General features: G+C 63.3%; 63 protein-coding genes and 1 tRNA gene (2 of these 64 running past the window's edge). 29 read left to right on the top strand and 35 right to left on the bottom strand.

What is annotated here, in order from left to right; translation table 11 throughout:
* The 4 genes in view from NO877_RS03235 to NO877_RS03220 are tightly spaced (each overlapping or abutting the next) and all read right to left on the bottom strand, a layout consistent with a single transcriptional unit that may run on beyond the window.
* On the bottom strand, positions 1–462 hold the 5' end (the start) of the coding sequence (locus NO877_RS03235) for a hypothetical protein (protein WP_256394865.1). It extends 525 nt beyond the left edge of the window; the window shows 462 of its 987 coding nt (coding positions 1–462); it begins with the start codon at positions 460–462; the stop codon falls past the left edge of the window.
* Entirely contained in the window at positions 455–970 is a 516-nt protein-coding gene (gene gvpH, locus NO877_RS03230; RefSeq protein ID WP_256394864.1) for a gas vesicle protein GvpH, read from the bottom strand. Before gvpH ends, NO877_RS03235 begins: the two co-directional genes overlap by 8 nt.
* Positions 967–1218, bottom strand: coding sequence for a gas vesicle protein GvpG (gene gvpG / locus NO877_RS03225; protein WP_256394862.1), 252 nt, complete (start codon positions 1216–1218; stop codon positions 967–969). Before gvpG ends, gvpH begins: the two co-directional genes overlap by 4 nt.
* A complete protein-coding gene (locus NO877_RS03220) occupies positions 1218–1847 on the bottom strand; it encodes a GvpL/GvpF family gas vesicle protein (RefSeq protein WP_256394860.1) in 630 nt (209 codons plus the stop codon). The genes gvpG and NO877_RS03220 overlap by 1 nt, the downstream gene beginning before the upstream one ends.
* 264 nt (positions 1848–2111) lie before the next feature.
* Here NO877_RS03220 and gvpA point away from each other — a divergent pair, with 264 nt between their 5' ends.
* Positions 2112–2396, top strand: a complete 285-nt coding sequence (gene gvpA, locus NO877_RS03215) for a gas vesicle protein GvpA (protein ID WP_256394859.1) — start codon at positions 2112–2114, stop codon at positions 2394–2396.
* A gap of 73 nt (positions 2397–2469) precedes the next feature.
* The gene (gvpO, locus tag NO877_RS03210) at positions 2470–3018 is read left to right on the top strand and encodes a gas vesicle protein GvpO (protein WP_256394858.1); all 549 of its coding nucleotides are present in this window, start codon (positions 2470–2472) and stop codon (positions 3016–3018) included.
* Between the two features lie 19 nt (positions 3019–3037).
* Here gvpO and NO877_RS03205 read toward each other — a convergent pair whose 3' ends face one another.
* From NO877_RS03205 to NO877_RS03190, 4 genes are read right to left on the bottom strand one after another with little or no spacing between them, the layout of a single operon-like run.
* Entirely contained in the window at positions 3038–3826 is a 789-nt protein-coding gene (locus NO877_RS03205; protein ID WP_256394856.1) for a hypothetical protein, read from the bottom strand.
* 2 nt (positions 3827–3828) lie between these two features.
* Positions 3829–4455, bottom strand: coding sequence for a hypothetical protein (locus tag NO877_RS03200; protein WP_256394855.1), 627 nt, complete (start codon positions 4453–4455; stop codon positions 3829–3831).
* 34 nt (positions 4456–4489) lie between these two features.
* Positions 4490–4864 carry a hypothetical protein gene (locus tag NO877_RS03195; protein WP_256394853.1) on the bottom strand — a complete coding sequence of 125 codons (375 nt, stop codon included), beginning with the start codon at positions 4862–4864 and terminating at the stop codon, positions 4490–4492.
* Complete coding sequence (locus NO877_RS03190) at positions 4861–5793, bottom strand: hypothetical protein (RefSeq protein ID WP_256394852.1); 933 nt, start codon at positions 5791–5793, stop codon at positions 4861–4863. Before NO877_RS03190 ends, NO877_RS03195 begins: the two co-directional genes overlap by 4 nt.
* Positions 5794–6105: 312 nt before the next feature.
* Here NO877_RS03190 and tmcA point away from each other — a divergent pair, with 312 nt between their 5' ends.
* The gene (gene tmcA, locus NO877_RS03185; protein WP_256394850.1) at positions 6106–8388 is read left to right on the top strand and encodes a tRNA(Met) cytidine acetyltransferase TmcA; all 2283 of its coding nucleotides are present in this window, start codon (positions 6106–6108) and stop codon (positions 8386–8388) included.
* A gap of 54 nt (positions 8389–8442) precedes the next feature.
* Here tmcA and NO877_RS03180 read toward each other — a convergent pair whose 3' ends face one another.
* Positions 8443–9516 carry a glycosyltransferase gene (locus tag NO877_RS03180; RefSeq protein WP_256394849.1) on the bottom strand — a complete coding sequence of 358 codons (1074 nt, stop codon included), beginning with the start codon at positions 9514–9516 and terminating at the stop codon, positions 8443–8445.
* An 82-nt stretch (positions 9517–9598) separates the two neighbouring features.
* Between NO877_RS03180 and NO877_RS03175 the strand changes: the two genes are divergently transcribed.
* A complete protein-coding gene (locus NO877_RS03175) occupies positions 9599–11422 on the top strand; it encodes a S9 family peptidase (RefSeq protein ID WP_256394847.1) in 1824 nt (607 codons plus the stop codon).
* A gap of 15 nt (positions 11423–11437) precedes the next feature.
* Here the strand turns inward: NO877_RS03175 and NO877_RS03170 are convergent, their stop codons facing one another.
* Positions 11438–11806: a hypothetical protein gene (locus NO877_RS03170; RefSeq protein WP_256394845.1), complete on the bottom strand. Its 369-nt coding sequence runs from the start codon at positions 11804–11806 to the stop codon at positions 11438–11440.
* Positions 11803–12075, bottom strand: coding sequence for an amphi-Trp domain-containing protein (locus NO877_RS03165; protein ID WP_256394844.1), 273 nt, complete (start codon positions 12073–12075; stop codon positions 11803–11805). Before NO877_RS03165 ends, NO877_RS03170 begins: the two co-directional genes overlap by 4 nt.
* 149 nt (positions 12076–12224) lie before the next feature.
* Here NO877_RS03165 and NO877_RS03160 point away from each other — a divergent pair, with 149 nt between their 5' ends.
* A complete protein-coding gene (locus NO877_RS03160; protein WP_256394842.1) occupies positions 12225–13814 on the top strand; it encodes a DUF7289 family protein in 1590 nt (529 codons plus the stop codon).
* Positions 13815–14135: 321 nt separating this feature from the next.
* Here NO877_RS03160 and NO877_RS03155 read toward each other — a convergent pair.
* A tRNA-Val gene (locus NO877_RS03155) sits at positions 14136–14210 on the bottom strand.
* A 247-nt stretch (positions 14211–14457) separates the two neighbouring features.
* Between NO877_RS03155 and trpD the strand changes: the two genes are divergently transcribed.
* From trpD to trpG, 4 genes are read left to right on the top strand one after another with little or no spacing between them, the layout of a single operon-like run.
* The gene (gene trpD / locus NO877_RS03150; protein WP_256394841.1) at positions 14458–15483 is read left to right on the top strand and encodes an anthranilate phosphoribosyltransferase; all 1026 of its coding nucleotides are present in this window, start codon (positions 14458–14460) and stop codon (positions 15481–15483) included.
* Positions 15483–16130, top strand: coding sequence for a phosphoribosylanthranilate isomerase (locus NO877_RS03145; RefSeq protein ID WP_256394839.1), 648 nt, complete (start codon positions 15483–15485; stop codon positions 16128–16130). Before trpD ends, NO877_RS03145 begins: the two co-directional genes overlap by 1 nt.
* Entirely contained in the window at positions 16127–17728 is a 1602-nt protein-coding gene (gene trpE, locus NO877_RS03140; protein ID WP_256394837.1) for an anthranilate synthase component I, read from the top strand. The genes NO877_RS03145 and trpE overlap by 4 nt, the downstream gene beginning before the upstream one ends.
* Positions 17725–18369 (top strand): anthranilate synthase component II, encoded by a 645-nt coding sequence (gene trpG, locus NO877_RS03135; RefSeq protein ID WP_256394836.1) that lies wholly within the window; start codon positions 17725–17727, stop codon positions 18367–18369. The genes trpE and trpG overlap by 4 nt, the downstream gene beginning before the upstream one ends.
* Here the strand turns inward: trpG and NO877_RS03130 are convergent.
* On the bottom strand, positions 18366–18569 hold the full coding sequence (locus NO877_RS03130) for a DUF8029 family protein (RefSeq protein ID WP_256394835.1): 204 nt from the start codon (positions 18567–18569) through the stop codon (positions 18366–18368). The two genes, trpG and NO877_RS03130, sit on opposite strands and share 4 nt — an antisense overlap.
* 405 nt (positions 18570–18974) lie before the next feature.
* On the opposite strand from NO877_RS03130, the gene NO877_RS03125 reads away from it, so the two are divergent.
* Positions 18975–22115 (top strand): adenosylcobalamin-dependent ribonucleoside-diphosphate reductase, encoded by a 3141-nt coding sequence (locus NO877_RS03125; protein WP_256394833.1) that lies wholly within the window; start codon positions 18975–18977, stop codon positions 22113–22115.
* 142 nt (positions 22116–22257) lie between these two features.
* On the opposite strand, the gene NO877_RS03120 is transcribed toward NO877_RS03125, so the two are convergent.
* Together NO877_RS03120 and NO877_RS03115 are read right to left on the bottom strand one after the other, a co-directional pair.
* On the bottom strand, positions 22258–22569 hold the full coding sequence (locus tag NO877_RS03120) for a hypothetical protein (protein WP_256394831.1): 312 nt from the start codon (positions 22567–22569) through the stop codon (positions 22258–22260).
* A gap of 83 nt (positions 22570–22652) precedes the next feature.
* On the bottom strand, positions 22653–22925 hold the full coding sequence (locus tag NO877_RS03115) for a DUF7123 family protein (RefSeq protein WP_256394830.1): 273 nt from the start codon (positions 22923–22925) through the stop codon (positions 22653–22655).
* A gap of 194 nt (positions 22926–23119) precedes the next feature.
* Here NO877_RS03115 and NO877_RS03110 point away from each other — a divergent pair, with 194 nt between their 5' ends.
* Entirely contained in the window at positions 23120–23770 is a 651-nt protein-coding gene (locus NO877_RS03110; RefSeq protein WP_256394829.1) for a bifunctional 4-hydroxy-2-oxoglutarate aldolase/2-dehydro-3-deoxy-phosphogluconate aldolase, read from the top strand.
* Between the two features lie 11 nt (positions 23771–23781).
* On the opposite strand, the gene NO877_RS03105 is transcribed toward NO877_RS03110, so the two are convergent.
* The 3 genes from NO877_RS03105 to NO877_RS03095 all read right to left on the bottom strand — a co-directional run bounded on the left by NO877_RS03105 (position 23782) and on the right by NO877_RS03095 (position 26768).
* On the bottom strand, positions 23782–25443 hold the full coding sequence (locus NO877_RS03105) for a PH domain-containing protein (protein ID WP_256394828.1): 1662 nt from the start codon (positions 25441–25443) through the stop codon (positions 23782–23784).
* Positions 25440–25898: a PH domain-containing protein gene (locus tag NO877_RS03100; protein WP_256394827.1), complete on the bottom strand. Its 459-nt coding sequence runs from the start codon at positions 25896–25898 to the stop codon at positions 25440–25442. Before NO877_RS03100 ends, NO877_RS03105 begins: the two co-directional genes overlap by 4 nt.
* A gap of 69 nt (positions 25899–25967) precedes the next feature.
* Positions 25968–26768 carry an inositol monophosphatase family protein gene (locus NO877_RS03095; protein ID WP_256394826.1) on the bottom strand — a complete coding sequence of 267 codons (801 nt, stop codon included), beginning with the start codon at positions 26766–26768 and terminating at the stop codon, positions 25968–25970.
* A gap of 333 nt (positions 26769–27101) precedes the next feature.
* Here NO877_RS03095 and NO877_RS03090 point away from each other — a divergent pair, with 333 nt between their 5' ends.
* From NO877_RS03090 to NO877_RS03080, 3 genes are read left to right on the top strand one after another with little or no spacing between them, the layout of a single operon-like run.
* The gene (locus tag NO877_RS03090) at positions 27102–27515 is read left to right on the top strand and encodes a response regulator (RefSeq protein WP_256394825.1); all 414 of its coding nucleotides are present in this window, start codon (positions 27102–27104) and stop codon (positions 27513–27515) included.
* Positions 27516–27561: 46 nt separating this feature from the next.
* On the top strand, positions 27562–27756 hold the full coding sequence (locus tag NO877_RS03085; protein ID WP_256394824.1) for a methytransferase partner Trm112: 195 nt from the start codon (positions 27562–27564) through the stop codon (positions 27754–27756).
* A gap of 47 nt (positions 27757–27803) precedes the next feature.
* A complete protein-coding gene (locus NO877_RS03080; RefSeq protein WP_256394823.1) occupies positions 27804–28379 on the top strand; it encodes a DUF7524 family protein in 576 nt (191 codons plus the stop codon).
* A gap of 30 nt (positions 28380–28409) precedes the next feature.
* Here NO877_RS03080 and NO877_RS03075 read toward each other — a convergent pair whose 3' ends face one another.
* Positions 28410–29561 carry a DR2241 family protein gene (locus NO877_RS03075; protein ID WP_256394822.1) on the bottom strand — a complete coding sequence of 384 codons (1152 nt, stop codon included), beginning with the start codon at positions 29559–29561 and terminating at the stop codon, positions 28410–28412.
* On the bottom strand, positions 29562–30440 hold the full coding sequence (locus NO877_RS03070; protein WP_256394821.1) for a CbiX/SirB N-terminal domain-containing protein: 879 nt from the start codon (positions 30438–30440) through the stop codon (positions 29562–29564).
* A 102-nt stretch (positions 30441–30542) separates the two neighbouring features.
* Here NO877_RS03070 and NO877_RS03065 point away from each other — a divergent pair, with 102 nt between their 5' ends.
* On the top strand, positions 30543–31064 hold the full coding sequence (locus tag NO877_RS03065; protein WP_256394820.1) for a DUF7523 family protein: 522 nt from the start codon (positions 30543–30545) through the stop codon (positions 31062–31064).
* Between the two features lie 13 nt (positions 31065–31077).
* On the opposite strand, the gene NO877_RS03060 is transcribed toward NO877_RS03065, so the two are convergent.
* The gene (locus NO877_RS03060) at positions 31078–31482 is read right to left on the bottom strand and encodes a DUF5788 family protein (protein ID WP_256394819.1); all 405 of its coding nucleotides are present in this window, start codon (positions 31480–31482) and stop codon (positions 31078–31080) included.
* A 144-nt stretch (positions 31483–31626) separates the two neighbouring features.
* Between NO877_RS03060 and NO877_RS03055 the strand changes: the two genes are divergently transcribed.
* Positions 31627–31917 carry a DUF7521 family protein gene (locus NO877_RS03055; RefSeq protein ID WP_256394818.1) on the top strand — a complete coding sequence of 97 codons (291 nt, stop codon included), beginning with the start codon at positions 31627–31629 and terminating at the stop codon, positions 31915–31917.
* A gap of 57 nt (positions 31918–31974) precedes the next feature.
* Entirely contained in the window at positions 31975–33453 is a 1479-nt protein-coding gene (gene cysS, locus NO877_RS03050; protein ID WP_256394817.1) for a cysteine--tRNA ligase, read from the top strand.
* Positions 33454–33746: 293 nt separating this feature from the next.
* Here cysS and NO877_RS03045 read toward each other — a convergent pair whose 3' ends face one another.
* The 6 genes from NO877_RS03045 to NO877_RS03020 form a co-directional block, all read right to left on the bottom strand.
* Entirely contained in the window at positions 33747–34031 is a 285-nt protein-coding gene (locus tag NO877_RS03045) for a DUF357 domain-containing protein (RefSeq protein WP_256394816.1), read from the bottom strand.
* A 96-nt stretch (positions 34032–34127) separates the two neighbouring features.
* Positions 34128–36191, bottom strand: coding sequence for a type II secretion system F family protein (locus tag NO877_RS03040; protein ID WP_256394815.1), 2064 nt, complete (start codon positions 36189–36191; stop codon positions 34128–34130).
* Entirely contained in the window at positions 36191–37930 is a 1740-nt protein-coding gene (locus tag NO877_RS03035; RefSeq protein WP_256394814.1) for a type II/IV secretion system ATPase subunit, read from the bottom strand. Before NO877_RS03035 ends, NO877_RS03040 begins: the two co-directional genes overlap by 1 nt.
* A 167-nt stretch (positions 37931–38097) precedes the next feature.
* Entirely contained in the window at positions 38098–38460 is a 363-nt protein-coding gene (locus NO877_RS03030) for a DUF7344 domain-containing protein (protein WP_256394813.1), read from the bottom strand.
* A 109-nt stretch (positions 38461–38569) separates the two neighbouring features.
* Complete coding sequence (locus NO877_RS03025; protein WP_256394812.1) at positions 38570–39373, bottom strand: HD domain-containing protein; 804 nt, start codon at positions 39371–39373, stop codon at positions 38570–38572.
* A gap of 47 nt (positions 39374–39420) precedes the next feature.
* Positions 39421–39909 carry a redoxin domain-containing protein gene (locus tag NO877_RS03020; RefSeq protein WP_256394811.1) on the bottom strand — a complete coding sequence of 163 codons (489 nt, stop codon included), beginning with the start codon at positions 39907–39909 and terminating at the stop codon, positions 39421–39423.
* A 127-nt stretch (positions 39910–40036) separates the two neighbouring features.
* Here NO877_RS03020 and NO877_RS03015 point away from each other — a divergent pair, with 127 nt between their 5' ends.
* From NO877_RS03015 to NO877_RS02990, 6 genes are read left to right on the top strand one after another with little or no spacing between them, the layout of a single operon-like run.
* Complete coding sequence (locus NO877_RS03015; RefSeq protein WP_256394810.1) at positions 40037–40603, top strand: tRNA (cytidine(56)-2'-O)-methyltransferase; 567 nt, start codon at positions 40037–40039, stop codon at positions 40601–40603.
* A 56-nt stretch (positions 40604–40659) separates the two neighbouring features.
* Positions 40660–41184 (top strand): transcription factor, encoded by a 525-nt coding sequence (locus tag NO877_RS03010; RefSeq protein ID WP_089671716.1) that lies wholly within the window; start codon positions 40660–40662, stop codon positions 41182–41184.
* On the top strand, positions 41184–41861 hold the full coding sequence (locus NO877_RS03005) for a DUF2110 family protein (protein WP_256394809.1): 678 nt from the start codon (positions 41184–41186) through the stop codon (positions 41859–41861). Before NO877_RS03010 ends, NO877_RS03005 begins: the two co-directional genes overlap by 1 nt.
* Positions 41854–42351, top strand: coding sequence for a LabA-like NYN domain-containing protein (locus NO877_RS03000; protein WP_256394808.1), 498 nt, complete (start codon positions 41854–41856; stop codon positions 42349–42351). The genes NO877_RS03005 and NO877_RS03000 overlap by 8 nt, the downstream gene beginning before the upstream one ends.
* Positions 42351–42524 carry a hypothetical protein gene (locus tag NO877_RS02995; RefSeq protein WP_256394807.1) on the top strand — a complete coding sequence of 58 codons (174 nt, stop codon included), beginning with the start codon at positions 42351–42353 and terminating at the stop codon, positions 42522–42524. Before NO877_RS03000 ends, NO877_RS02995 begins: the two co-directional genes overlap by 1 nt.
* Positions 42525–42563: 39 nt before the next feature.
* Positions 42564–43103: a PUA domain-containing protein gene (locus NO877_RS02990; protein ID WP_256394806.1), complete on the top strand. Its 540-nt coding sequence runs from the start codon at positions 42564–42566 to the stop codon at positions 43101–43103.
* Between the two features lie 42 nt (positions 43104–43145).
* Here NO877_RS02990 and NO877_RS02985 read toward each other — a convergent pair whose 3' ends face one another.
* The 4 genes from NO877_RS02985 to NO877_RS02970 form a co-directional block, all read right to left on the bottom strand.
* On the bottom strand, positions 43146–44096 hold the full coding sequence (locus tag NO877_RS02985; protein ID WP_256394805.1) for a presenilin family intramembrane aspartyl protease PSH: 951 nt from the start codon (positions 44094–44096) through the stop codon (positions 43146–43148).
* A gap of 79 nt (positions 44097–44175) precedes the next feature.
* Complete coding sequence (locus NO877_RS02980; RefSeq protein ID WP_256394804.1) at positions 44176–44403, bottom strand: H/ACA ribonucleoprotein complex subunit GAR1; 228 nt, start codon at positions 44401–44403, stop codon at positions 44176–44178.
* The gene (srp19, locus tag NO877_RS02975; protein ID WP_256394803.1) at positions 44403–44678 is read right to left on the bottom strand and encodes a signal recognition particle subunit SRP19; all 276 of its coding nucleotides are present in this window, start codon (positions 44676–44678) and stop codon (positions 44403–44405) included. Before srp19 ends, NO877_RS02980 begins: the two co-directional genes overlap by 1 nt.
* A gap of 60 nt (positions 44679–44738) precedes the next feature.
* Positions 44739–45878 carry a PGF-CTERM-anchored ABC transporter substrate-binding protein gene (locus NO877_RS02970; protein ID WP_256394802.1) on the bottom strand — a complete coding sequence of 380 codons (1140 nt, stop codon included), beginning with the start codon at positions 45876–45878 and terminating at the stop codon, positions 44739–44741.
* 59 nt (positions 45879–45937) lie between these two features.
* Here NO877_RS02970 and btuC point away from each other — a divergent pair, with 59 nt between their 5' ends.
* Both btuC and NO877_RS02960 read left to right on the top strand, forming a co-directional pair.
* Positions 45938–47035, top strand: a complete 1098-nt coding sequence (gene btuC / locus NO877_RS02965) for a vitamin B12 ABC transporter permease BtuC (protein ID WP_256394801.1) — start codon at positions 45938–45940, stop codon at positions 47033–47035.
* Positions 47032–47835 (top strand): heme ABC transporter ATP-binding protein, encoded by an 804-nt coding sequence (locus tag NO877_RS02960; RefSeq protein WP_256394800.1) that lies wholly within the window; start codon positions 47032–47034, stop codon positions 47833–47835. Before btuC ends, NO877_RS02960 begins: the two co-directional genes overlap by 4 nt.
* Before the next feature lie 11 nt (positions 47836–47846).
* Here the strand turns inward: NO877_RS02960 and NO877_RS02955 are convergent, their stop codons facing one another.
* Complete coding sequence (locus tag NO877_RS02955; RefSeq protein WP_256394799.1) at positions 47847–48125, bottom strand: hypothetical protein; 279 nt, start codon at positions 48123–48125, stop codon at positions 47847–47849.
* Positions 48126–48243: 118 nt separating this feature from the next.
* Between NO877_RS02955 and NO877_RS02950 the strand changes: the two genes are divergently transcribed.
* Positions 48244–49251, top strand: coding sequence for a class I SAM-dependent methyltransferase (locus NO877_RS02950; RefSeq protein WP_256394798.1), 1008 nt, complete (start codon positions 48244–48246; stop codon positions 49249–49251).
* Between the two features lie 36 nt (positions 49252–49287).
* Positions 49288–49812 carry an MOSC domain-containing protein gene (locus tag NO877_RS02945; protein ID WP_256394797.1) on the top strand — a complete coding sequence of 175 codons (525 nt, stop codon included), beginning with the start codon at positions 49288–49290 and terminating at the stop codon, positions 49810–49812.
* A gap of 85 nt (positions 49813–49897) precedes the next feature.
* Here the strand turns inward: NO877_RS02945 and NO877_RS02940 are convergent, their stop codons facing one another.
* From NO877_RS02940 to NO877_RS02930, 3 genes are all read right to left on the bottom strand, one after another.
* Positions 49898–50143 (bottom strand): UPF0058 family protein, encoded by a 246-nt coding sequence (locus NO877_RS02940; protein ID WP_256394796.1) that lies wholly within the window; start codon positions 50141–50143, stop codon positions 49898–49900.
* Between the two features lie 296 nt (positions 50144–50439).
* On the bottom strand, positions 50440–50625 hold the full coding sequence (locus tag NO877_RS02935) for a DUF7836 family putative zinc-binding protein (protein WP_256394795.1): 186 nt from the start codon (positions 50623–50625) through the stop codon (positions 50440–50442).
* Positions 50626–50706: 81 nt separating this feature from the next.
* Positions 50707–51702, bottom strand: coding sequence for a transcription initiation factor IIB (locus NO877_RS02930; protein WP_256394794.1), 996 nt, complete (start codon positions 51700–51702; stop codon positions 50707–50709).
* A 276-nt stretch (positions 51703–51978) separates the two neighbouring features.
* Here NO877_RS02930 and NO877_RS02925 point away from each other — a divergent pair, with 276 nt between their 5' ends.
* Both NO877_RS02925 and menE read left to right on the top strand, forming a co-directional pair.
* Positions 51979–52416: a universal stress protein gene (locus NO877_RS02925; RefSeq protein WP_256394793.1), complete on the top strand. Its 438-nt coding sequence runs from the start codon at positions 51979–51981 to the stop codon at positions 52414–52416.
* A gap of 25 nt (positions 52417–52441) precedes the next feature.
* Positions 52442–53436 carry the 5' portion of an o-succinylbenzoate--CoA ligase gene (menE, locus tag NO877_RS02920; protein WP_256394792.1) on the top strand. It continues 658 nt past the right edge of the window, so the window shows 995 of its 1653 coding nt (coding positions 1–995); it begins with the start codon at positions 52442–52444; its stop codon lies off the right edge, out of view.

The following is a 53436-nucleotide window of genomic DNA, read 5'->3' as shown; positions in this document are numbered from 1 at the left end:
GCTGATCTCGTCTTTCGACCCCATGAGTTCGGTGAGATCGACCGCATCCCACAGCTGGCCGAACTCGATGAGTTTCCGGAGGTTTTTCAGTTCGACCGCATCGCCAACGTCCCCGGATTCGAGCGCCTCCGGTAGCGAATCGAGATCGACGACCGAATCGAGTTCGTCGAGGTCGAGGGTGTCCAGGAGTTCGTCTGTGTCGGTCGTCGTGAGAACCCCTTGAATGAGATTCACGAGGTGCAACAGCGCCTGTAGTTTCCCCGCCGATGGATCGTCGTCGCCCGCTGTCACCGACTCGAGCACCGATTTGGCCAGCCCAACAAGCGGGCCAAGCTGTGTGAGATCGAGCTCGCTGGCGTCCGGAAGGTCGTCCGTACTAAGCGCTTCGACACTGTCGACATCGTCGAGGTCGAGCTCGTCGACGGCCTCCACATCGAGCAGGTCGTCATCCGACTCAGTCATCGACCATCACCTCCGAGTCGCTGCGCTCTAGGCGGATCTCCAGGACGCCGTTGTTGTAGGTCGCCGTCCGGATGGTGTAGTCGTCGGCCGGAAGCGTGACACGGGCTAGCCGCTCGTCGCCTGCGGCCACCACGAGCCGTCGGCCGCGAACGGCCGCCCGGAGCGTCTCGGGATCGACTGCCGGGAGGTCGATTGTCACGCTTGCGCCGTCGAGGGTCTCCTGGACACTCACAGGATGGTCCGGCGCTGTGGACGCGGCAGTGCTGTCGGCCGCGTCGGCCTCACCGAGTCCCATGTTGACACTGTACTCGTACTCGAAGGCGGTGTTGCCGGAACGGCGGCGGCCCTGGCCTCGCTCGACGGAGCGGCCGGACTCGTCGAGTCGCTGAATCGTTTCGAGGAGTCCTCTGAGCAGTCCCGAGACGCCGCCGTGCCTGGATTCTTCGGTCCCCGATCGGGGCTGGTCGCCATCTCGGTCGTCGTCAGTGGGTGGTGGATTCTCAGTCATCGCATAACCTCGACTTTGCCGCGAGTCTGTTCGTGTGCCTCACGCGCGATTTCGAGCTGTGTTTCGAGTTCCTCGTTCCGCCGTTCGTACTCGGCCTCGGATCGCTCGCCGAGTTCGTACAGCAGCCTGTTTTCCTTGATCTCGTTTTTGATTGCGGCCGTATCGTACAGTTCGCTGATCGCCATCGAGTGGACGGCCTCCATAATCGAGACGAAGGGGTTGATAAGGAGGTCATCGATAACGAACATCAGCGACCCTCCGCGCCGATCTCGATGTCGACGAAGTTGTAGGGGGCCCACGGCCCGTTGTACTGGACGTGGAGGTCCTCGTCGTACTCGGCCTCGATTGCGGCCACCGCGTCGTCGAATGCCGTCTGGTCGTCGCGCTCGACGAGATACGAGCGGTTGAACACCAGCCGGTCGCTGTAGAGGTCGTTGCCCGCCTCGGTGTCGGCGACCGCGCGGAGTCGTGTGGCGACATCCTCGACGACAGCGGGACGATCGACGGTCGCCTCGTCTTTCGTGACGAGTTTGACACCGAGTTCGACCATCCCGTCGAGATCGTTGAGCGAGCGACGGAACGCCACCCGCCCGTTGCGGAGAATGTTTTTCAGCGCGTTCTCGGTTTTAAATACCATCCCGAACCGCATCGGGACGACCGTCCGGCCGCCGTCCGACTGGAGGACCGCCCGCAGCACCTCGTCGTGGGCGGCGGCGTTCTCGTCGGTTCGTTCGGGCTCCATCGTCCCGATCTCGCTGACGACCGCCGACAGCGAGCGGTAGTCGACGGTTTCGATCGGCGCGCCGTCGACGCCCGTCACGTCGAGATCGAGCGGTGCCTGCTCGATGACGCCGTAGGTGTAGCGGTTCGAACTCATTGGCCGTCGATCGGTCGGCTGGATGGTCGGGGGTGGCGGGGACGTGTGGAGGGAGCTATCAGGGGGGATTCGGGTCTCATCAGTGGTCTGTGAGTGGCTAGCGCGCCAACACGCTAAACAATGACGGCAAAATGGTATGTTTGGGCGAAAGTAGGCCGAACTGATTTCTTAAAAAGTGTGTAGTTCGGGTTTTAGATGGTTTTGAGTAGGATATTCGTCGGTGCGGCCACGATACCTAAATACCTGACAGGACTTGCTCATGGTATGGCATCAGACCGACCCGGTGCGGATAGTTTGGCGGACGTACTCGACCGCATCCTGGACAAAGGTGTCGTCATCGACATCTGGGCGCGGATTTCGGTCGTGGGGATCGAAATTCTCACCGTCGAAGCCCGGGTCGTGGTGGCATCGGTCGACACGTTCCTCCACTACGCCGCCGAGATATCGAAGATCGAAGAGGTGACCGAGGAGGGCGATCTGGAGGATCTCCAGGACCTCGAAATCAGGCGGACGCCCGCGACGCAGGCCCAGTACCCCGAGGCGACCTAATCGCCTAATCTGGCGTCTCAGACGGTCGGGCCAGTCACCAACGAACACCAGTTTGCTATTTTACACACTGACCATGGGACACGATTCCACAGACGACAGGGACGAACCGAGCACGCAAAAAGCGAGAGTGCTACTCACAGACGGCGGTTCCGAGGCCGAGCAGGAAGCCTCCGACGAGAGCGACGAAAACGACGAAAGCCGAGACCAGGAGGCAGACGAAGGTCAAGAGCAAGAAGAGACGCCTGCGGAACCCGCCCAAATCGAAGCCGACGACGAGGCGGTCGCCGAACAGAGCGGCGATGCCGGTGTCGAACCGCAGGAAAACGAGTCGACGCCCTCGCTTGATGGCGAGGGAGACACGGCGAGTATTATCGAGATCAGGAATCAAGTCATCGAACTGTCGACCGACGTGATCGGCCGCGGGCTGGATGGCATCATCGAGGTCTCACGCGACGAAGACAACTGGCGAGCGGTCGTCGAAATTATCGAGCGCCGATCGGTGCCCGACACCCAGGACATTCTCGGCCAGTACGAGATCGAACTCGACGAACAGGGCGAAGTGATCGGCTACCGTCGGCTCGAAAAATACCGCCGGAGCGACACCGGACCCAGCCAGCACTGAGGCTGTTGCAACTACTGGACTATCGTTTCGAGACCGTCGATCCACGCACCGAGGAAAACCGCCCCGGTCGTCGACCGATATCCCGCCGACCCGTAGTCGGAACCGTCGAATGGGTCGTTCGCTGTGTGCCGCCGCCAGGCCGCCAACGCGTGCCATCGCTCTTTCTGGTCGACTGCTCTTCGTGACTCTCGTCCGCATCGGCAGTTTTTGTTTGTTCCTCGTCGTCCTCGTTCTCGTCGAGACCGCCAGTGAGCGTCTCTATGTCTGGAATCCCATCAAATATGCCGTGGGTATCTTCGAGTTGAGACCGGAGTAGATCCCGAATCGGGGATGTCGGTTCTTCAGCCTCCTCGGCTTCGGTCTCGGTTGGCGCTGGCCCGTCGCTCGCAGCACCGCTGGTCGACTCAGTGTCGTCTCCGGTGGCCTCACTGGTCGGCTCACCTTCCGCTGATTCTCCCTGTGCGACCGCCACGAGCGACCGAAGTTCGTCGACGAGTGCTGCGCGCCGGTCGCCATCAGCTCTCGATACCTTCGCGGCTGTAAGCAGCGACCGGAGCCTGGCGACGTGTTCGGGGGCTCCCGAGGCGACTGCTGCTGGCAACGATGCGGGCGGTTCGGCTTCGTCACCGAGGCCACTCGCATCCGATAGCTCGGAGAGTTCAGTGACGGCCACGAGTTCGTCAGCCCGGTCGGCAAGCTCGACGAGTGCTTCCGAATCGGGGTGGCCGTCGGCTGTCGGTTCGTCCTCGAAGACCGCAGCGAGGTCCGCGAGGAGTTCGTCGACCTGCTGGTGGGTGTCGGTCGCCATCGTCAGGACTCCGATTCCGCCTCTGCCGACTCAGTCCCGTCGTCCCCGTTTTCGCCGACAAACTGCTCGATGATATCGTCGACAATCTCCTCGTGGCTCTGGTTGGCTTTCACGCCGACGGCTTTGGCCGTCGATTGGAGATCGCGGTACGACATCACTTCGAGCAGGTCGCGGATCGTCTCCCGGCGGAGTTGATCGACGCTGTCGGGGAGTCCTGGAATCGATTCTGCGGCCTCGCTGGCCGTCTCAGCAGTGTCCGCCGTAGTGTCGGCTGTCTCCTCATCAACCTCCTCGGTCTCGTCGGTGACAAGCGACCTCGCTTCCGTTTTGAGCTGTGATTTGAGTTCGGAGACGACACCACTCGGCGACGCCCCGCCGCGGAGAGCGCCGAGCAGTACCGCCGGGAGTGCCTTGAGCGTGTCACGGAGTGCCCGGCCGATGTCGGCGCCAGCATCGAGCCGGGAGCGAAACCGCCCTTCCAGCTCCGCGCCGACCTCCTGGCCGACCTGTCGACCGGCCTCCTCGCCGTAGGAGCCACCGACCTTCGTGGCCAACTCGCTTTCTGTGAGTTCCTCTCGAAGGCTGTTCGGCAGGTTCTCTTTGAGCACGTCGAGTGTCTTCCCACTCATTGTCTCTCACCCCCAGACGCCGTTCGGCGAGTACTCATTTGACATCCGCCTCCGCTGTCTCCTCGTCACTCTCGTCTGTGGACCCCTCCGCGTCGGCTGGCTCTCCCTCTGCATTGGTGTCGCCATCTTCGGCTTCACTTTCCGTGTTCTCGCCTGTTGCTTGATCGGGTTCCGTTTCGTCGTCCTCTCCGGCCCCGAACAGTTCGTCGACGAGTAGTTCTTGGGCGACCTGTCCCAGCGCTAGGCCGACAAACCGGCCGATAATGGCCCCGAGCCAGCCGCCGAGGATACTGCCGAGTCCTTCCTCTCTGTCGGTGTACTGCTCGAACCGGGTTCCTTCGAAGGCACTGGCGAAGTCGATATCGCTCACCAGTCGACCGTAATCGATGCGACCGTTCGTGTCGCTCATGACCCTTCACCGGAGGCTTCCTCGCCGGATTCCTTCTCGGGGGATTCGAGCAGCTGTTTGATCACCCCGGCGATGACTTCGATCAGGAGCTGTTTGACCGGGAGACTGGGCACCGAGTCCCGAACCGTGCTTGCGGCCGACGAGAGGAATCCACCTCCTTCTTCCTCGCTTTCCTCGCCTTCCTCACCCTCTTCACCCTCTTGGCCGCCGCCGAGACCAAGCGCGTTTTTGATCCCGTCTCCGCCTGGGAGCATCCCCGAGAGGCCGCCCTCGGGCATCATCTCCGAGACGTCGGGCAGCAGATCCGAGAGCCCACCCGGATCGGTGAGGCCAGCGACCGCCGACAGCAGATTGCCCAGCAGGTTGCCGTCGCCTTCGGTCGCAAAGACGTCCAGGACGAGCTGATGGAGTTCGATTTCCAGGCCAAGGAGATCGAGATCGAGCCCGTAGAGATCCAAAAACAACACTGTCGTGCTCTCGTCTTCGGTCGCACCCACGCTTTCGACATCACTCTGCGGGACGTCGACGACTCCCTCCGGTTCTTCCGCTTCGGTTTCCTCGGCCTCCGCCTCTTCGGCCTCCTCAGCTTCTGCCTCTTCTGGCTCTTCTTCCGCTTCGGCCTCCTCAGCCTCGGCCTCTTCCGCTTCTTCGGCCTCCTCGGCTTCGGCTTCTTCCGGCTCTTTTTGCTCTTCGGCCTCCTCAGCCTCTGTTTCTTCCGGCGCTTCTTGCTGGGCTTCTTCGACACCGGCTTCCCCTTCCTGTTCGGGTGGTGCCATCTCCTCGTCACCACCCTCATCACTGCCGCTGTCCTCGGCACTCTCACCGCCGTCATCGGCGGACCCTTCCTCACCACCATCGGTCAGTAACCGTCGACCACCGTTCGGCCCACCCTCTGTGGTCGACTGCGCGGCCGTGTCGTCCTGTCGCAAGTCGGCGAACAGGCCCGAGAGAGGTGTTTTCGACGCTGTTCGGCGCAGCTGCTTGGAGAATTTGTAACACATTTGTCAGTCTATGAATAGAGGCCACGCCCAGCGGAAAATGCGTTTGGGCCACTCCTAAGGCGCTCACAACTACGTTTTTTCGAGACCGTCAGTAGCAAATACTCAGTTTGATCAGACTACCGATAAACGTGATGTGTGATTCACCGTCGGGTTCCGAGAGGTCAGTGGTGGCATGGCTAGTCATTCGAATCGCGGTGTCGACAGGGAAAGAGCCTTGAGTCGGCTGTCGAAACCCCCCGCATGACACTCGCCGAACTCGTCGGCGATCTTCGTGCGGAGGCCCGCCGGACCAACGAGCGCCGACTGTTGGTGTTGGCCGGTCCGAGAGAAGCGGGTATCGACGCCGCCTACAGCGTTATCGAGTCTGCCGAGGTCGATCCGGATGCCGTGAGTTTCGTCACCACACGCGAGGGGTTCCGGTTTCACCGGCTCCCACCAGCAGGTGCAGGCGACCTCCTTGGGACCACCCGCGAGATGGTTATCCTGGACTGCCACGAGGAGTTCTCGGCGAACACGCTCGGACAAGTCGCGGGCGCAGTCGATGGCGGTGGCCTGTTGGTCTTGCTTACCCCGCCGCTGGCCGAGTTGCCCGACCAGCTCGACGCGCTCGTCGACCGGGTCGCCGTCCCCCCGTTCGACCGCTCGGCGGTCGGCAACCGGTTCCGCCACCGGTTGGTCGAGACACTCACCACCCACCCGGGGGTCGCCATCGCCACCGTCGAAACGGCGGCCGACACTGACGGCCCGCTGTCGGTCAGCGTCGACCGCGACGGGCTCACCCAGCCGACGGTCGAGCAGCCACCGAAACCGAACCAGCGATCGACCGACCGGCATGGGACGCCGTTTCCGACCGCCGCCTTCGCGGCCTGCCTGACCGACGATCAGGCCCGCGCGGTAGCCCACCTCTCGGCGCTCTCAGAGCCGGACCAGGCTGTCGTTCTCGAAGCCAACCGGGGACGGGGAAAATCGAGCGCTGCGGGGCTGGCGGCGGGCTCGCTGGCGGCCGCGGGCCGCGACGTGCTCGTCACCGCCCCCGCCTTCGAGAACGCCGCACCGATTTTCACCCGCGCCGAGCGACTACTCGATGGGCTCGATCTGTTGTCGACGGCCGCCAACACTGACCTCCCACAACTCACCACCACCACTGGCGGGCGAATCAGGTTCCGAACCCCGCCGGAGGCGGCCGCGCTGGCCGAGGCGGTCGACGTCGTTATCACCGACGAGGCCGCCGCGATCCCCGTCGAACGCCTCGAATCGCTGCTGGCGGCTCCCGCCGTGGCGTTCTGTACGACCGTCCACGGCTACGAGGGAACCGGCCGCGGGTTCGCCGTGCGGTTCCGCGACCGACTCGCCGAGAGCCGCCACACCGTAGACGATGTCGAGCTCCAGGAGCCGATCCGATATGCCCGCGGCGACCCCGTCGAATCGTGGCTGTTTCGGACGCTGCTGCTCGATGCCCAGCCGCCGGTCGACCAACTGGTCGCGGAAGCCACTCCCCAGAGCGTCACCTACCGCAAGCTCACTCAAGATGAGCTCGCAGACGACGAACAGCTCCTCCGCTCGGTGTTCGGCTTATTAGTAGTCGCCCACTACCGGACCGAACCGACGGATCTGGTGCGGCTGCTCGACGCCCCCAATCTGGAAGTCCGGGCGCTCGAATACGACGGCCACGTCGTCTCGGTCGCCGTGTTGGCCCGCGAGGGGGGACTCGACGCCGATCTGCGGGCGGCGATGTACGAGGGCCAGCGTGTACGGGGGAATATGCTCCCCGACGTGCTCACAAGCCAACTCCGGGACGAAGCCGCCGCCGAGCCGGTCGGCTACCGCGTGATGCGGATCGCCACCCACCACGCAGTTCGCTCTTCGGGGCTCGGTTCGCAGCTCCTGGATCGGTGCTATGCGGAGTTCGGCGACCGCGTCGACTGGCTCGGTGTGGGCTTCGGGGCGACCCCACAACTGCTCGATTTCTGGCGGGCCAACGGCTACCGGACGGTCCACCTCTCGATCACCAGCAACGACCGCAGCGGTGAACACTCGGCGCTCATGCTGCGGCCCTGTTCGGCGGCCGGACGGGAGTTGACAGACCGGCACGTCGGCTGGTTCCGTGACCGTACTCCGGCCATGCTGAGCGACGTGCTCTCGGATCTCGACCCGGACATCGTTCGGGGGGGCCTCGCGGCCGCCGGACCGCCCGAGGCCGACCGGCTCGGGGAGTTGGACGACCGCGACTGGCGAGTGATCGCCGGGGTCGGCTACGGACCCGGTACCTACGAGGCCGCCCCCCACGTGTTCCGCACGGTAGCCATGGCCTACCTTATAAATCCGACCGGCGAGCTCTCGGACCGCCAAGCACGGCTCCTCGTCCGAAAGGTCTTGCAGGGCGAGCCGTGGGAATCGGTCGCCTCGGAGCTTGACTTCCCGTCGACGAGCCAGTGTATGCGCGAGATGGGAGCGATCGCGCGAGCGTTCTGTAAGGCGTTCGGTGGCGATGTGGCCGCCGCCGAGCGCGAACGATACAGCTGACAAATACGTGGGCGACAGACGGGTGTTAGAGGCTGTCTACTGGGCTACGATTGCTTAAAAGAAGCCGTAGTCGTCGACTACTCGCCTGTAACAGTCCACGTACTGGTCGATGACGGGATCGTGGTCGTACTGCTCGTAGGTGGGGTTGACCGTCCGGTGGTCCATCCCCTCGGCGGCGACGATCTCGTCGGCCAGTTCTTGGGGCGTTGAGACCATGCTGCCACGGGTTCCAGGAAGCCGGGATTTGCGTTCGATTAGTTCGTGGGCCGCCGAGTCGACCTGATACTCCGCGATACCGACACAGCCGCAGGCTACCCCCCACAGCAGCTCGGTGGCGAACGGCTCGTGAGTCGCGGTCTGGGCGAACACCTGTGCGCCTTTAAATATGGGAATCCGCTCGGCTTCGGGGAGTTCGCCGAGGAAGGCGACCCGATCCTGGATGCGGAGATCCTTGGCGGTGCGTTTGGCATCATCAAGTGCGGGACCGGAGCCGATGACCGCGGCCTGCCACTCGCGGGTCCGGAGTTCGGCGAGTGCGAGCAGAAACGTCTCGACGTTGGCCTCGGCGTCCAAACGGCGGCTGTAGACGTAGTCGATCCGATCGTCGACCTCGGCGGACTCGACGAGGTCGAAGTCGATGCTCGGCGGGAGCACCGAGATGTTGTCTTCGGGACCACCGTGGCCGCGGACCACCGTTTTGACCGTCTCCGAGGGGGCGATCAGGGCGTCGGCGCTCCGGGCGAGCTTCCGGTAGTCGGCCTCGGAGTCGCCGACGCCATCGGCCCACCAGTCGACGACAAGCGGGGTGCGGAGGAGTCGGCAGGCGGCCTTGGCCGCCCGAGCGTGGCCGACCGGACTATTGGGGACGTGGACCACGTCGGGGGCCGTCCGTCGGAGGGCAAAGGGGAGTTTGGAGACGAACAGCCGCGAGGAGAAGTCGCCGTCGACCGCCCGGTAGGTGATCTCGTCCTGTTCGAAGGTCGGATGCGAACCGTCCCACCAGCGCCCGCAGAGCACGTGGACGTCGTGGCCTGCCTCGGCCAGCAGCCCGGCGAGTCGGGCCAGTCGGCGGGTGACATCGGTGTCACGCGTGTGGAGCGTATACATCGATACGAACGCGACACGCATTGTTCGGCCCGAGGGATGCGGGCGGTAAAAACCCCGGCGTTCCGACCCGAAACGGTTTGTCGACGGCCCGCCTTTCTCCCCCATGTACGAGATCGACCGCTACCTCAACGTCCGCAGCGCCTTCGGGCCGAGTTTCGGCCCCGAGGGCGACCGGCTCTGCTTCCGGCTCAATACGACCGGCACCCCACAGCTCTGGAGCCTCACCGACCCCGGCGCGTGGCCCGACCAACACACCTTCTTCGAGGAGCGAGTCACCTTCGCCGACTACTCGCCCGAACGCCAGGAGGTCGTCTTCGGAAAGGACACGGGCGGCAACGAACGCACCCAGTTCCATCTCCTGGATCTGACCGACGGGACGATCGTCGACTGCACCCAGCATCCCGACGCCAAACACCGGTGGGGCGGCTGGAGCCACGACGGCGAGCAGTTCGCCTTCGCCTCGAACCGCCGCGACGAGTCCGTCTTCGATATCTACGTCCAGGACCGCGAGGCGGTCGGCGACGATGCCGAACTCGTATTTGAGGGCGACGGCTGGCTCTCGCTTGCGGGGTGGAGCCCCGACGACAGCCGACTGATCGTCCATCAGGCCTACTCGGGATTCGACGGCGACCTCTACGTCCTCGACATCGAGACCGGCGAGATCGACCATCTGACGCCCCACGAGGGGTCAGTCAGGTACAACAGTGCCAGCTGGGGACCGGACGGCGAGAACATCTATCTCGTCACCGACCGGCAGACCGACACCCTCCGGCTCGAACGGCTCGCAGTCGACGCCGGGGAGTTCTCGGTTGTCGACACCGAGCGCCGCGACCACGCGGGCGACGAATGGAACGTCGGTGGGCTGGCGATCGACGAGGACTCTCGGCGGCTGGTCTACGGCCGGAACGTCGACGGCTACACCGAGTGGACGGCGGGCGAACTCGTCGCCCCCGACCGGATCGATCCCTTCCCCGATCCCGACCTGCCGCGGGGTGTCTCCGGCGGGGTGAGCTTCGGCCCCGACGGCGACCGGTTCGCGCTCACGGTGACGGCCGACACCGAGAACGCCAACGTCTACGTCGTCGACATCCGGTCGGGCGAAACCGAACGCTGGACCGACGCCCCGACCGCCGGGATTCCCCGCGAGACGTTTGTGGCGTCGGAACTCGTCCACTATCCGACGTTCGACGGCCGGGAGATTCCGGCCTATTTTTCGCTTCCCTCGACAGACACCGGCCACGGCGAAACGCCGGTGATCGTCGACATCCACGGCGGCCCCGAATCACAGCGCCGCCCCTCCTTTAACAGTGTCAAACAGTACCTCTTGGCCAACGGCTACGCCGTCTTCGAGCCGAACGTCCGGGGGTCGTCGGGGTACGGCAAATCGTATGCTGCCCTCGACGACGTCGACAAGCGGATGGATTCGGTCAAAGATTTACAAGCCGCCGTCGAGTGGCTCCACGATCATCCGGCGGTCGACCGCGACCGAATCGTCGCCATGGGCGGCTCCTACGGCGGATTCATGGTCCTGGCGGCGATGACCGAGTTTCCGGAGCTCTGGGCCGCGGGCGTCGACATCGTCGGCATCGCCAACTTCGTGACGTTCCTCGAAAACACCGGCGAGTGGCGGCGCGAGCTCCGGGAGGCCGAGTACGGCTCCCTGGAGGAGGATCGAGAGTTCCTGGAGTCGATCTCGCCGATCAACAGGGTCGAAGCGATCGATGCACCACTGTTCGTGTTGCATGGCGAAAACGATCCCCGCGTGCCGGTCGGCGAGGCCGAACAGATCGTCGAGGAGGCCCGCGAACAGGGGGTTCCGGTCGAGAAACTCGTCTTCGAGGACGAGGGTCACGGGATCACCAAACTCGACAACCGGATCGAGGCCTACCGGGCGATCGTCGAGTTCCTGTCGGCGCACGTCGAATAGGGGACTGTCCCGCCGTTAGGTCGGAACACCGAGGGCCTCGAAGCCGACGAGGCCGAGGCTGTTGAGCACCACGAGCGCGGCGACCGCGACCAGCCACGCGACCAGCCCGATTCCGGCGGCGGTTCCCCAGCCGCCGGGGTACTGCCAGTTGATAATGCCGACCCACGCGAGGAGCGTCAGTAGCGGCCCCAAAAGCGGGATAAACCCGAAGAAGAAGCTCACGATCGCCCACGCAAGCGCGCCGAGCAGAGCCGTGACGGCCGCCCGAGCGACGTCGGTGTCGGCGTCGATGATCAGCCGCGCCCCGGCATAGATCGCGATCGTCCCGATGATCAGGTTGACCAGCAGGACGATCAGCGAGCCGGTGAGTGATTGGAGGATCATTCGGCCTCACCGCCCTCGGACGACTCGCTGCCGTCTGTCCAGCTGAGCTGGATGGTCACTTCGGTAATATCGTCGCCGAGCATCCGGGAGCGCTCGTCGACGGTCGTCTCGACGGTGAGCTCCCGCCCGGGAGTGACGTCGACGGTCTTGTTCCCGACCGGGACGATCCAGGACTCCCGATCGTCGCCGAGGCCGACCCCCAGCGATTGAAGGTACTCCGCGGCATCCGATCGTGACAGCGTCGTCTCATGGTTCGTTTTATCGGCCATATTTGCCCGAAGTACCACAGCCAAACTAATCAGTATATTGGCAATTTCCGTGTCTGTCTCCGATCCCGATATGCCTCACTGTCCCGTGGGCCCCTGCCAGCGACTGTTTCGTGAGAGTGTTTATCAGGATCGAGGATCTATCGGATGATATGATGCTTCGTCGGCTCGTTGGCCAGCTCGCTAGTCGGCTCGCAGCGGCAGTCGGCAGCGACAGGTCGACGGGCGGGTCGGCGAGCAAGTCGTCGGGTCGAAGGCGGGCGACAGGCGGTCAGGCGGCAAGCGGGCGGGCAGCCGAGCAAGAGTCGAAAGGGCGGCTGTCGGACCGTGGACAGTCGGAGCTGGTGGGAACGGTGCTGATTCTCGGGCTCTCGATGGCAGTAATCGGTACCTCGGTCGGGCTGGGTGGGGTCGCGCTGGCCGATCTGGTCTCGACGGCCGAGGCCGATAACGCCGAAAACGGATTGTCACATCTGAGTTCGAAAGTGAGTCTGGTCGCGCTGGGTGATGCGGACTCCCAGCGGTTCAGCCTCGGATTGATGCGCGAGGGAACGGTATCGGTCCAGCCTGAGGCGGGATCGATCACGATCTCCAACGTGACCGACGATTCGCGGACGGAACTGTTCGAAAGCGAGTTGGGCGCGATCGTCTACGCCGGAGAGAGCCGTGAGGTCGCCTATCAGGGCGGCGGCATCTGGACGAAAGACGGCGACACCAGCAGGCTCTCGTCGCCGCCGGAGTACCACTATCGCGGGACGACGCTGACGCTGCCGATCATCCAGGTCTCCGGCGAGGGGGCGGTCGGCGGCCAGCCCAGCGGCCGGATCACGCCGGTCGATGTCGCCACTGACGCCATTCCGGATGTATCGACGCCCCTGGAGAACGGCACCATCGAGGTGAAGATCCAAAGCGAGTACTACCACGGGTGGGACGAGTATCTCAGCCAGCGCACCGAGGGTGAGACGAAGGTCTACCACAGCAATCAGACGGTCGTCTCGCGGCTCACTGTTCCGGATCGGGTCGCCTTCGACACTGCGCTGTCGGTCAGTGGCCCCTACGATCCAAAGAACGCCGAGGTCGACTCCGTCGAGGACAACGTCGCCCATCGGTCGGCAAAACCACTCATCGAACGGCGAGTCAGCGAGGCCAACGAATCGGATGTCAGCAGTGGCTGTCTCGGGAGCGGTTCGTGTGAACTCGACGCCGGGACCTACTTCTACGACGAGGATCTGGCGTTGAGCGACGATCTGGATCTCGATACCAGCAGCGGCAACATCACGATCATCGTCGACGGCTCGTTTGACATCAACGACAGGGATGTGACGGTGACTGACAATTCCACGCCGGAAAACGGGGTCACCTACTACGTCGACGGCTCGCTGCGCGCCCAGGGCAATGGCTTCGTCGGCACTGACGACCCGGACGTTCCGGATGACCGTCCCGTACCGGAGGCCGACCGAAACGTGTTCTACGTCGCTGACGGCTTCCTGGACGATAGTTCGGGTGGGGGGACAATCAGGTTCGATGCGGTGGTCTACGCCCCGGATGCGGTCCTCAATATCGCCGGAACTCCCGACTTTACTGGTGCGCTCGTCGTCGACAGAGTGGAGAAACTGAAAGGGGCTTCCAAGGTCGAGTACGATTCGAGTCTCTCGGGAACCACGATCGAACTCACCGGCGCGGCCGATCTACTCAAGTACCTCCATGTCAGCCACAACGAAGTCCGCGTCGACCTCGACTGACGCGATCGAGACGCCGCAAGGCGATCGGGTACCGTGCTCGTAACGCTTCGTAGTGGGATCGACTGAAGCCACACGAGCCGTAAAATGGGGGCTACGGGGGAGGGAGGGCCAGCTGTTGCATACTAGCTTCCCCTCTAGTATGCGAACAAACACTCCCGGTTGGGTATATGGTGCCCTACTTAGATATACTGTAGTCGTTTTTACTGTGAGATGTTTTTTGAATAACTGAGTGACAGCACCCGGTCGACGGAGATACAGATAGTCGGTTTTTGACCAATAAATGTTAAAAAACTGAGAAAACAGCTTTCTTTAAATACGGTATGGGTTTGGGCAGATTTGAACTGCCGGCCTCCTCCATGTCAAGGAGGTGTCATAACCAGACTAGACCACAAACCCGGTCCGGTTGTGCTTTCGAACGCATCCTATCGTATCCGGGGGATGTAATTGAAGGTTTCGAATCACGGCTCCGGCTGGTGGTTTCAGACACGGTGCCACACCACGTTGAGAACCCTCAAAACCGACCTCCCCAGCCCACAGCGCGTGTCGACTGCCACCACAACCCAAACACATAGGCCGCCGATAACGTTTTACCAATGTACAGACTTGTACATCATAAGACGATCCCATACACTGGTGACTAACAATGCAGGACTATATTCGGCGAGTGACCGAGGGCGAGGACTTGACACAGAACGAAGCACGCGAGGCGGCAACCGCCGTCTTCGATGGGGCGACCGAGGCCCAGATCGGCGCGCTGCTGTCCGCGTTACGGGCAAAGGGCGAGACCGAAACCGAGATCGCGGGCTTCGCTCAGGGGATGCGCGATGCGGCCCGGACCATCGACCCCGACCGCACGCCGCTGGTCGACACCTGCGGCACCGGCGGCGACGACTACGATACGATCAACGTCTCGACGACCAGCGCCATCGTCGCCGCGGGCGCGGGCGTCCCCATCGCTAAACACGGCAACTACTCGGTCTCCTCATCGTCCGGCAGCGCGGACGTCCTGGAGGTCGCTGGCGTCACGGTCGACGCCGAACCACCCGCCGTCGAAGACGCCATCGAACGCGACGGCATCGGCTTCATGCTCGCGCCGGTCTTCCATCCGGCGATGAAAGCCGTCATCGGCCCGCGCAAGGAGCTCGGCATGCGCACCATCTTCAACGTCCTCGGGCCACTCACGAACCCCGCAGCCGCCGACGCCCAGCTGCTCGGCGTCTATGATGCCGACCTCGTGCCCGTCATCGCCCGTGCGTTGACCCAGATGCCCGTCGAGCGCGCCTTGGTCGTCCACGGCTCCGGCATGGACGAGATCGGTCTCCACGACGAGACCACGGTGGCCGAAGTCGACGGCGACGAAATCACCGAATACACGCTCACACCCGAAGACCTCGGCCTCGATTCCGCGCCCATCGCCGACGTGGCTGGCGGTACCCCCGAGGCAAACGCCGCCGATCTCGAAGCGATCCTCACCGGCGAGGAGCAGGGCCCGAAACGCGATCTCATCCTGGCCAACGCTGGCGCGGCGATTTATATTGCAGGCGAGGCCGAGTCGCTGACCGACGGCGTCGAAGCCGCCGCCGCGGCGATCGACACCGGCGGCGCGGCGGCCAAACTGGCGGCCCTCCGCGACGAGACCGCCGAGCCCGAAGCAGACGTGGAGGCCTAATGGCCCGCGTGAAGATCTGTGGACTCACTGACCCCGCCGATCTCCGAGCCGCGATCGAGGCCGGAGCCGACGCCGTGGGGATCATCTCCTCGGTCTCGGTCGACACCCCACGCGAGGTCGACCGTGGAACGGCAGCCGAACTGGTCGCCGAAGTCCCGCCGTTCGTCACCGCAACCCTCGTGACGATGCCCGAGGACGCCGACCACGCGGTCGACCTGATCCGGGCGATCCGCCCCGACGCGATCCAGCTCCACGGCGATTTCAGTGTCCAGGACATCGGCTACATCCGCGCCGAGACGGGGATCAAAGTCATCCCGGCGATCGACTACACCGACACCGAGCGAGCCCACGACCTCGACGCCGCGGCCGACGCGATCCTCGTCGACTCGACGACCGACGAGGGCGCTGGCGGCACCGGCGAGACCCACGACTGGGAATCGACCGCCGATCTCGCCGAAACCCTCACGTCGCCGGTCATCCTCGCCGGGGGACTCACCCCCGACAACGTCGCCGAGGCGGTGCGGACGGCCGCTCCCTTCGCGGTCGACGTGGCCTCGGGTGTCGAACGGGAGCCCGGACAGAAAGACCACACCGCGCTGGCGACGTTCGTCCAGAACGCGGGCCGCGAGCTGGAGGTGCCGGTATGAACACGGCCACCGACCGGATCACCCCCGACCGCGACCGAGGAGAATTCGTCGACCTCGTTGGTAACCACGCCGACGACGAGCCGGTCGTCGCCCGACTGGCGGTCACGCTGGATGTCGACACCTCGCCACTGGCGGCCTATGCCGCCTTGGCCGATCGAAGCCCGTACAACTTCCTCTTAGAGAGCGCCGAAAAGACCGCCTCCTCGGACCCCGACGGCGCGTTCGCCCCCGAGACGGATGCCGAACGCCACGCCCGCTACTCCTTCGTCGGCTACGACCCCGAAGCAATCGTCTCGGTGTACCCCGACCGCACCGAGATCGACCGCCTTGGTCCGGCCGCGGATCTACTGGTCGACGCCTACGCGGGCGAGGCCGAAACCCAGGGGGATGTCCTGGACCGCCTCCGACGCGGCCTCCCTGCCATCGAACGCGTCGGCTTCCCCGAGACGGACCGTCGACAGCTTTCGGGCGGCCTCGTGGGATTCCTCGCCCACGAGACCGTCTACGATCTCGTGCTCGAAGACGTGGGGCTCGACCGACCCGACTCCGGATTGCCCGATGCTCAGTTCGCACTCACGACCCGCACGGTCGTCTTCGACGACGCCGAAGGCACCGTCCAACTGGTGTTCACACCCGTCATCGCTCCTGACGACGACCCCGGCGAGGCCTACGACGATCTCCGCGCCGAAGCCGTCGAGATTGCCGAGACGCTCGCGGCGGCAACCGACCCCGAGACAGGTGGCTTCGACCGTACCGGTGAGACGGCAGGCCCACAGGACGCCTACGAGGCGGCGGTCCGGACGGCCAAACAGCGCGTCCTGGACGGCGACATCTATCAGGGCGTGATCTCCCGCCGCCGCCAGCTCACCGGCGATGTCGACCCGATCGGCCTTTATAAAGCGCTCCGGGAGATCAACCCCTCGCCGTACATGTATCTCATGGCTCACGACGATGTTTCGATCGTGGGGGCGAGTCCCGAAACGCTCGTCTCGGTCCAGGACCGTGAGATCGTCTCGAACCCGATCGCGGGCACCTGCGCGCGCGGGACCAGCCCGGTCGAGGACCGCCGCCTCGCGGGCGAGATGCTGGCCGACGGCAAGGAACGCGCCGAGCATACGATGCTCGTCGATCTCGCGCGAAACGACGTGCGACGCGTCTCCGAGCCCGGCAGCGTCACCGTCGAGGAGTTCATGAGCGTCCTGAAATACAGCCACGTCCAGCATATCGAATCGACCGTGACGGGCCGGATGGCCGCCGAGTACGACGCCTTCGACGCCGCCCGCGTGACGTTCCCGGCCGGGACATTGACCGGCGCGCCCAAAGTCAGAGCGATGGAGATCATCGACGAGCTCGAACTGACGCCGCGGGGCGTGTACGGTGGGGGCGTGGGGTACTTCTCCTGGAGCGGCGACGCCGAACTCGCGATCGTGATCCGCACCGCAACCATCGATCACAGCGGCGACGAAGACGAGATCACTGTGCAGGCAGGCGCGGGTCTGGTCGCCGACAGCGACCCGACCTCCGAGTACGAGGAGACCGAACAGAAGATGGACGGTGTCCTTGCAGCCATCGACCGGATCGAGGAGGGAGACCGATGAACGTCCTGTTCGTCGACAACTACGATTCGTTCACCTACAACCTCGTCGAGTACGTCTCCGAGACCCGCGTGCCGGACGGCGACGGCGGTTACCAGCCGATCGACGTGACGGTACTGAAAAACACGGCATCACTCGACGAGATCCGGGCGGCCGAACCGGACGCGATTCTGATCAGTCCTGGACCAGGCCATCCGAAGAACGCCCGCGACGTGGGCGTGACGATGGACGTGCTCCGCGAGGTAAGTACGGAAATACCGACGCTGGGTGTGTGTCTCGGCCTCGAAGCGGCGGTCTACGAGTACGGCGGCAGTGTGGGCCACGCCCCCGAACCGATTCATGGCAAAGCCTACCCGATGGACCACGACGGAGCGGGCGTCTTCGAGGGGCTCGATCAGGGGTTCCAGGCCGGTCGCTACCACTCACTGATCGCGACCGAAGTGCCCGACTGCTTCGAGATTTCGGCCACGACCGACCACAAGGGCGAGGAGTTAGTGATGGGTGTCCGTCACCGCGAACACCCCATCGAGTGCGTGCAGTTCCACCCCGAAAGCGTGCTCACGGCTGTCGGACACGATCTGATTCACAACTTCCTGACCGCAGCAGCCGAGAGCAGCAACCGGGCTGACACCGTCGACGCTTAAATAAGGCCGAACTGCGTGAGGAGCAGCGCAGCACCGACCAGCACCACGCCGATGGTGACGAGCCGCCAGGCGATTTTGAGGACGACACGACCGACGACGAGGACGATCAACATCCCGATAAGGGCGACGAGCAACTGCCCGAGTTCGGTCCCGAGCAGCCCCGTCTGTGAGAGGGCTCCGAGGAGGCTATTCAGTGACATACCGGCCCTCATCGGTGAGCAAAAATAAACGTGTGGGTAGCTGATGTATCAGCTACACTACTTTCACTATGTGTTGAATGAGTAGCCCGCCGATAGAGACCGACCGTCGGCCGTCTCCAGGCCTCTTATTTGAATATTACTTTCACTCCGGATCACGTATCCTTATACTGGCTGCCCCCGTACTACGCCTACTGACCGGAAGTCGATACTGTCGACGTGATGGTCATCCCGCATTTCCCGCTAGCGACTGCGTTAGCGAATGAAAATTGAGTTTCGCTACTACAACCAAAGCCGTTATGAGGGTCCCGTGGGTACCACATTCTCGTCCCAAATGAGTGTTCAACTGATGAGTACATCGACTGAAAACCCCGTCCAGCCCGTCACTACCGCCGAGGAGTGGTCCGCGTGAGCCGCACCGACCTCTCGGCCGACGAACTCGAACTGCCGATCAAACGCACCACCGGCGACACGCTCGAAGACCGCCTGACGAGCAACGCCTACAACAACATCCTCCCCGCCCGGTATCTCCGCAAGGACGCCGACGGTAACCTCGCTGAGAGCCAAGAGGAGCTGTTCGAACGCGTCGCCCAGAACGTCGCCCTCGCGGAGGCCGTCTTCGAGGCCGACAAGCAGGACCTCGAAATCACGGTCACTCCCGATCAGATCAAGCCCGACCACCCACGCCGCGACGAACTCGCCGCCGAGGTCTTCGGCAAAGGCACGACCGCCGACGACAACGCCGAAGCCATGCTGTCGGTCTACAACGTCAACAAGTTCGCCTACGAGACGATCGTCCCCGAACTCCCCGACTCGGTTGCGAGCCACGTCGAGGAGGTCGCCGACGAGTTTGAGGAGCTGATGACCCAGCTGTCCTTTATGCCGAACTCGCCGACCCTGATGAACGCCGGCGACGAACTCCAGCAGCTCTCCGCGTGTTTCGTCGACTCTCCCGGCGACGACATCACCGACATCCACCAGACGATGAAGGAGGCCGCCGAGGTCTTCCAGTCCGGTGGTGGCATGGGGTATGCGTTCTGGAAACTCCGCCCCTACGGCGATTCGGTCGGCTCGACTGGCGGCATCGCCTCCGGGCCGATCACCTTCATGCGCACCTACGACCAGATGTGCGAGACCATCGCCCAGGGTGGGGCCCGACGCGGGGCCCAGATGGGCGTCATGCGCGTTTCGCATCCGGACGTCATCCAGTTCATCCACGCCAAGAACAAGGACGTCTCGCTGGCCCACTCGCTGCGCCTCAACGACCCCGACGACTTCACGCACAACTCCTTCGCCGATGCCCTCGAAGAGGCCCGCGAGCTGATCGACGAGGACGGCAAAGTCCCCAAATACCTCCGCAACGCCGTCGAAGGCCACCTCTCGAATTTCAACATCTCGGTCGGCGTCACCGACGACTTCATGGAGGCGCTGTTCAACGACGAGGAGTTCACCTTCACCAACCCTCGCACCGAGGAACCCCACATCGCCACCCCCGAGACGAAGGAACTGTACGAACTCCACGGTCTCGGCGAGCACGTCGAGGTCGGTGAAGAGCTGTCGATCCCGGCCGAAGAGCTGTGGCAACACATCGTCAACGGGGCCCACGAGAACGGCGAGCCCGGCATCATCTATCTGGAGCGCGTCAACAAGGAACACTCCTTCGACGTCGAGGAACACCCCGACCACGAGATCCTCGCCACCAACCCCTGCGGCGAGCAGCCCCTAGAGGAGTACGAGGCCTGCAACCTCGGCCACATCAACCTCTCGACGCTCGCGGATGCCGAGGCCCCCGACTGGCGTGTCTGGTACGACAACAACGGCGAGGAGTACGCCGACCTCAACGAGGCTGCCGAAGCCTTCATAGACGAGGCTGTCGACATGGAGGCGTTCAACCGGCGCATCGAGTCGGGCACCCGCTTCCTCGAAAACGTCGTTACCATGTCGGATTTCCCCGTCGAGGAGATCGAGCAGAAGGTCCGCGAGATGCGGAAGATCGGCCTCGGCATCATGGGGCTGGCCCAACTGTACATCCAGCTCGGCGTCCGCTACGGCTCCGAGGAGGGCAACGCCATCGCCGAAGAGCTGATGACCCACATCAACCACGAGTCGAAGTGGGCCTCCCACGAACTCGCCGCCGAACGGGGTCCGTTCGCCGACTACGAGGATTCGAAGTACGCCAACCCCACCGACTACCGCGAGTGGTTCGAACACCACACCGGCGAGGACGCCGACGAGTGGGCCGACGGCTTCCCGATCCGGAACCACAACACGACGACCATCGCACCCACCGGCACCACCTCGATGATCGGCAACACGACCGGCGGCTGTGAGCCGATTTATAATGTTGCCTACTACAAGAACGTCTCCGACGACGTGCAGGGCGACGAGATGCTCGTCGAGTTCGACGACTACTTCCTCCGCGTCCTGGAGGAAAACGACATCGACGTCGACGCGGTCAAGGCCGAAGCCCAAGAGCAGATGGCCGCCAACGAGTTCGACGGCGTCGAGGGGCTCGACACCGTCCCGAAGGCCATCGGCGAGCTGTTCGTCGTCACCTCGGACCTCACCGGCAAGGAACACGCCGGTGTCCAGTGTGCCTGTCAGGCGGGCGTCGACTCGGCGATCTCGAAGACCTGTAACTTCCCGAACTCCGCCAGTGTGGAGGACATGGACGAGGTCTACCGCTACATCTACAACAACGGCGGCAAGGGCGTCACTGTCTACCGCGACGGCACGCGCTCGAAACAGGTCCTGACCACCCGCGCCAAAAATACCGAGTTCGCCGACGACGGCGAGGCAGCCGAACAGATCACCGCCCAGATCGAGGAAGTCTTCGGCGGCATCGAGGGCTTCCTGGACAACGACGAAGTCCGTGCCGAGATCGGCGCGGAGCTCGACGAGCTGTTCACCCAGCCCGAAACGGCGAGCCAGGAAGGCCTCGGCAAGAAGCGGCCACGCCCCGACGTGCTCTACGGCGTCACCCAACGTGTCGACACCGGCTACGGCAAGGTGTACGTCAACATCAACGAGGACGAGAACGGACAGCCGTTCGAACTGTTCGCCAACATCGGCAACTCGGGTGGCTTTACGGCCTCCTTCACCGAGGCACTCGCCAAGACGATCTCCACAGCCCTCAGATCGGGCGTCGATCCCGAGGAGATCGCGGGCGAACTCAACGGCATCCGGTCGCCGAAGGTCGCCTGGGACAAAGGCGAGCAGATCAACTCCATCCCGGATGCGATCGGCACCGCCCTGCGGCGCTATCTCGACGGCGAGATCGACAACCCGTATCCGAAACAGCAGAACCTCTCGGAGCTCGCCGACGGCACGCCGACGGCCCACGAGACCGACGGCGGCGCAGTCTCCGACGACACGACCGCCAACGGCGCGACGCCCGGCCCAGCGACCGAGTCGGCCGAAACCAACGATGCGACCGACGACCTGCTCGCAGCCGGTGAGTCGCCGGAGTGTCCCGAGTGTGGCAGCATGTCGCTGTACTTCTCGGAAGGCTGCAAGACCTGCGAGTCCTGCGGCTGGTCGGAGTGCTGAGTAGCATCGCGTAACCGCTTATAAAAGAAGGTGCGTTGCAGACGTTTTTTGGATCGCTATTTGTTTTCTACGGCCTCCCTCGTGTGTGCGTCGACAGACAGTCGTTGTCTCGGAACCGTCTCTGAGTCGATGTGCTGTAATATTACGGTAGGAAGGCGAGATCGAGTGACCCGAGAACGGGCGGAAGTCCGGTTCCGACGGCGACACCGACGGTGACTTTCAGCGCGGTCTGCCACGACTGTTCGGTGAGCCCATAGAACAGCAATCCGATCGGAACGGAGGCAAGTGAGATGGCAACCCACCCTGGGAGATACTGGAACGGATCGATCCGAACGTAAAGCAGACTACAGACCACGCCGCCAACGAAGGCACCGATTCGGTGCCACCGAACGTCCGACCACTGGAAACCGTCGGATGGCCCATCTCTTCCAATGAGTTCTCGCTTCGTCGGCATACGCTACGATAGTTTCTAGCAATACACTAATAGTTTCGATCAATCAGACAGCCACTGGATGCCAGTCTCGTTTGTTCGACCGTTCAGGCCGTCACCATCCACGTCGTGCCCGAGGAGTAGCCCCATTTTTCGATCGAAAGGTCGACATCGCTCTCGACCAGCGGCGGCATATTCGTGCCCACTTCCTTGGCGCTCATCCCGAGTTCCTCGGCGATGAGCCGGGATTTGAAATAGGTCTGGCTGTCGGCCTGTTCGCGGAGGTACTCCAGGATCTGCTGCTGTTTCACGGAGAGGTCGGCCTCGCAGTCGGCGGGGAGGGCTGTCGACCGGCTCTCGGGTGTCGGTGAGGTGCTCATAACAGTACTGTGCGGAGAGCAACTAATAGGGAATTTGGTACGCCCGGTTAACACGCTCCCGTCGGTCGGTTTTGCGGCGTCGACGGCGGTGGGTCCCTTTCGCGGCTCCGGCTCCAGGTACGGTTGCCTAACAGTGGGTATCTATCACAGAGACGGTCGACCGTTTTTAATAGACCGAGGCGGAACGGTGGGATATGCAAGCCAAAGCCGAAACCTACGGTCAGCTGGTCGACAGCGGCGTCGTCGCCGTCCTGCGCGGTGCCGATCCCGACACGCTGATCGAGATCACCGACGCCCTGCTCGAAGGCGGCGTGACGGGGATCGAACTCACCGCCGACAACCCCGATGTGGCCGAGATGCTGGAGGCACTGACCGGTTCGTTCGGCGACGAGATCGTCATCGGCACCGGCACCGTCCTGGATGCCGAGACCGCCCGGATGACGATGCTGGCCGGTGCAGAGTTCATCGTCAGTCCGAGCCTCCACGAGGACGTCATCGAGATCTGCAACCGGTACGGAACACTTGTTGCGCCGGGGGTCATGACGCCGACCGAGGCGATCTCCGGCTACGAGATGGGTGCCGACCTCGTCAAAGTGTTCCCGGCCTCGTCGCTCGGTCCCGGTCACCTAAAATCGATCAAGGGACCGTACAGCCAGATCCCGCTGATGCCGACCGGTGGTGTCGACATCGACAACGCCGCCGACTACATCGAAGCCGGAGCCGAGTGTGTGGGTGCCGGGAGCGCGCTGGTCGACTACGACGCCGCCGAGCGCGGCGACTTCGAGGCGATCACCGAACAGGCACGGGAGTTCACGAGCGTTATCGAGGCTGCCCGCGAGTCCTAACCCCGCAGCAGTTATTTTCGAGACGACGAATCGTCGTCGGATCGGTCGACATCCGACGGGCTGTCATCCGATCGATTGGTATGCGACTGGTCGACATCCTGTCCGTTGCCCGACGCCCCTGTCGAGTCGGATCGCTCCTCGTCCTTAGTATCGACCCACTCGAAGGCTGTCGACCGCTGGCGGTCCCGACGACGCTCCGCAAGCGCGGTGCGGAGGCGTTCGGTCAGCGTCTCGCGGAGCCGGGTGGCGTCCTGGTGGTCAATGTCGACGGCCGCCGCACCGGTCCCCAGGATCGACAGCGAGCCCGCGGTGTCGGCGATGACAGTGGCGACCGACCACCGTCGCTGGAAGATCGTTCGAGTCTCGATTACCGTCTGAATCCGGTAGTAGGCGACCTGTTTGGTCTCCCTCGACCAGAAGCCGTTCCGCGTGACGAGGTGATCCTCGCCGAGCCAGTAGCCGCGGTGGAGCCACTTGTAGTGGGCCGCAAGCGGCGTCCCGAGGGCGGCGACCGCCGGGAGATACCACGGCATCGCGTCGGCGAGATCGAAGACGGTGAGCCCCGCATACAGCAGGCCGGTCATCCCGGCGATGGCGAGCAGATACCGGACGAGATAGCGCCGCCGGATGCGTTTCGGGGGTCGGTTGAACGTCGGCTTTTCGATCGAGGAGATCTCGTCGGCCAGCCGGTCGACGCGGTCGCGGCTCCCGATCGGGACCGCGGCCTCGCTGCCACGGCCGTCGGTTTGCCCCGGCGCGTAGCCCGCGGTCTCGACCACCAGCGTCGCGTAGCCCGCCCGGCGTTTGAGCGGGTTGTCGGTGATCGTGATCGCCTGGATCTTGTCGAAGGGGATCGTTCCGCTGTAGCGCTGCAACAGCCCGCGTTCGTACCGGAGTTCGCCCTCGGAGCGCGTGAGCCGAAATCCCCAGTAGTTGACGATCGCCGAGATCGCCCCGACGATCCACGCCAACACGAGTCCGGCCGCAAACAGCACTGCCAACAGTCCGAAGACGATCAGCGGCGGCGCATCAAACGGAATGATCGGCGAGATGAACGGTACCGAGCCGGTAAACAGCGCGATAAGCGCGCCGGGAACCCGTGGGTCGAACGAGAGGATTCCCGCAAGAGCGAGCTCCGAGGGGGCGATCTCGAACAGGAGTTCCTCGTCGTCGACCGCACGGTCGCGGTCAAGATCGGTGTCGGCGACGGTGGCTCCCTCGGCGTGTGATTCCGGCGACTCGCCGCGTTTGTAGCGGCGGATGTCGAGCTGGAGGCGGTTGGCCTCGAAGGCGGTGACATATTTGAGGGAGGCTTCGGTCGACCCCCCGCCCGCGGTCTCGATGTCGAGTTTCGAAAGCCCGACCAGCCGCTGGAAAATGTTCCGTGAAATATCGACGTTCTGGACCCGTCCGTAGGGGATCTCCCGCTCGCGGCGGTTGAACACCCCCGACCGGATATCGAGGGTGTCGTCGGTAAGTTCGTACTCGAAGCGGCGGTAGTAGGCGACCTCGTAGCCCAGCGAGAGGAGAAAACTCCCGACGGCGACGGCCAGGAACTGCGGCGGCCCGACTGGGACGCCGACCCCGATCGAGGCGATAAACACCGCCGAGATGAGCAGCGTCGTCGTCTTCTGGAGCGCCCGGTAGGGGACGGCTTTCAGGGCGAGTTTCACACGGCGTCCTCCCCGTCGCTTTCGATGACGAGCCCTTTCAGTCGCTTGCGGAGGGCGTCAGCCTCGCCCGGTGTCAGCCCCGGAATCGTCACGTCCGCCCCGCGGGAGCCTGCCGTGTAGACGACGGTGCTGGCCAGTCCCACGAGCCGTTCGAACGCCGACCGCCGGGAGTCGACGTGCTGGATGCGGACCAGCGGGACCTCGGTCCGGATCTCGGTGAACACGCCGCGTTCGAGATAGATCGCGTCCGCACGGACGACGTAGGCCCAGTTGCGGTAGCGCAAGATTGCGTGGATCACACCGACGATCACCAGGAGGACGGCGAACCCGACCGGGGGCAGCGGCGAGACGTCGAAGAAGGTCGCCATGCCGACACCCACGGCTCCGACGACGACCGCAACGACGACCGCCCGGAGAATCCAGATCACTCTGATCCGTGGATGGAGATCGTTCATTCGCCTGCCTCCCGACTACGTCGGCGACACCCAAACATACCGGATGTAGTGGCGGCGGCCGTATAAGTCTCAATACCCCGAGAGGGTCTCGTCGACGGTTTCGGCAAGCCGGGCGGCCGTCTCGGCGTCGGGCGCGCCGACGTACCGACCGTTTTCGTCGACCGTGTCGACGGCCTCGATCCCGCTTTCGGCTGCAAGCAGGCTCCCGGCGTGCTGTTCGTAGCCGTCGGGATGAAACGCCACAAGCCCCTCGATCGAACCGCGGGCGAGCAGCCCCCAGTCGACACAGGGGGCCCACGTCGTCACGACGCGCTTGCAGTGGTCCCCCAGCGCGTCTTCGAGCGTCTCGACCTGCTGGGCCAACTCGGGGTCGGTCACAGCACCGAGGCCGACCACGAACGCGACCGTGCCGTGAGCCAGCGGGAGCGACGAGCCATCGGCCGCCCGAAGCGGCTCGCCGTTGAGCGTTGCGCCTCCGTCACGTTCGGCGATATATAAGTCGTCGACCAGCGGCTCGTAGATCGCCGCTACGACCGGCGCTCTCTTATAAAGGACGGCGACCGCGGAAGCGAACTTCGGGAGGCCGCTGGCAAAGTTGTTGGTGCCGTCAAGCGGGTCGACCACCCAACGGTAGTCGTGGTCTGTGGTGGTAAAGTCGGACTCCTCGCCATCGAAGGCGTGGTCGGGGTAGTTGGCCTCGATCACCGACCGAACCCGCTGTTGGGCCTCGCGGTCGGCAACCGCCTTCACGTCGAGGCTGTCGTAGTCGCCCTCGACGCGGCCGTTTCTGAACGCCTCGCGGAGATAGTCGCCGGTGTCCTGGACGGCCTCGCGTGCGACCGCCGCGAGGGCGGCTGTCGACTGCTGCATGGTGGGTTCTCGATCCCGTTCGCTATGATCCCGTCGGTCGACGGACCAGTCGTTCGCTGTTTGAGCGCCGGTAAAAAAGTCGATTCGAACGGGTGGTGGTGCCAACGAGAGCGTTAGTTGGGGTTTCTGACGTTGTCGCTATCAACGCCGATTTCGACGCTCTCGAGGAGCTGAATACTGCTTTCGGTCTTCAAGATCGACACCATTCAGTCGGCCTTCGACCTCGTCGTTGAGGTCGGCAGCGACGGCAGCGACGGCAGCGTCGACATCCTGTCATATCATTTCTGATTGAATGTTATATTTATTTGTGGGAGTAGTCTAGATGAAGGCCAAATGAACACACCTCATATACTGCTCGTCGAGGACAGCAATTTCATGGCGACGAAAGTCGTCGAGACCCTGGAGTCTGCCCACGAGTTCGTGATCACGACCGTCAGCACCGCCATCGAGGCGCGGAACGCGCTGAAAAACGGCTCCTACGACTGTGTCATCTCGAACTACGAACTCCCCGACGAGAGCGGTGTCGAACTGGCCGAATCGCTCAGGGAGGAGTCGGCGGTGCCGTCGGTGCCGCTGATTATCCTGACCGGCCGCTCGCTCGAACCGCTGGCCAAGGAGGCCATCGAGGCGGGCGTCACCGAGTTCGTTTACAAGGGTGATCAGGCAACCGGCGATATGGACGTGCTGGCCAACCGGATTCGGATCGTCCTCCAGGCCCACCAGCCCCCCTCGACTGTCGAGCGCTAACACCGAACCCGTAGCCTTTTGATTGATCCGCACCGAACAGGGAGTAATGAAAGAATCACTCATGGAGATCCTCTGCTGTCCGATCGACAAACACGACCTCGAACTCGACGTGGAGACACGCGACGACGAGGAGATCCTGGAGGGAACACTCACCTGCACCGAGTGCGGGGAGTCGTATCCGATCGAAGACGGGATTCCGAACCTGCTGCCGCCGGATATGCGGGATGAGGCGGCCGCGTAATTCGGGGGAGCCTGAAGCTTTTTGATACATGGGAACGTCTCACGAACGTGGCCCGCCTCTCAGTCGACCTGAACCGGGATGGCTTACACCAGATAGCCGCGCCCGCCGAGTTCGAGACTGACGGGCCCTTCGAGATCCGGCTCCGCAACCACGGCGAGGCGATTCACGTCCATCTCAATCTCGACGAGGAGCTGGCGGCAGTCGCAAGCCTCGGCGAGAGCAACCACTACGTCGCCCCCTACAGTCGCCGGTCGATCGAGATCGAAACGAGGGGAATCGACACCCCCGTTACCGGGCGACTGAAAACCGTCACCAGCTACGGTGCCGAGTCGGCCTACACGACGGTGACGGTCTCGCCGCCGGGAACAGTCACCGAGCGCGTCACGGTCGACGAAGAGTTGGCGAAACCCCAGCGGAGCGAACCGGAACCGTCGACGCCCCGCGAGCGGCTGGCCGCGGCCGTCGGCGGCGGGGTCTCGCCACGCGTCGCCGCTGTGGGCACGCTCGCAGTCTGTGCCGGGCTCGCGGTTGCGGCTCTCGCGGAAAATTCGGCGGTGTTTCTCGGCTCGCTGACCGTGATCGCCGCTGTGGTCGCCGCACTGGCGATTACACGCCGAAGCTAACACGGGGTCGGCGGTCGACGCTGCCGACGATCAGTTCTGGTCTGCCTCTTCGTCGTGATCGTCGTCTCCAGGACCCTCGTCGTGAGCGTCGGGATGGGTTGGCGTTCCCGAGAGGTTCCCGTCCTCGTCGAACCGTTTTTCACGGAGATACCGGACCCGATAGCGGTTGGCTCCGTTACCGATATCGGCCTCTCGAATCTCATCGAGTTCGTCGTCCGCAACGGCATCGATGATTGCTTCGAGCTGTTCCTTTTCAGTGGGTGTCAACTCGAACTCGTAGGTCTGGCTGTCTTCCCGTTCCAGTTTGGCCCACTCCCGACCCGCAGCGACAACCATCGAACACGGCCCGCGACACGGGAACACGCCGTCGCCGCCGTCGGCATCGAGCGGTTCGTCCTCCGAAAGTTCCCATTCGCGCCGTTTGAGGCACTGTGAGTCGTCACAGCACGCCGCAGCCGCCCAGTCGACGGCCTCGTCCGGCAGGACCGTAATGAGATTGTAGATTCCGCTCTGTCGGTCCTGCTCGTCCTGCCAGTGATCGATATCGAGCTCGCCGCGGCCTTCTCGGTACCAGTTGACGACCGTCGCCGGATAGAACGCCTCGACTGCGTCGTACACCCCGTTTGCAGAGAGCTCGGGGAAGATCCAACCCTGTTTCAGCGACGGCGCGGTTCGGAGCGGGCGGTATCGATCATCCGCATCGAGTGTCCCGATATCGCGGGCGTCAAACGGGTCCGTGTGGGCCGTAAGCGCGCTGGCCTCGGCGTCGCTGTCGTCGACGTGACGGATCTCGTAGTGGCGAGTGCCGTCGGTCGAAACGGTCGTCGTTATTTCGAGTTGCCCCCACTCCCGCTCAATGCCGGATTCGAGCGCTGCGTAGCGATCCGGAACCGGGCGTTCATCAGACTGTTCGAGCCACTGACAGAACGCTTGTTTGATCTCGGTGCCGACCTGTTGGGTGTAGAAATACCAGTTCGTAATGTACGCTGCCTGCTCGGCGGGGACTGTCTCGAGCCCGTCGGCACTGACAGTGGTCTGTCGGTCCGGTGTCTCGATGTGATAGGCGTTCTCGTCGGCGTCGTAGTCGGCAGCCAGCCCGTCGTGATCGATTACCCCATCCGCAAGCTGTTCTCTGAACGCCGCCAGTTGCGTCTCCGACAGCGTTGGTTCGACAACAGACATCTAATCACCCGCCGCCCCTGTCGTCGGTTTGGTTCGCTGGCGCACCCGCTCTATCGCGTTCCCGATATCCGCACCGGCGTCGGCAGCGCGTTCGAGAACCACATCGGCGGTCAGTTCCTCAGTGCCGACCGCACCGCCATACCAGATTCTGTGGCCCTCGACGGTTGCGGGCACATCGTACCCGTTGCGGTAATCGTCAGTCAGCCCCATGTCTTCGGGGATGTCTTCCTGGGTGTGGAATCCGTCGGCGATAAACAGCGGGACGACGATGATATCTTCGGTTTCGAAATGCTCAGTGACATCGTCGACTTCCGGCTCTTCGTCCATATACAGCGCTTTGACTTCGTCGAACCGACCGGTCTCACGGATTCGCTCGGTGTGGTACTCGATTGCTTTGGCACTGTTTTCGTTGCGCTCGGTCCCGTGGCCAACGACCGCGAAACCAAACCCATCACCGACTGACGGATCACCGGTTACTGATTCCCCGCGGCGAATCAACACGTCCGTCATTGCTTCATGTGTGCCGACGGGGCCGCAGTAGTGAACCTCCTTGTCGATATCGCTCGCAACCAGTGTGGCGGTATCTGCCGAGATCCCATCGGACTCCCACAGGCTCGGGTCCCACCCCTCTAACCGGAGTTCGCGAGGGATGACTCGTTCGGTGAAATAGCCTTCACTGATGAACAGTGGGACAACGTAAATGTCGTCTCCCCGAGCCGTGCGAAGTACCTCACGCAGCGAGGGCTCCTCCTTCCAGAAGCCGGTTCGCACCTCATCGAACGCACCCGTTGCTCTGATGGTGTCAGCGTGGGTGTGTGTCGGCGTGGCAGAGTCGGGGTTGAGATGTGACCCGTGGGCGACGATTACCAGCGATTGCATATCTATGACAAGGAATGGAACGGCCTTAGGGACTTCGGGTTTCGGCCTACTGGTGCTCAGCTGTGGCGAAATGATCTTGTGATCTCGGTGTGCGTACTGGGTATGTCAGTCGCTGCCGCCACCCGTGAGGCCGTCCGCGACCGGCCCGCGCTGTACGACGCACTTCGGGCCGGAGTCGTCAACTACACCGCCGCCGCCGACGAGCTCCCAGTCGACGGGGACCGCGAGGCGATCGCCACCGCCCTCCGGCGGTTCGCCGATGAGTTGGCCGCCGAGGAGCCAGCCCCGCAGTCCGACCGCTCGATCACGGTTCGACTCCACAGCGATCTCAGTCCGACCGACCGCCCGGAGGCGCTCCTGGAGGTCGACGGCTGCGGCGTCAGTTACTCCGAAGCGGTTTCGACAGCCGATGAAAACGGGATCGACACCGACGGACAAACGGCTCTCCGAGTGACCGGCGATGTCGACGCCCGGCTCCTGAGCGGGACGCTCGACCGGCTCCGCATCGCCGAAATCCCGGTCGCCGCGACCGGCCTTGCGGCCGAAACCATGGTCGTCGTGGTTCCGCGGCGAAAGGGACCGACAGCACTCCAACTGATCGAGTCGGTTGCCGATCACATATAAAAGAAGAGGGTGACTACTGAACGGCTTCCAGGAAGCCGAGCCACCGCTTGTGGTCGTCGATCGTCGAGGCCTGGGATTCCTCGCCGAAATCCGGGTGTCGGATCGTTTCGAGGGCGTTCAGCGCCCGGTCGATCCCGACGATTTCGTCGGCGAGCCCTTCGGCGGTCTCGCGGTCGAGGGACTCGGTTTCGAGTCGCTCGACGCGCTGGGCGCGCTCCTCGCGAAAGGCTCGTTTGGCTGCAGACAGGATGTCGCTGGTCTCGGGTGAGATCTCGTCTACCTTTCGGGTCTCGATCAGGAACTCCCGGAGTTCAAGCTCCTCGCCGTGGATCGTGATCGTCTCGGGGATCGTCGCACCGACGGTCGCGCTCGGTCGGTTGACGCGGCTGAGCAGGTCGGCCCGCTCGGCATCATCCATACCCTCAGTTGGACTGTCCGGTTCAAAAGGATTGAGTTCGGATCGTTCGCTGTGGGGATCGGGGGGACAGCCCCGTGGTGACACACTGATGACCAGTAGACAATAACTCGGAAATATTATTACTCTCACATTGGAACGACCGGTATGGCTCACACCGGGACGGACCCCGTCCTCGCGCTCGTCTTGCTCGCGGTAAAGGCGCTTATGCTCCTTGCAGGCGGTTCGGTGCTCTACTATGCAGTCAAAGCCTATCGCCGGACGGCAGACGAATCGCTCGGCTATCTCGCGGCTGGTTTCGGACTGGTACTGTTCGGCTCGGCGGTCGCCGGGCTGGTGTACGAACTCCTGGATGTCGGCCTCGCAGTGGGTGTGATCATCGAGAGCGTCTTCGTTCTCCTCGGCTTCGTTCTCATTGCCTACTCGCTGCGGCGGTAATCACAGGCTTCGACTTCGACGGCTTCAAATCGGCCCCCCGACTGTGTTCTCCCAACAATGGCCCTTTCGGTGACGAATACGCTGACAGGCGACCGTGAAGCCTTCGAGCCGACTGGCGACGACGTCCTGGTGTACGTCTGTGGGCTGACGGTCTCGGACGATCCCCATCTGGGCCACGCCCGACTGTGGACCCACGCCGACGTCATCTGCCGCTGGCTGGAGGTCGCGGGCTATGACGTCACCCACGTCGAGAATTTCACCGATGTGAACGAGAAGATCGCCGCCCGGATCGGCGAACGGCCCGACTGGGAGACCGAAGCCGACGTGGCACGCCACTACATCGCAAAGGTCGTCGAGTATATGCGCGGGCTGAACTTCAAACGCGCCTCGGTCTATCCGCGGGTCTCCGAACACATTCCCGAGATCATCGAGTTGGTCGAAACGCTGGTCGAATCAGGCCACGCCTACGAGACCAACGGCTCGGTGTATTTCGACGTGACCTCCTTCGAGGAGTACGGCAAACTCTCGAATCAGCGCGTCGACGAGTTGGAAGCCCAAGGCGAACCCGACGAACGCTCCGAAAAGCGCAATCCCGCGGACTTCGCGCTCTGGAAGGCCGGTGGCGTCTCGGAGGCCGCCATCGAAGAGCACGCCAAACACGACCACGGCGCGGAGAAACCGACGGGTCAAACGTGGGACTCGCCGTGGGGCGAGGGACGGCCCGGCTGGCATATCGAATGCTCGGCGATGTCGATGACCCATCTGGCCGACCAGATCGACATCCACATCGGCGGTCACGACCTCGTCTTCCCGCATCACGAAAACGAGATCGCCCAAAGCGAGGCCGCCACCGGCCAGCAGTTCGCCACCTACTGGCTCCACACGGGGCTCCTGGAGACCAAAGGCGAGAAGATGAGTTCGAGCCTCGACAACTTCTTCACCGTCGAAGCAGCCCTCGAAGAGTTCGGCCCCAACGTCATCCGGACGTTCTACCTCTCGACGGAGTACGGCTCGAAACAGACCTTCTCGGAGGACGCGATGGCTGAAGCCGAAGAGCGGTGGGATCGCCTCCAGCGAGCCTACGAGACGGCCGTTTCGGCCCTCGATTCGGTCGATTGCCGCGCGAAAGTCGCCGACGAGGACCTCCGTGAGGCGGTCGAGGAGACCGAAGCCAAGTTCACCGCGGCGATGAACGACGATTTCAACGTCCGGGAGGCGATGGCCGCCTTACTCGAACTGACGACGGCGGTCAACAAACACGTCGACGCAGCCGAGCAGTTCGATTATCAAGGACTTAAAAAAGCGGTCGAGACCTTCGAGCGATTCGGCGGCGACGCCTTTGGCCTGCAGTTCGAGACCGTCACCGACGGCGATGTCGGGATCGCGAATGATCTCGTCGAACTCGTTCTCGACGTTCGAGAGGACGCCCGCGACGCGGGCGACTACGAGCAGGCCGACGCCCTTCGGGACAAACTGGAGGCACTGGGCGTGCAGGTCGAAGACGACGGTGATGGGTCGACGTTCCGAATCGAGTAGCCACGAACCAAGCATTCGGTTCGAGTAGTCGGCAGCTACCAGTCGGCAGGTAACGTGTTATCAGTCTCCCTAAATCGTCTGTTCGTTGTAATCGTACAGTACTCTTTTATTGACAGTCTCGGAACAACCGTCAATGTCGAGTAACGACAATGAGAGTGCGAACACCAGTATTTGGAAACGAGTTATCAATGGCGTGGAGATGGTCGTAGAGGGGATACGGACCGTCGGATTCCTCCTAAAAGCGATTGTTAACGTGTTCGACTGATTTCCGACGCAGATAGTGGTCGACGGAATCACGTCGTGAACAGTTCGGTGTCCTCCGGAATCGAGAACAGGCCCATCCGCACGCCCGCATCCAGCCAGCCGTAGCCGTAGGAAAACGAGGCCAAGGCGTTGACCGGATCATCGTGCTCGCGGAAATGTCGACCGTCCTCCAAATACGAGGCGGCCATCACCCGGCAGTCGGTCGCGGCCTCGGCCAGCGGCGTCTCGGCGGGTGGGACTTCCTCGGCAACGTCGAGGGCGTCGGCAAGCATCTGCTCGTAGCGGTCGGTCTTCTCGATGAGGTCCGCAGGCATATCCGAGAGTACTCGCTGGCGGCCAAAGGGGTTCGGGTCGACACAGGCGGTGGGGCTCGATGCGGATCGGCGTACAGTCGGGATCGGAGTCGGCCCCTACAGGACGGTAAACAGGATGTAGGTGATGACCAACATGATCGTCGAGTGTTTCACGCCGTCCTTGATCGACCCCTGGCCGAGCTGTCCGGCAACCAGTCCCGAGCAGGTCGCCTGCACGAGCGTGACGTGGAAGAAGATAGTCTCGTAGCCCGATATGTTGAGCTCCTCGGGGTTTCCTGCCAGTCCGAGACCCGCGCCGGGAGCCGCCCCGCCGGAACCGGAGGTGCTTTCGGCCATTTGGGCCATCACGTCCTCGATGGCCGGAATGAACGAGATCATGAGCGCGGCCATGATGCCGAGGAACACCAGGAAGGCGACGTAGATGACCACCAGATAGGTCAACATCGTCTGCTTGCGCTGTTTGTTCAGGACGTGGGTCGACCGCGCCTCGTCGGCCGCGATTTCGAGAACGGGTGCGATGTCGTCGCTGGTCTGCATCGCATTGGTCGCAAGCGTCACCGCACGCGTGACGACCGGCGAGTCGATCCGTCGGTCCATCCGTTTGAGCGCGGTCTCGACATCGGATCCCCACTGGATATCCCGCCACGTCCGTTCGAGTTCGGGTGTGAGCCCGCCGAGATCGCTGTTTTTCACTCGGCGGAAGCTCTCGATGATCGTCATCCCGGCGTCGTTGACGCTGGCAAACCGGTCCAGGAAGTCAGGAATCGCCTGCTCGATGCTGCGGGCCTGTCGCTTGCGGAGCTCGTAGACGACCGCGTAGGTACCGAGGGCGACGATCCCGGCCTCGGTTATCGGCGGGACGACGGCTTCGAGGAAGTCGAAGAGCTCGACCTCGAACTCGCCGATCGTCAGGACGACCCACAGCAGGCCGAGCGGGACCGTGATGCCGAAAGTGAGCGTCGGCCGCCGGAGAATGATCTCACCGGGCTGTGTGAGCCACGTCAGCACGCGGTTGAGTTTGTCGTAAGTATCGAGGATTTCCCGCTGCCGCAGCCAGCGATCCTCAGCCACACCGCCGTCGGCGACCGGCTGGGTCTGCTGGGCCGCCGGGCTGTCGTCGATCTCCTCGCGGTCGGCATCGCCGGGCGTCCCGACCGACTGGGTGACGCTGTCGACGTAGATAATAAACGCCAGCGTCGCCAGCGGAATCCCGACATACGTGATTACCCGCATCACCGGGAGGGTGTCCTGGAGGACGAGGCCGATCACCGCCAGCGTCGTGATGATGAACAGCGGCCCCGCCACGAGGACGGTCACGTAGGCTTCGGCCAGCGTCGACAGCAGTTCGAGATACTGCTCCTGTTGGGCCTCGGCTTCCTCCTTGTAGCGTTCGTACTGGGAGTGGAGATACGACGAGAGGCTCCGACCGCTGCCCAGCACGCTGCCGAGGTTCTCGCTGAGTTCGGCCATGTTGTCGGAAGGGGTTCGCTCGCCCATGTCCTCGATGGCGGTCTGGAGGTCGACGCCGAACAGATCCATCTGTCTGACGGTCGCGTTGACCTCGTCGGCGGCCTCGCCGTACACCCGCCGGTTGTCGGCCAGCGTCCGCAGCACCTGGGTGAACGCCATCCCGCTCCGAGAGAGGGCGTACATGAACGCCACCGTCCGGGGGAGCGTCGCGTCGATCTGCGAGCCACGGGAGTAGGCCTGTTGGTCGATGACGAACCACCGCAGCCAGTTGGCAGTGAAGCCGACGATGACCGTCGCAGCCAGACTGCCGAACACCGTTACCGCAAGCCGGGGCCAGAACTCCAGGAGACCGAGGCCCTCGATCCGGTCGATCACACTGACCGAATCGGCCAATCCCTGCAGAAACGAAACCAGCAGCCACAGCACCGAGAGACTCATCAACCCGGCCGCGATGGCCGCGATAATCGAGTACAACACGGTCTGTGAGCTGAACGACCGGTGTGAACGGGGGATGTGTGCGGCCTCCATCTCCGGCAGCTGCTCGCGCCGCCGGGCCTCCGTGCTGACGGTCTCCCCCAACAGCGCTTGACCGACGCCGTCCATCACGGTCTCGGCGCGGTCGCTGACCTGTGGCAACAGCAACACCGAAAACAGTCCGAGGCCGACCAGCAGGGGGAGATACGCGAACATTAGCTGTCGACCGGCTGTTCGACCGACACCTCGTCGACCGAGTCGTCATCTGCGATGCGGTCCAGGACACGCTGTTTGTGGGCGTAGTACTCGTTGATCAGCGCCGTGAACTGCCGGTAGTCGCTGATTCCCTTCTGCTGGAGGAAGGACAACACCTGCCTGCGGTTGCGCATCTCCCTGAGCAGCTGGTTTCGGCTCCAGCCGCGTTCGTCTTGAATCTCTTCGAGGAGTTCGCTGTCGTTGCTGACGAAGGTGTCGTTGTTGGCGTTCCAATTAAATGCCGAGGCGTAGTCCAACTCACCAGTACGCTGGTCGATGCCGCGGATCTCGCCGATCACGCGGGCCCGCCGGACGCGCTGTTCGTCGATCCGGGCCTGCGTCTGGATCGACAGCATATCCAGCGACTGGACCATCGCCCGCGGGACGTTGATCGGCTCGTTTTCCAGCCGGTTGATGACGGTCTCGATCGAGTCGGCGTGCATCGTCGAGAAGGTGGTGTGGCCCGTGTTCATCGCCTGGAACAGCGTGACGGCCTCCTTGCCTCTGACCTCGCCGACGATGATGTACTCCGGTCGGTGGCGGAGTGCCGACCGCAGCAGGTCGTACATATCGATGTCCGACCCCTCGCTGAGCTGTTCGCGGGTCACCGACGACAGCCAGTTGTCGTGGTACAGCGACAGCTCACGGGTGTCCTCGATGGTCAACACCTTCGACCGCGGCGGGATGAACATTGACACCGCGTTCATCGACGTCGTCTTTCCGGACGCCGTACCACCGGCGAAAATGAGGCTCTTGTTGTTCTCGATACAGAGCCAGAAGTAGGCCATCTGCTCGATGCTGAAGGTGTTGTAGTTGATGAGATCGATCGGCGTCAGGGGGTCGTCGGCGTACTGCCGGATCGTAAAGGCCGACCCCCGCGGCGTTACTTCGCGGCCCAGCGACATCTCGGCGCGGGAGCCGTCTTCGAGCGTCGCCTCGACCATCGGATCGCCGACGCTGATGTGTTGACCCGACTGCTGGGCCAGCCGAATGACGAAGTTGTCGAGTTCCTGCTCGCCGAAGGAGATGTTGGTCTCGATATCGGTGTAGTCGTCGTGGTAGACGAAGATCGGCAGATCGTAGCCGTCACAGGAGATGTCCTCGATGTGTTCGTCGTTTAACAGCGGGTCGAGCTTCCCGAAATCCCGGAAATCCCGCTTGAGATAGTAGAACAGCGCATAAAACGTCCGCATCCCGACTTCGATCCCGTAGGTCTCCAGGAGCCGACTGAGTTCGGAGACCAGCGCCTCCTCGGTGCTGGATTCGTCGGCAGATTGGTACATCAGGGGAGCCCGGATATCGGTTTTGAGTCTCGCCAACAGGTTCTGTTCGAAGCTATCGAGGTCGGGTTCGACCGCATTGTAGTACCGCTCGCTGACCGTGTCGTCGTAGGTGATGACGACGTAGGCGAAGGGGGCGTTGACCCAGTAGCGGTCGACTTCCTCCTCGCCGTCGGGGATCTCAAAGGTAGACAGATGGCCGTCAGACGCCGGACGGTACGGCCGAACGGAGATCGGCGACCCGCGAATGATCTTGCCGACCAGATCGAGTCGGTGTCGAAGCTCCTCGAACCGGCTCGCTGCAGTCTCGAAAAACCCATCGCTGTCGGCGGTGTCCTGCCGCCCTCGGCTGGAGAGACTGGCGTGTTCCCGATCCCAATCGTCACCTGGGATCTCCCGCGAAGACTCGGAGTCAGACATACTAGTGGCTCAGGTACCTCCTGTATCTGTTCGGATCACTTAATAATCAATCGGATAGGTATGTACGATATATAAAATATATCTGATAGATAGGTCGGCCAGAACCGACTGCTGGGAGCGGCGTCAGTCTGGAGAATCGTGGGTCGATACGACAGCGGAACCGGTCGTTAGTCCGTGCGTATAAACGCTGTAGCCGGGGGCTGGTGGTGGGTGTCGGTGGAGGCCGCCAGTGCCTCATACCCCTCGGCGGTGAGCGAGACCGTTCGTGTCGTCTGGTCGTAGACGATCAGGCCATGGTCGGCGAGCTTCGGGAGCTGGTGGTGGTGGAGGGAAATCTGTTGCTGCCGTCGCTGCTCGGGGGTGATGTCGGCGGCTGGCCGATCGAGAAACCGAGTAGCGAGTTCGACTGCGAGATCCCGCTCGGAGACGGGTGGGTCGGGGCTACTGAGTATCGAGCAGATCCGTCGGCGTGTGGGGTCCGACAGCAGTTCGGCACAGTCCGTAGTCGGGTAGTGTGGAGGGGTGGACATGGGGGAGGGGGTGACCGTCTGGGGGGTTCGCAATTACTCGGAGGTACCGTTACCGAATAAGAACAGGGCCTAATATATTGGGCTCTCTCGGAGATCGAGGTCGAACCACTTACAGTTCGATTCGTTCGACCAGCATATCGTCGGCCTTCGTGTTGACCGCAACGATCCGCACCTGGTCTTCGAGCAGTGAGCCGCCGAGTTTGGCCTTCAGCAGATTGTCGACCTGATAGACGCCCGCGGCGTTGATCATCTCGATTTCGACCAACACCGGCGTCTCGTCGCCGGGGATGAGCCGGACGTTCTCGATGGCCTGGCTCGATAGCGTGTTGATCCCGCGACCACCGCTCTCGTAGGGAATCCGCGAGCGACCGCGCTCCATGTCGAGCCCGTCGGCGATTCGGATGACTCCGGCCTCCTTCGTAAGTGGGGTCTCCTCGGTATGGTGACAGAGAATCGCATGGAGGACTTCAGCCTTCACTCGGACAGCGGTTTCGGTGCCGTAGAGCTCCGGCAGCAGTCGGTCGAGGACATCTGCCGCCAGCGGAATCGAGTAATACGAGTGGCTGTCGCGGTGGACGACGTGACCGATATCGTGGAGCGTCGCCGCAAGCGCGAGGATCACCGGCTCGAAGGATTCCTCAAGTCCTTGTTCGGTCGCGCCGTTGAACTCGATGCCGCCCTCTTTGAGCAGTTCGTACAGCCGTAAGGCGCGGTTCCGGACGATCTCGATATGTTTCGGGCCGTGGTCGCTGTACTGTTTGCGGGTGACGGCGTTGACGTTCTGGGCCTCCAGGTAGGTGACGATCTCGGGGTCGGAGGTAACCACCGGCAGAATCTCGTTGAGCCGCTCGTCGGGATACGGGTGGTCGGCCTCTGGGTCGTATTCGAAGGTCGACTGCTCGGAATCGCTCATTCGGCCACTGTTTCGCCCCGACCGGCAAAAACACTCGGCCCGATCTGTCAGTTAGCCAGTGATTCGACCGCCTCGACGACCACCTCGTAGTCGGGCTCTTGGCCGGGATTGTCCGCGATCCAGACGTACTGGATGGTCCCCGCTGCGTCGACGACGAACACCGAACGGGTCGCCACACCGGTCAGGCCCTTGTCGGCGAACGAGTGGTCATCGACCAGGTCGTAGGCCTCGATGATCGAGCCATCGTTATCGCTGAGCAGTCCGAAGGTGAGGCCGTTTTCCTCGCGAAACCGTTCGAGCGCATACGAGGTGTCGGTGCTGACCCCGAAGACGGTCGCCCCAACGTCGTTGAACCGGGCCAACTGGTCGCGGAACGTACAGACCTCCTCGGTACACGTCGTCGAAAACGCCGCCGGGAAGAACGCCAACACGACCGGCCCGGAGCCGAGGTGATCGGAGAACGTCGTGGCGACGGTGTCGTCGTCGCTCACGAGCGGTGCGGTGAAATCGGGTGCCTGATTGCCGGTAGATGCCATATGGTAGCCACTCACTACCGCGGATTGAACGTTGTGGTCGACACGGTAGTCGGTGGCTACCGGTCCGAAATCGACCCACGAGCGACAAAACGAAACCCACAGGGTGGGTCGCCGACTCCCTTCGGCTATGCAAACGCCACACGAGGTCGTCGTCGTCCGCTACGGCCACCGGCCGGGACGGGACGACCGGATGACGACCCACGTCGGGCTCACCGCCCGCGCGCTCGGTGCCGACCGGGTGATCGTCCCCGACAACGCGGGGCAATCCGTCGAGACGGTCCAGGACATTACGGATCGGTTCGGCGGCCCCTTCGAGATCGAACAGAGCGACAGCCTCCGGGCGCTCGTCGAGAACTGGGACGGGAACGTTGCCCATCTCACGATGTACGGCCTCCCGGTCCAGGAGGTCGAAGGCGAGGTTCGAACCGCCCTCGAAGACGAGCCGCTGATGGTCGTCGTCGGTGGCGAGAAAGTCCCCTTCGAGATCTACGAGTACGCCGACTGGAACGTCGGCGTCACCAACCAACCGCACTCCGAGGTCGCCGGACTGGCCGTCTTTTTGGATCGGCTGTTCGAGGGCCGAGAGCTGGAACAGGAGTGGGTCGACGCGGAGAATCGGGTGATTCCACAGTCGACCGGCAAGAAGGTCGTGGGCGGCGACGCCGAGGGCGAGGAGCGAAATCCCGACGCCTAACGCGACCACAGGGGCGGTTCGGTGCTTTTAACCGAGTTCACCGCCGAATACCGGTAATGGCTTTTGAGGATCTGCTGAACGACCCGGTTATCCAGAAGTACCTCCACGAGTTGGTCGGCCCGGAGGGGATGCCCGTCGCGGCGGCCCCGCCGGACGGCGAAGTGACCGACGAAGAGCTCGCAGAGCAGTTGGATCTCGAACTGAACACGGTCCGGCGTGCGCTGTTCATCCTCTACGAGAACGATCTGGCCTCCTACCGTCGGCTCCGCGACGAGGATTCGGGGTGGCTGACCTACCTGTGGACGTTCCACTACGATAACATTCCCGAGAATCTCGAAGAGGAGATGCACCGCCTCCTGGAGGCCATCGAGGAGCGAGAGGAGTACGAGCGGATGCACGAGTTCTACCTCTGTGAAGTGTGTTCGATCCGCTTCGAGTTCGGCGAGGCGATGGACTTCGGCTTCGAGTGTCCCGAGTGTGCCTCACCGCTGGAGTCGATGGACAACGACCGGCTCGTCGATGCCCTGGAGGACCGAGTCGACGCTCTTCGCGACGAACTCAACGTCGACATTCACGCCTAATGGTTGTTTTAGCCACCAAATGCTACGTCGAAGGCGAGGCCCGCGAGCGCGCGCTCAAGAGCCTCGGATCACTGATCGAAAACGACATCCACCAACTCAGCGTCGAGGCCGAACTCGGCGTCCGCCGGGACGACTTCGTTACGGTCACCCTCACCGGCGACGACGCGACGGCCGCCCGGAACGTCCTCGGCGAACGCTGGGGGGAAGTCACTGACCACTTCACCGAGGGCGAGACCTACATCGGCACGCTCGAATCATGGGACGACGATGGAATCACCCTCGATGCGGGCGAGAAGGTTCGGATTCCGGCCGACGAACTCGGACTCGGACAGGGAACGCCCTCGCAGATCCGCGAGCGGTTCGGCCTCGTCCAGCATCTCCCCATGCAGTTCGTCTACGGCGAGCCCTCACGGCTGGCCGACGAAGAGCGGGATCGACTCTACGACTGGAGTCGTGGCCGCGGCCGGGTCAACGTCAACAGCGCCACCCGCGGCGAGGTGCGGGCGACGGTCAACCGCGCGGGCCACGCCCAGGACATCGTCACCGTCGAGCGACTCGGGCTGCTCGAACAGTCCATAATCTGTGGCGACGGTACAGATGCACCCGGCCTGCTCGCCTCGATTGGCGAGTATATGCGCTCCGAACTCCGGTGTGTGATCGGGGGTGAGGATGACTGATATCCACCCCAACCAGCGGGTCGCCGTCCTCGCGGACTCACAGAACCTCTATCACACGGCCCAGAGCCTCTACTCCAGAAATATCGACTACTCGTCGCTCCTTGCGGAGGCGGTTTCGGACCGTGAACTCACCCGGGCGATCGCCTACGTGATTCGGGCCGACTCCCCCGAAGAGGAGAAGTTCTTTGAGGCGCTGATCGACATCGGTTTCGAGACCAAGATCAAGGAGATCAAAACGTTCGGCGACGGCACCAAGAAGGCCGACTGGGACGTGGGGATGAGTCTCGACGCGGTGACGCTGGCCAACCACGTCGACACGGTCGTCCTCTGTACGGGCGACGGCGACTTCTCGCGGCTCTGCTCGCATCTCCGCCACGAGGGCGTCAAAGTCGAGGTGATGGCCTTCGGCTCTTCAACTGCCGAGGAACTGATCGAGGCGACCGACGAGTTCACTGACCTGTCGGACGACGAGAACCGCTTCCTCCTGTAATGGTCGACCCCGAACAGATCGAATCGGCAGCGATTCCCCTCATACTCGGGGGAGCAGTCGGGATCGCCTTCGGTCGGGCCGTCCTCGGGAGCACGCTGGCCGGGGTCGCCCTCGGCATCGTGCTGTTCGGCCTGCTGTGGTGGCTCCGTAACCGACTCGTCGACGCCGTCTGAAATCCACCCGTTTTTATATACTCGGCGAAATCTCACGCTATGAGCGAGGAGCCTGCGTCGACTGCGGTTTCGGATGCTGACGCCGACAGCGACACCGGCGGCGTTGACAGTGGTAGTCCGGCCCGTGATATCGATGCGCTGCGGACGGTCGCCAGCTACCAGTTCGGCGCGGAAGCGGGGACGACGCTGTTCCCCGCTGACGAAAGTTTCGAGATCCGCCGGTCGACCGGCGGGCGGCCCCGACAGGTCCACACCGATGATGCACGACTGGTTTCCTACGGCGTCGACGGGCGGTTTACGCTCGGTATCGCTGGCGGGCGGCGGCTCCTTGAGATTCCGGCCCCAGCGAACCGCGTGGTCGTCGGCGACGACTCCGAGCCCTTCGTTCGGGAGGGCAAAAACGTGTTTGCGAAGTTCGTGAGTGAGGTCGACCCCGAAATCCGGCCCGGCGATGAAGTACTGGTCGTCCACGAGCGCGGCGAGCTGCTGGCTGTCGGCCGGGCCGAGCTGTCGGCCGACGGGATGGCCGATTTCGACAGCGGGATGGCCGTGAAGGTGCGTGAGGGCGTCGACGATTAATACGAGGCCAACCAGCGATGCGACAGTAGCCGGTGACTTCTTTTATATTATACCGGTCAGCCCGACCGTTTCGAGCATGGAGATCCCGGCCAGCAGCGATCCCAGTATGTAGCCAGCGATCGCCCCGCCGTTGAGCAGCGGGAGTCCGGCGTGGGCGCGGCCCTTCATCACCATTCGCATGAGGACGAGCAGCCCGCCGAGCGTGCCGACCAACGCGAGCAGTGCCGGAAGATTGAGTTCGATGATCGGCACCGCGAACTGCGGGGCTGGCGAAAAGAAGGCCGCGCTGGCGATCAGTACTCCAGGAATCACTGCATCGCCGAGGCCGATGAAAAACACGTCGCGGTCGTCATCGTCGGTGGCTTCGTCAGCATCATCTCCCTCGGTCGACGCCTCGTCCTCGCTCATCTCGGCTTCCTCGTCGAGCAACGAGTAGGACAGCGAGAGCGGAATCACGAGAATGGCAGGGATGCGGAGGTCCATCACCCCGTCGGCGAGGTCGAGCATGTGTTCGGTCTTATAAACGCTGATCGCGTCGTAGATCGCCAGCACCGACAGCAGGACCAAGGCGGGGAGAATCCCGAAGGTGATCCCGAACAGTCCCGCGGCCCCCGCACCCATCAGGACGCCAGCGGTATCGACGACGTACCATTCGGGGTAGACCCACAGCGCGATAGCGACCGCCGAACCGAGGGCCACTGCTACGACCATCGGGAACAGGGCGCTGAAGACGTACCACGCCAACAGCCCGCTGGTGGCGACGATGACCACGCGGACGATCCAGTCGAGATCGTACTTGAATGCGGCCAGAAAGCCGAGCGTCGCCAACAGGATCGCGCCGATATACAGGAGGCTGTTCGTCGGATCGTCGGGGTTCTCGACGGCCTGATACCCCTGTTCGAAGAAGGTCTGGACCAACGCGAGCGAGCCGAGCTGAATCAGCAGAAACAGCAGGACCGCACCCGCGACACCGCGGTACTCCCGGGGAAACATATCATCGAGTTGGGCCGAGGGGGGTTTGGGCGTTGTGTTCCAGCCCCGTCACCGAGCGTGCAGTTTCGGCCCGAGGCGTTCACCGGGCGTACAGCTTCGTCCCGACGAGCTCGGTCAGCGGCGTCGAGTCGGTCGGCGTGATCGCCACGTAGGGGCCGTCAACGGGACCGAAGACGTCGACGATCCGTCCCACGGTCGACAGCGATTCGTTGATCACCATGAGGCCGATGTCGGGAACATCGTCGCTCTCGACGGCGACGATCGCCAACCCCTGGGCGGTTCGGTCGACGGTGCCAATGCGCCGCATTACTCGCGGAGGAGTTCGACGTAGGCCCCGATCGCCTGGACGAGGTCGTTTTTGCTGTCGTCGGCCCCCTTGACGAGGACGCGGCCGCGGGGGTCGAACTCCCGCGAATAGGTTTTCTCGCGTTCGATTACCGCATCGTAGCCGACCTGCTGGACGGCGTCGGCGATCTCATCGACCGTCGGCTCGTCGACCGCGAGATCCCTTGGCACGCGTCGGCCCTCCGACCGCGTCAGCCCGGCATCGAAATAGGCGGGCCACAGCACGTTCTCTACCATACCTGTGTGACGGTGGTGCTGTGGTAATACGGTTACGACTGTCGACGGCCCGCCGCCCGGTTAGGCTCCCGAACGGCGGCGCACCAGTAGGCTCCCGCCGAGCAGCGACACGATGGCGACGGCGATACCGAATCCAGGAGCCGAGACGCCGGTCTCATCGTCCTGTTCGGGAGTCGTCTCGGTCTCGTTGGTAGCAGCCTGGTCGGGGGTCGCCTCGGTCCCGGTAGTTGGCTGATCGAGGGTGGCGGCCGCCTCGCTGCGGGTGACGAAATCAGACTCGTCGTACAGCTCGGGGTGGAGCTGTGCGGTCAGGTTCCGCGTCGAGTAGACGAGGCTCCGCGGGGCTGGCTGATTGATATAGTTCACTTCGAGGAACACCGATTCGTTGTTCTGTCCGGCAGTCGTCAACGAGTAGGGCTCGCTGTCGAGGATCTGGCCCTCGGTCTGATCAGTCACCAGCAGCACCTCGGGATCGAGCGAGATGACTGTCTCGTCGTTGACGACCTCGTAGCCGTCGAACTCGTCGGCAACGACGTTCTCGGCACCCGAGGCAGCAATGATTTCGTTGATAAAGGTATCACCGCCAACCGAGAAGCCGCCGAGCAGGGGGTACATCAGTCGAGGCTCCTCTGCGTCGGCGGTCGCGGCCGACACCGCCTCGACGTTGGCATCGACCCACGCGTTCGTCTCGCGGGCCGCCTGATCGTTGCCGGTCAGCCGACCGATGGTCTGGGTCTTCGATTTGACGTCTTCGAAGTCAGTGGCTTCCGGGAAATGGTATACGGTGAGTCCGGCATCTCGAAGCGTCTCGACGGTTTCGACGCTCGTCGCGTTCGGCGCGAGCACGAGATCCGGCTCGGTGTCGACCACGCGTTCGACACTCACACCGAGTTCAGTCGAAGAGACGTTTTGGCGGTTCTCGGCCCCATCGAGGTAGTGGGCGAACTGCGTGAGGCCGACGACCTGCGAGTCGGCATCGAGCTCCCACATCACCTGTGCGGCACTCGGGTTCGTCGTCGTGACGCGCTCGGGTCGTTCGTCGAGCGACACCTCGGTGCCGGTCGCATCAGTCAGTGTGATCGGGAACGAATCGTTGGCATCAGCAGGAGCCGTGGACTGCCCCGCGACAGCGGCCGGTGCGATCGCCAGCAGCGCGACGATGATGGCAAGTGAAACGAGAAGTCGTGAATACTGACCCATTACTCCGTCTTCGGTGGCAAGTCAATAAGTATTTCACTACTCCAAGGTGGCTTTCAATCATGGACGCACGCCAGCGTGCGGTGGGCTGGTCGATCTGGTTAGCTGCTGTACTCGGGGTTTCGATCACCGTGAGCGCCGGGATCGGCCCGGTGTCGATCCATCCGCTGGCGGTGGTGAAAGTGCTGCTCAACGCAGTCTCGGTGCCAACCGGGATCGAGCTGACCGGCAGCTCGATCGGCAACGCGCTCCAACTGCCCGCCCCGGCAATCCGGTGGCAGTCGCCGTTCGCCTACAGCGTCGATACCACATACAAAACAATCGTGATGCGGGTACGACTCCCGCGCATCCTGTTGGCAGCGGTCGTTGGCTTCGCGCTGGCGGCGGCGGGAACGGTCATGCAGGGGTTTTTCCGGAACCCGATGGCCGACCCCTCGATCATCGGCGTCTCCTCGGGAGCGGCCGCGGGGGCAGTCGCGTTTCTGGTCGTCCCGGTAGCAGTCCCGTTCGGGCTCGGCCTGCAGGGGGCGGCCTTCATCGGCGCACTGCTGGCGGCTTTCGGCGTCTACGCGATCGCCACCGAGGGCGGGCGGACGCCGATTGCGACGCTGCTGCTTGCGGGGGTCGCCATTCAGGCGTTCCTCGGGGCGGTAATCGCCTTCCTCCAGCTCCACAGCGGCGATGGCCTCCGGCAGGTCGTCCACTGGCTGATGGGCCATCTCGGCAACGCCGGATGGGACGACGTGACGGTCACCCTTCTCACGGTACCGGTGTTGTTCGGAATCCTCCTGGCTTACGCCCGGGATCTCAACGTGCTTTTGCTCGGCGAGGAGGCCGCCCATGGGCTCGGCGTCGAGGTCGAACGAACCAAGCGACTCCTGCTTGCAGTGTCGGCCGTCCTTACCGCCGCGGCAGTCGCCGTCTCCGGCGTCATCGGCTTCGTCGGGCTGATCGTCCCCCATATGGTCCGGCTGGTCGTCGGCCCCGACCACCGGGTGCTGCTGCCCGCGGCGGCGCTGGCGGGGGCGTCGTTTCTCGTCCTCACGGATACGATCGCCCGAGCAGGCGCGACCGAGATCCCCGTAGGCATCGTCACCGCCGCCCTCGGTGCGCCCTTCTTCCTCTACCTGCTTCGGAGCCGGGAGGTCCACGAGCTATGAGCGAGCCCGTACTCGCGGTCGACCAGCTCTCGGTCGATCTCGGCGGGAGTGGCATTCTCAGTGACGTGTCGTTCACGGCCGACAGGGGTGAACTCGTCGGCCTCGTCGGCCCGAACGGGGCCGGGAAGACGACGCTCCTGCGGGCGATTCGGGGAAGCGTGGGAGCAACACAGGGACGGGTTGCGGTCGAGGGGAACGAGGTCTCGGCGCTGTCGGCACGACAGACGGGGCGGCTGGTCGCGACGGTGCCACAGGAGACACGGCTCTCGTTTTCATTTTCGGTCGAAGAGGCGGTTGCCATGGGCCGTAATCCGCATATCGGCCGGTTCGGCACGGCCGACGAGGAGGACCGCCAGCAGGTCCAGGAGGCCCTTGCGGACGCCTCGCTGTCGGCGTTCGCCGACCGACCGGTGACCGAACTCAGTGGTGGCGAACGCCAACGCGTGCTGCTGGCCCGAGCGTTCGCACAGGACACGCCGCTGCTGTTGTTGGACGAGCCGACCGCGAACCTCGATATCAACCACGCGATCAACACCCTCGATCTGGTCCGGTCGGTCGTCGACGAAGGACGGGCGGCGGTGGCAGCGATCCACGATCTGAATCTGGCCGCCCGCTACTGCGACCGACTGGTGTTGCTCACAGAGGGATCGGTCCTGGAGGCTGGCGTCCCCGACTCGGTGCTCACAACCGAGACGCTCGAAGCCGCGTTCGATGCGCGCGCGGTCGTTTCAACCGACCCGACAACCGACTCCCCACGGGTGACTGCGCTCTCGGACCACGAGTCGGCCGATGAGATATAAGTAGTCAGTGGCTACCGGTCGTCGGCCAGATACCGCTTATAAATCTGGTCGCCGATGAGCGTACCGAAGAACCCGGAGATCACAATGAACGAGCCCGCAGAGATCATGAGAAACGTCGCCCACTGCGAGAGCGGCTCCATCGGCGGCCAGAGGAGTGGTAGCGACCGAATAACGAACTCCCAGAAGATTGCGAGCTGAACGACTGCCACACCCGCGCTACAGGCGAGCCGAACGCGTAGCTGCTCCCACGACGGCCCGGGCTGGGGCTCCGGAAACTCCGAGTTGGCCATTACTCACGAATTGGTGTCGACAGGGTAAAATCACCGGTTGTAGGCCGACAACCATCCGATCTCGACGACCGCCTCGAAACGTCACCCTTACTCATTCGCCCTACGACTACTGACTCGTATGGAGGTTCCGTGTATCGCCGTCCCACGGGCAGACGGCGAGGAGAGCAGACAGGCACTGGCTACGGCAGGGGTGTTAGACGACGACCACCAGATCGTCGTGGAAAACGAGACCCTTTATATACCGGTGACGGACCCAACGGCCGTTCCCGACCGATTCGAGACGACAATCCGTGAGCTCCCGGCACGACAGACTGTCCAAACGCCCGCCGACATTCTCGGCTACGAGCCCTCGCTCGAACGGCTGGGCGATGTCGTCATCGTCGACGAGGACGACTCCGATCGGGCCGACGAAATCGCCGCGGCGGTGATAGCGTCGGATCTCCCCGTGCGCTCGGTGCTCAATCGGGCCTCGAAAATCAAGGGTGAACTCCGGGTCCGTGATTGGGAACTACTGGCCGAACGCGAGGACCCCGACACCGACCGATCGCCGACCGAAACCGTCCACCGCGAGTACGGCCACGAGTTCCTGCTTGATCTCGCGGCGGTCTATTTTTCGCCCCGACTGGCGACCGAACGCCACCGCGTCGTCGACCAGATCGAGGCTGACGAACGCGTCCTGGATATGTTCGCTGGTGTCGGTCCGTTTGCGATTCCCGCAGCCAGCCGGGATGCCGAGGTCGTCGCCGTCGATCTCAACGAGACGGCCATCGACTACCTCCGGGAAAACGCCCGCCGAAACGGCGTTAGTGAGTGTATAACAGCGGTTTCGGGCGACGTACGAGCGGTAGCCGACGACTACCACGGGTGGGCCGACCGACTCGTGATGAATCTCCCACACAGTGCGGGAGAGTTCCTGGAGACGGCGGTCGACCTCGCGGGCGAGGAGTGTGTGATCCACTACTACGACATCCAGCACGATTCGGACCCCTTCGGCCCCGGTATCGAGGCGATCCGGGCGGCCGCCGAACCCGAATACGACGTGGGGGTCGAAACCGAACACGTCGTCCGATCCTACGCGCCCCACGAACTGAACGTCTGTCTCGACGTGCGGCTCACACGCTCGTAGCCGAACGGTTACACCGAGCGGGCTGCTACAGTCGGTATGGGAACAGTCGAACAACTGTTCGTTGCGCCGGAAAGCGGCGAGCCGATGGCCGAAACACGGTCGATTGAGGTCGTCGAGGGTGGAATTGTCGGCGATCGCTACCTCCAGGGAACGGGCTACTACTCACCCTACGACGTGTGTGAAGTAACGCTCCTGGAAGCCGAATCCGTGGAGACGATTCACGAGGAGTTCGGGATTGACCTTCGGGACGGCCGACACCGCCGGAACGTCGTCACTCGGGGGGTGGCGCTTCACGATTTGCTCGAGTCGACGGTCCGAATCGGGAGCGCCGAACTCCGGGGGACTCGACCGCGACCACCATGTGCACACGTCGAGGAAGTAGCTGGCGAGGACGGCGTTGCCAACGCGCTCGGGGAGGGACGCGGCGGAATCTGTGCCCGAGTGATCGAACCGGGAACGATCACTGTCGGCGATAGTATCGAAATCGTCGAGGCGGACCCCCGAACAGTCGGCGCAGCGATCGCCGAGCGGCTGGGCAGTGTCGACGAGCAGTCCGAGTGATGCGTTCACCCGGCTGCGTGTGAAAACCTCGGCGCTCAGTAGCTGTCGCTCAACAGTTGAGAGCTGTAGAACACTATTGAAAGTGTTAGTCCGCGTTGGGTGCCAGCGGCTCGGCTTCGGACTCCGCTTCGGCCTCGGCCATCGAGGACGTAATTCCCTTCGCCAGTTTGAAAACAGCTGCTTTGTGATCGGTCTTCGACTTGTGGATCGATGTCGGCTTGATGCCAAGAGTTTCGTATTCGGTGAGTTCGAATTCGCCTTCCCACGCCTCACACTGAGTACGTACCTCGGCAAGCAGGCCGTGTAGGTGAATGAGCTCCTGCTTCTTCATGAGCAAACTCTCGTAGCGACCGGAGGGTTATAGTACTATCTTGAGACGAGTTAACAAGGAACTCATATATAGCCTCTATATACCCGACTGACGGTCGGTTTGATACTAATGAATAATGATGATCCGGGATATGAGGGTGTCGATTTCGACTCACGACCCACCTATTCGCTGGCGCGCACAGCCTGATCGCTCCCTATTGTAGGAGGCGACTACTACGGTTTGGGAGTCGAGAGACGGCTTGTCTTGAGGTTTGCAGGTGTAAGCGACACGGGAGTAGGAGCCACCTACTACGGGGTTTAGGCCCCTTGGAACTGTTTGACCATTTCGAGATCCCGCTCGGTGCGAAGGAACTCCGCGAACCGACGCGTCGCATGGCAGTTCGGACAGCTGAAGTTCGACCGGACGTCGGGCACGGCGGTCGGTGTCTTCTGCCAACTTTTGCCACACTCCGAACAGAGGAGTCGAACAAACGCTTCTTCCATGACACGAGATAACGCATGCCTGTCACAAAACGTTGTATGTATCTGTCAGCCGAATTGAAATAGGAACCGCAGCCGGCGGTGTTAGTCGAACAGTTCGCCGTGATCGACTTCCAACAGCTCCTTGTATCTGTTGCGGATCGTCACTTCGGAGATGTCGGCGACGTCCCCGACTTGGCTCTGGGTCACCTTCTGATTGGTGAGCAGTGCGGCAGCGTAGACGGCTGCCGCCGCGAGGCCGACCGGCGATTTGCCGCTGGTGATGCCCGCCTCCTTCGCGCCGCGGAGCAGCGAGCGGGCCTCGCGTTCGACCTCGTCGTTGAGTTCGAGCCGCGAGACGAACCGCGGGACGTACTGTTCGGGGTCCGCAGGCTGGACTTCGAGTTTGAGCTCGCGGACCACATACCGGTAGGTCCGGGTCATCTCCATTTTCTCGACTCGTGAGACCGCGGCGAACTCGTCCAAACTCCGTGGGTTGCCCATCTGTCGGGCGGCGGCATACAACGATGCGGTCGCCACGCCCTCGATGGACCGGCCCGGCAGCAGGTCCTCATCGAGCGCCCGCCGGTAGATGACTGATGCCGTTTCGCGGACGGCCTTTGGCAGCCCAAGGGCACTGGCCATCCGGTCGATCTCGCCGAGTGCCTGCTTGAGATTGCGCTCTTTGCTGTCGCGCGTGCGGAACCGCTCGTTCCACGTGCGGAGCCGCTGCATCTGTCGGCGCTGGTTCGAGGACAGCGCCTTCCCGTAGGCGTCGCGGTTCTGCCAGCCGATATTCGTCGAGAGCCCCTTGTCGTGCATCATCTTCGTCGTCGGTGCCCCCACACGCGACTTCGAATCCCGCTGGGCGCTGTCGAAGGCGCGCCACTCCGGCCCGCGGTCGACGGCGTCCTGTTCGACGACGAGTCCGCAGTCGGTACACACCGTCTCGCCGTGTTCCTCGTCGGTGATCAGCTGGCCGCTACACTCCGGACAGCTGAGTGTCTCATCGGCTTCCCGCTCGTCGGCCGCCCGCTCGTCGGTCTGTTCTGTCGCTCGGTCCTCGCCCCTGACGTAGCTTCTGATTGTTGTTTCGCTCATGGTTTCCCCCGGACGGTCCCACTGGCCAGAAAAAAGAAGAAGGGCTCGTGGGCTTCCTAACATATAGTTATCGCCGCAGGCATATAAACATATGCGTGATCGATGTCATCGAATCGCATGACGTGGAGCAGCCAAAACAAAACGGCAGAGACGCGAGTGAAGCGCCGTCACAACGGTAGTATATAAGAATCTGACGCCGATCTGGCTGTGGACTCCTGGCGGCTACTCAGTGGGCGCCCAAGGGATTATGTACAGTCGGACGGACCATGTAGGCAAATGTACAGTGAGATTCTCCTTCCGACCGACGGGGGGCCAGCCTCGGAGGCGGCGATCGACCACGCCGTCGAGCTTGCGGCGGAGACCGACGCCCGACTCCACGGGCTGTACGTCCTGGATACGACCGCCTACCCCGCGCTCGATGCGGGCAGGGAGGCGGTGCTAGGCGCACTCAAGGAGGAGGGACGGGAAGCCCTCGAAGGAGTGACAGACGCCGCCGAGGACGCCGGTGTGGCCGTGGTCTCGGAGCTGATCTCCGAAACGCCACACAGGGGGATTATCGAGTACGCCACGGACAACGATATCGACCTGATCGTCATGGGGACCCACGGCCGAACGGGGCTGGACCGGTACCTGCTCGGCAGCGTCACCGAGCGGATCGTCCGAACGTCCGAGATACCCGTCCTGACAGTTCGCGCGCCTGAGGACGACACATGAGAATACCGAACGGACCCACTGCCGAATGAACGATTGGCTCACCCACCGGGCTGCCTCGACGCCGGACGACCTCGCGTTGATCGACACCGACAGCGACACCCGATGGTCCTACAGCGGCCTCGATGCCGCGGTCGACGAGACGGCGGGGCGACTCGCCGCCCTCGGGATCGAACCCGGCGACCACGTCGGGATGCTCATGTCGACACAGCTGTTGTCGGTCTGTCTGCTGCATGCCGCCCAGCGGCTGGGGCTCCGGCTCGTCCCATTGAACGACCGGCTAACGCCGTCGGAACTCGGCGACCAGATCGACCACAGCGACCTCTCGATGCTGGTCTGTGGGGCCGACACCGAACAGCTCGCCGTCGAGTCCGCGGCGGCGACCCCAGTGGCCTCCATTGACGAACCCCAGTGGGAGGAAGTCCAGTCGTTCCGGGCGGTCGAGCCCGAGCCGGTCGAGCCGATCGACTGGGCGTTCGACGACCCACAGCTGATGGTCTTTACGTCGGGGTCGACCGGCGAGCCGAAGGCGGTCGTCCTCACGATGGGCAACCTCTTGGCGAGTGCGGCGGCTTCGGCGTTCCGCCTCGGTGTCGAGCCCGACGACCGGTGGCTCATGACGCTGGCGCTCTACCACGTCGGCGGCATTGCGCCCGTGTTACGGTCGACGCTGTACGGCACCGCGGTCGTCCTCCGGTCGGGGTTCGATCCCGGTGGGGTCGCCGACGACATCGAGCGCTACGACGTGACGGTCGTCTCCTTGGTCCCGACGATGCTCTCGGAGATGCTCGAACGCCGGGGGACGCTGTCGGATTCCCTGCGGGCGGTCCTGTTGGGCGGCGCACCCGCCCCCGAATCGTTGATCGAGCGCTGCCGGAACTACTCGATTCCCGTCTTTCCGACCTACGGGATGACTGAAACCGCCTCCCAGATCGCCACCGCCCGTCCCCAGCAGGCGTTCAAACGCTCCGGGACAGTCGGTCGGCCGCTTATGTGGACCGACCTCTCAATTGTCGACGACGA

Source organism: Halohasta litorea, from assembly GCF_024494645.1.
Taxonomy (GTDB): Archaea; Halobacteriota; Halobacteria; order Halobacteriales; family Haloferacaceae; genus Halohasta; species Halohasta litorea.
The sequence above is the reverse complement of the archived record's forward strand: the minus strand, read 5'-3'. Positions and strand labels throughout refer to the sequence as shown.

Bases quoted from the DNA above. Each gene is read 5' to 3' on its own strand.
- gvpH (WP_256394864.1), bottom strand. From the start codon at position 970: ATGACTGAGAATCCACCACCCACTGACGACGACCGAGATGGCGACCAG.
- gvpG (WP_256394862.1), bottom strand. From the start codon at position 1,218: ATGTTCGTTATCGATGACCTCCTTATCAACCCCTTCGTCTCGATTATG.
- NO877_RS03220 (WP_256394860.1), bottom strand. From the start codon at position 1,847: ATGAGTTCGAACCGCTACACCTACGGCGTCATCGAGCAGGCACCGCTC.
- gvpA (WP_256394859.1), top strand. From the start codon at position 2,112: ATGGCATCAGACCGACCCGGTGCGGATAGTTTGGCGGACGTACTCGAC.
- gvpO (WP_256394858.1), top strand. From the start codon at position 2,470: ATGGGACACGATTCCACAGACGACAGGGACGAACCGAGCACGCAAAAA.
- NO877_RS03205 (WP_256394856.1), bottom strand. From the start codon at position 3,826: ATGGCGACCGACACCCACCAGCAGGTCGACGAACTCCTCGCGGACCTC.
- NO877_RS03200 (WP_256394855.1), bottom strand. From the start codon at position 4,455: ATGAGTGGGAAGACACTCGACGTGCTCAAAGAGAACCTGCCGAACAGC.
- NO877_RS03195 (WP_256394853.1), bottom strand. From the start codon at position 4,864: ATGAGCGACACGAACGGTCGCATCGATTACGGTCGACTGGTGAGCGAT.
- tmcA (WP_256394850.1), top strand. From the start codon at position 6,106: ATGACACTCGCCGAACTCGTCGGCGATCTTCGTGCGGAGGCCCGCCGG.
- NO877_RS03180 (WP_256394849.1), bottom strand. From the start codon at position 9,516: ATGCGTGTCGCGTTCGTATCGATGTATACGCTCCACACGCGTGACACC.
- NO877_RS03175 (WP_256394847.1), top strand. From the start codon at position 9,599: ATGTACGAGATCGACCGCTACCTCAACGTCCGCAGCGCCTTCGGGCCG.
- NO877_RS03170 (WP_256394845.1), bottom strand. From the start codon at position 11,806: ATGATCCTCCAATCACTCACCGGCTCGCTGATCGTCCTGCTGGTCAAC.
- NO877_RS03165 (WP_256394844.1), bottom strand. From the start codon at position 12,075: ATGGCCGATAAAACGAACCATGAGACGACGCTGTCACGATCGGATGCC.
- NO877_RS03160 (WP_256394842.1), top strand. From the start codon at position 12,225: ATGATGCTTCGTCGGCTCGTTGGCCAGCTCGCTAGTCGGCTCGCAGCG.
- trpD (WP_256394841.1), top strand. From the start codon at position 14,458: ATGCAGGACTATATTCGGCGAGTGACCGAGGGCGAGGACTTGACACAG.
- NO877_RS03145 (WP_256394839.1), top strand. From the start codon at position 15,483: ATGGCCCGCGTGAAGATCTGTGGACTCACTGACCCCGCCGATCTCCGA.
- trpE (WP_256394837.1), top strand. From the start codon at position 16,127: ATGAACACGGCCACCGACCGGATCACCCCCGACCGCGACCGAGGAGAA.
- trpG (WP_256394836.1), top strand. From the start codon at position 17,725: ATGAACGTCCTGTTCGTCGACAACTACGATTCGTTCACCTACAACCTC.
- NO877_RS03130 (WP_256394835.1), bottom strand. From the start codon at position 18,569: ATGTCACTGAATAGCCTCCTCGGAGCCCTCTCACAGACGGGGCTGCTC.
- NO877_RS03120 (WP_256394831.1), bottom strand. From the start codon at position 22,569: ATGCCGACGAAGCGAGAACTCATTGGAAGAGATGGGCCATCCGACGGT.
- NO877_RS03115 (WP_256394830.1), bottom strand. From the start codon at position 22,925: ATGAGCACCTCACCGACACCCGAGAGCCGGTCGACAGCCCTCCCCGCC.
- NO877_RS03110 (WP_256394829.1), top strand. From the start codon at position 23,120: ATGCAAGCCAAAGCCGAAACCTACGGTCAGCTGGTCGACAGCGGCGTC.
- NO877_RS03100 (WP_256394827.1), bottom strand. From the start codon at position 25,898: ATGAACGATCTCCATCCACGGATCAGAGTGATCTGGATTCTCCGGGCG.
- NO877_RS03095 (WP_256394826.1), bottom strand. From the start codon at position 26,768: ATGCAGCAGTCGACAGCCGCCCTCGCGGCGGTCGCACGCGAGGCCGTC.
- NO877_RS03090 (WP_256394825.1), top strand. From the start codon at position 27,102: ATGAACACACCTCATATACTGCTCGTCGAGGACAGCAATTTCATGGCG.
- NO877_RS03085 (WP_256394824.1), top strand. From the start codon at position 27,562: ATGAAAGAATCACTCATGGAGATCCTCTGCTGTCCGATCGACAAACAC.
- NO877_RS03075 (WP_256394822.1), bottom strand. From the start codon at position 29,561: ATGTCTGTTGTCGAACCAACGCTGTCGGAGACGCAACTGGCGGCGTTC.
- NO877_RS03070 (WP_256394821.1), bottom strand. From the start codon at position 30,440: ATGCAATCGCTGGTAATCGTCGCCCACGGGTCACATCTCAACCCCGAC.
- NO877_RS03065 (WP_256394820.1), top strand. From the start codon at position 30,543: ATGTCAGTCGCTGCCGCCACCCGTGAGGCCGTCCGCGACCGGCCCGCG.
- NO877_RS03060 (WP_256394819.1), bottom strand. From the start codon at position 31,482: ATGGATGATGCCGAGCGGGCCGACCTGCTCAGCCGCGTCAACCGACCG.
- NO877_RS03055 (WP_256394818.1), top strand. From the start codon at position 31,627: ATGGCTCACACCGGGACGGACCCCGTCCTCGCGCTCGTCTTGCTCGCG.
- cysS (WP_256394817.1), top strand. From the start codon at position 31,975: ATGGCCCTTTCGGTGACGAATACGCTGACAGGCGACCGTGAAGCCTTC.
- NO877_RS03045 (WP_256394816.1), bottom strand. From the start codon at position 34,031: ATGCCTGCGGACCTCATCGAGAAGACCGACCGCTACGAGCAGATGCTT.
- NO877_RS03040 (WP_256394815.1), bottom strand. From the start codon at position 36,191: ATGTTCGCGTATCTCCCCCTGCTGGTCGGCCTCGGACTGTTTTCGGTG.
- NO877_RS03035 (WP_256394814.1), bottom strand. From the start codon at position 37,930: ATGTCTGACTCCGAGTCTTCGCGGGAGATCCCAGGTGACGATTGGGAT.
- NO877_RS03030 (WP_256394813.1), bottom strand. From the start codon at position 38,460: ATGTCCACCCCTCCACACTACCCGACTACGGACTGTGCCGAACTGCTG.
- NO877_RS03025 (WP_256394812.1), bottom strand. From the start codon at position 39,373: ATGAGCGATTCCGAGCAGTCGACCTTCGAATACGACCCAGAGGCCGAC.
- NO877_RS03020 (WP_256394811.1), bottom strand. From the start codon at position 39,909: ATGGCATCTACCGGCAATCAGGCACCCGATTTCACCGCACCGCTCGTG.
- NO877_RS03015 (WP_256394810.1), top strand. From the start codon at position 40,037: ATGCAAACGCCACACGAGGTCGTCGTCGTCCGCTACGGCCACCGGCCG.
- NO877_RS03010 (WP_089671716.1), top strand. From the start codon at position 40,660: ATGGCTTTTGAGGATCTGCTGAACGACCCGGTTATCCAGAAGTACCTC.
- NO877_RS03005 (WP_256394809.1), top strand. From the start codon at position 41,184: ATGGTTGTTTTAGCCACCAAATGCTACGTCGAAGGCGAGGCCCGCGAG.
- NO877_RS03000 (WP_256394808.1), top strand. From the start codon at position 41,854: ATGACTGATATCCACCCCAACCAGCGGGTCGCCGTCCTCGCGGACTCA.
- NO877_RS02995 (WP_256394807.1), top strand. From the start codon at position 42,351: ATGGTCGACCCCGAACAGATCGAATCGGCAGCGATTCCCCTCATACTC.
- NO877_RS02990 (WP_256394806.1), top strand. From the start codon at position 42,564: ATGAGCGAGGAGCCTGCGTCGACTGCGGTTTCGGATGCTGACGCCGAC.
- NO877_RS02985 (WP_256394805.1), bottom strand. From the start codon at position 44,096: ATGTTTCCCCGGGAGTACCGCGGTGTCGCGGGTGCGGTCCTGCTGTTT.
- NO877_RS02980 (WP_256394804.1), bottom strand. From the start codon at position 44,403: ATGCGGCGCATTGGCACCGTCGACCGAACCGCCCAGGGGTTGGCGATC.
- srp19 (WP_256394803.1), bottom strand. From the start codon at position 44,678: ATGGTAGAGAACGTGCTGTGGCCCGCCTATTTCGATGCCGGGCTGACG.
- NO877_RS02970 (WP_256394802.1), bottom strand. From the start codon at position 45,878: ATGGGTCAGTATTCACGACTTCTCGTTTCACTTGCCATCATCGTCGCG.
- btuC (WP_256394801.1), top strand. From the start codon at position 45,938: ATGGACGCACGCCAGCGTGCGGTGGGCTGGTCGATCTGGTTAGCTGCT.
- NO877_RS02960 (WP_256394800.1), top strand. From the start codon at position 47,032: ATGAGCGAGCCCGTACTCGCGGTCGACCAGCTCTCGGTCGATCTCGGC.
- NO877_RS02955 (WP_256394799.1), bottom strand. From the start codon at position 48,125: ATGGCCAACTCGGAGTTTCCGGAGCCCCAGCCCGGGCCGTCGTGGGAG.
- NO877_RS02950 (WP_256394798.1), top strand. From the start codon at position 48,244: ATGGAGGTTCCGTGTATCGCCGTCCCACGGGCAGACGGCGAGGAGAGC.
- NO877_RS02945 (WP_256394797.1), top strand. From the start codon at position 49,288: ATGGGAACAGTCGAACAACTGTTCGTTGCGCCGGAAAGCGGCGAGCCG.
- NO877_RS02940 (WP_256394796.1), bottom strand. From the start codon at position 50,143: ATGAAGAAGCAGGAGCTCATTCACCTACACGGCCTGCTTGCCGAGGTA.
- NO877_RS02935 (WP_256394795.1), bottom strand. From the start codon at position 50,625: ATGGAAGAAGCGTTTGTTCGACTCCTCTGTTCGGAGTGTGGCAAAAGT.
- NO877_RS02930 (WP_256394794.1), bottom strand. From the start codon at position 51,702: ATGAGCGAAACAACAATCAGAAGCTACGTCAGGGGCGAGGACCGAGCG.
- NO877_RS02925 (WP_256394793.1), top strand. From the start codon at position 51,979: ATGTACAGTGAGATTCTCCTTCCGACCGACGGGGGGCCAGCCTCGGAG.